General features: G+C 58.9%; 59 protein-coding genes, 2 tRNA genes and 1 pseudogene (1 of these 62 running past the window's edge). 41 read left to right on the top strand and 21 right to left on the bottom strand.

Features of this window, described 5'->3' with window-relative positions; all coding sequences use genetic code 11:
* Window positions 1-145: 145 nt before the first annotated feature.
* Window positions 146-1015, top strand: a complete 870-nt coding sequence (locus tag AB4P91_RS26765) for a peptidoglycan DD-metalloendopeptidase family protein (protein ID WP_150594511.1) — start codon at window positions 146-148, stop codon at window positions 1013-1015.
* Between the two features lie 106 nt (window positions 1016-1121).
* Complete coding sequence (rpoS, locus tag AB4P91_RS26760) at window positions 1122-2132, top strand: RNA polymerase sigma factor RpoS (RefSeq protein ID WP_150597634.1); 1011 nt, start codon at window positions 1122-1124, stop codon at window positions 2130-2132.
* 524 nt (window positions 2133-2656) lie between these two features.
* Here the strand turns inward: rpoS and fdxA are convergent.
* Together fdxA and mutS are read right to left on the bottom strand one after the other, a co-directional pair.
* On the bottom strand, window positions 2657-2980 hold the full coding sequence (fdxA, locus tag AB4P91_RS26755; RefSeq protein WP_007908827.1) for a ferredoxin FdxA: 324 nt from the start codon (window positions 2978-2980) through the stop codon (window positions 2657-2659).
* Window positions 2981-3143: 163 nt separating this feature from the next.
* On the bottom strand, window positions 3144-5723 hold the full coding sequence (gene mutS / locus AB4P91_RS26750; RefSeq protein WP_395604036.1) for a DNA mismatch repair protein MutS: 2580 nt from the start codon (window positions 5721-5723) through the stop codon (window positions 3144-3146).
* A gap of 202 nt (window positions 5724-5925) precedes the next feature.
* On the opposite strand from mutS, the gene AB4P91_RS26745 reads away from it, so the two are divergent.
* The 29 genes and pseudogenes from AB4P91_RS26745 to recX all read left to right on the top strand — a co-directional run bounded on the left by AB4P91_RS26745 (window position 5926) and on the right by recX (window position 27683).
* On the top strand, window positions 5926-6669 hold the full coding sequence (locus AB4P91_RS26745; RefSeq protein ID WP_080895993.1) for an XRE family transcriptional regulator: 744 nt from the start codon (window positions 5926-5928) through the stop codon (window positions 6667-6669).
* Between the two features lie 528 nt (window positions 6670-7197).
* Window positions 7198-7542 carry a phage holin family protein gene (locus tag AB4P91_RS26740; RefSeq protein WP_042557905.1) on the top strand — a complete coding sequence of 115 codons (345 nt, stop codon included), beginning with the start codon at window positions 7198-7200 and terminating at the stop codon, window positions 7540-7542.
* Window positions 7543-7580: 38 nt separating this feature from the next.
* Window positions 7581-7751 carry a Com family DNA-binding transcriptional regulator gene (locus AB4P91_RS26735; protein WP_150594508.1) on the top strand — a complete coding sequence of 57 codons (171 nt, stop codon included), beginning with the start codon at window positions 7581-7583 and terminating at the stop codon, window positions 7749-7751.
* Window positions 7752-7776: 25 nt separating this feature from the next.
* Window positions 7777-8619, top strand: coding sequence for a putidacin L1 family lectin-like bacteriocin (locus tag AB4P91_RS26730; protein ID WP_150594507.1), 843 nt, complete (start codon window positions 7777-7779; stop codon window positions 8617-8619).
* Between the two features lie 263 nt (window positions 8620-8882).
* Window positions 8883-9467 (top strand): hypothetical protein, encoded by a 585-nt coding sequence (locus AB4P91_RS26725; protein WP_395604035.1) that lies wholly within the window; start codon window positions 8883-8885, stop codon window positions 9465-9467.
* Complete coding sequence (locus tag AB4P91_RS26720; protein ID WP_003222219.1) at window positions 9464-9646, top strand: DUF2635 domain-containing protein; 183 nt, start codon at window positions 9464-9466, stop codon at window positions 9644-9646. Before AB4P91_RS26725 ends, AB4P91_RS26720 begins: the two co-directional genes overlap by 4 nt.
* Window positions 9646-11141 (top strand): annotated as a pseudogene (locus AB4P91_RS26715) (phage tail sheath subtilisin-like domain-containing protein). Before AB4P91_RS26720 ends, AB4P91_RS26715 begins: the two are co-directional and overlap by 1 nt.
* A gap of 67 nt (window positions 11142-11208) precedes the next feature.
* Window positions 11209-11556, top strand: a complete 348-nt coding sequence (locus tag AB4P91_RS26710; RefSeq protein ID WP_249485163.1) for a phage tail tube protein — start codon at window positions 11209-11211, stop codon at window positions 11554-11556.
* Window positions 11553-11849, top strand: a complete 297-nt coding sequence (locus tag AB4P91_RS26705) for a phage tail assembly protein (RefSeq protein ID WP_007908778.1) — start codon at window positions 11553-11555, stop codon at window positions 11847-11849. Before AB4P91_RS26710 ends, AB4P91_RS26705 begins: the two co-directional genes overlap by 4 nt.
* A gap of 130 nt (window positions 11850-11979) precedes the next feature.
* A complete protein-coding gene (locus AB4P91_RS26700; RefSeq protein ID WP_395604034.1) occupies window positions 11980-13542 on the top strand; it encodes a phage tail protein in 1563 nt (520 codons plus the stop codon).
* Window positions 13529-14767, top strand: a complete 1239-nt coding sequence (locus AB4P91_RS26695; protein ID WP_395604033.1) for a DNA circularization protein — start codon at window positions 13529-13531, stop codon at window positions 14765-14767. The genes AB4P91_RS26700 and AB4P91_RS26695 overlap by 14 nt, the downstream gene beginning before the upstream one ends.
* 3 nt (window positions 14768-14770) lie before the next feature.
* Complete coding sequence (locus tag AB4P91_RS26690) at window positions 14771-15814, top strand: phage baseplate assembly protein (protein ID WP_395604032.1); 1044 nt, start codon at window positions 14771-14773, stop codon at window positions 15812-15814.
* Between the two features lie 149 nt (window positions 15815-15963).
* Window positions 15964-16473: a phage baseplate assembly protein V gene (locus AB4P91_RS26685; protein WP_395604031.1), complete on the top strand. Its 510-nt coding sequence runs from the start codon at window positions 15964-15966 to the stop codon at window positions 16471-16473.
* A complete protein-coding gene (locus AB4P91_RS26680; RefSeq protein ID WP_150594499.1) occupies window positions 16473-16871 on the top strand; it encodes a phage GP46 family protein in 399 nt (132 codons plus the stop codon). The genes AB4P91_RS26685 and AB4P91_RS26680 overlap by 1 nt, the downstream gene beginning before the upstream one ends.
* Window positions 16861-17907, top strand: coding sequence for a baseplate J/gp47 family protein (locus AB4P91_RS26675; RefSeq protein ID WP_395604030.1), 1047 nt, complete (start codon window positions 16861-16863; stop codon window positions 17905-17907). Before AB4P91_RS26680 ends, AB4P91_RS26675 begins: the two co-directional genes overlap by 11 nt.
* Window positions 17895-18494: a YmfQ family protein gene (locus tag AB4P91_RS26670; RefSeq protein WP_395604029.1), complete on the top strand. Its 600-nt coding sequence runs from the start codon at window positions 17895-17897 to the stop codon at window positions 18492-18494. Before AB4P91_RS26675 ends, AB4P91_RS26670 begins: the two co-directional genes overlap by 13 nt.
* A gap of 11 nt (window positions 18495-18505) precedes the next feature.
* Window positions 18506-19657 (top strand): phage tail protein, encoded by a 1152-nt coding sequence (locus AB4P91_RS26665; RefSeq protein ID WP_150594496.1) that lies wholly within the window; start codon window positions 18506-18508, stop codon window positions 19655-19657.
* Window positions 19654-20169: a phage tail protein gene (locus AB4P91_RS26660; protein WP_150594495.1), complete on the top strand. Its 516-nt coding sequence runs from the start codon at window positions 19654-19656 to the stop codon at window positions 20167-20169. Before AB4P91_RS26665 ends, AB4P91_RS26660 begins: the two co-directional genes overlap by 4 nt.
* Before the next feature lie 138 nt (window positions 20170-20307).
* On the top strand, window positions 20308-21234 hold the full coding sequence (locus tag AB4P91_RS26655; protein ID WP_395604028.1) for a hypothetical protein: 927 nt from the start codon (window positions 20308-20310) through the stop codon (window positions 21232-21234).
* The gene (locus tag AB4P91_RS26650) at window positions 21234-21686 is read left to right on the top strand and encodes a phage tail assembly chaperone (protein ID WP_395604027.1); all 453 of its coding nucleotides are present in this window, start codon (window positions 21234-21236) and stop codon (window positions 21684-21686) included. The genes AB4P91_RS26655 and AB4P91_RS26650 overlap by 1 nt, the downstream gene beginning before the upstream one ends.
* A gap of 53 nt (window positions 21687-21739) precedes the next feature.
* Window positions 21740-22480, top strand: coding sequence for a hypothetical protein (locus AB4P91_RS26645; protein WP_150594493.1), 741 nt, complete (start codon window positions 21740-21742; stop codon window positions 22478-22480).
* 2 nt (window positions 22481-22482) lie between these two features.
* The gene (locus AB4P91_RS26640) at window positions 22483-22914 is read left to right on the top strand and encodes a phage tail assembly chaperone (RefSeq protein WP_395605006.1); all 432 of its coding nucleotides are present in this window, start codon (window positions 22483-22485) and stop codon (window positions 22912-22914) included.
* A gap of 55 nt (window positions 22915-22969) precedes the next feature.
* Window positions 22970-24172 carry a carbohydrate-binding protein CenC gene (locus AB4P91_RS26635; RefSeq protein WP_395604026.1) on the top strand — a complete coding sequence of 401 codons (1203 nt, stop codon included), beginning with the start codon at window positions 22970-22972 and terminating at the stop codon, window positions 24170-24172.
* Between the two features lie 9 nt (window positions 24173-24181).
* Window positions 24182-24400 carry a hypothetical protein gene (locus AB4P91_RS26630; protein ID WP_395604025.1) on the top strand — a complete coding sequence of 73 codons (219 nt, stop codon included), beginning with the start codon at window positions 24182-24184 and terminating at the stop codon, window positions 24398-24400.
* A gap of 32 nt (window positions 24401-24432) precedes the next feature.
* Entirely contained in the window at window positions 24433-24999 is a 567-nt protein-coding gene (locus tag AB4P91_RS26625) for a glycoside hydrolase family 19 protein (RefSeq protein ID WP_150594489.1), read from the top strand.
* The gene (locus AB4P91_RS26620; RefSeq protein ID WP_395604024.1) at window positions 24978-25496 is read left to right on the top strand and encodes a lysis system i-spanin subunit Rz; all 519 of its coding nucleotides are present in this window, start codon (window positions 24978-24980) and stop codon (window positions 25494-25496) included. The genes AB4P91_RS26625 and AB4P91_RS26620 overlap by 22 nt, the downstream gene beginning before the upstream one ends.
* Before the next feature lie 67 nt (window positions 25497-25563).
* Window positions 25564-26064 carry a CinA family protein gene (locus AB4P91_RS26615; RefSeq protein WP_047299955.1) on the top strand — a complete coding sequence of 167 codons (501 nt, stop codon included), beginning with the start codon at window positions 25564-25566 and terminating at the stop codon, window positions 26062-26064.
* Between the two features lie 83 nt (window positions 26065-26147).
* The gene (recA, locus tag AB4P91_RS26610; protein WP_042557927.1) at window positions 26148-27206 is read left to right on the top strand and encodes a recombinase RecA; all 1059 of its coding nucleotides are present in this window, start codon (window positions 26148-26150) and stop codon (window positions 27204-27206) included.
* Window positions 27207-27215: 9 nt separating this feature from the next.
* A complete protein-coding gene (recX, locus tag AB4P91_RS26605; protein ID WP_115146419.1) occupies window positions 27216-27683 on the top strand; it encodes a recombination regulator RecX in 468 nt (155 codons plus the stop codon).
* Between the two features lie 54 nt (window positions 27684-27737).
* Here recX and AB4P91_RS26600 read toward each other — a convergent pair whose 3' ends face one another.
* On the bottom strand, window positions 27738-28856 hold the full coding sequence (locus AB4P91_RS26600) for a TIGR00730 family Rossman fold protein (RefSeq protein WP_150594487.1): 1119 nt from the start codon (window positions 28854-28856) through the stop codon (window positions 27738-27740).
* A gap of 352 nt (window positions 28857-29208) precedes the next feature.
* Between AB4P91_RS26600 and AB4P91_RS26595 the strand changes: the two genes are divergently transcribed.
* On the top strand, window positions 29209-29403 hold the full coding sequence (locus AB4P91_RS26595; protein ID WP_150597639.1) for a hypothetical protein: 195 nt from the start codon (window positions 29209-29211) through the stop codon (window positions 29401-29403).
* Here AB4P91_RS26595 and AB4P91_RS26590 read toward each other — a convergent pair whose 3' ends face one another.
* On the bottom strand, window positions 29404-29829 hold the full coding sequence (locus tag AB4P91_RS26590) for a PA3611 family quorum-sensing-regulated virulence factor (RefSeq protein WP_042557929.1): 426 nt from the start codon (window positions 29827-29829) through the stop codon (window positions 29404-29406). It abuts the gene before it with no gap.
* A 189-nt stretch (window positions 29830-30018) separates the two neighbouring features.
* Here AB4P91_RS26590 and AB4P91_RS26585 point away from each other — a divergent pair, with 189 nt between their 5' ends.
* From AB4P91_RS26585 to AB4P91_RS26575, 3 genes are all read left to right on the top strand, one after another.
* On the top strand, window positions 30019-30765 hold the full coding sequence (locus tag AB4P91_RS26585; RefSeq protein ID WP_339477237.1) for a tRNA-uridine aminocarboxypropyltransferase: 747 nt from the start codon (window positions 30019-30021) through the stop codon (window positions 30763-30765).
* Between the two features lie 223 nt (window positions 30766-30988).
* Window positions 30989-31639 carry a response regulator transcription factor ErdR gene (erdR, locus tag AB4P91_RS26580; RefSeq protein ID WP_395604023.1) on the top strand — a complete coding sequence of 217 codons (651 nt, stop codon included), beginning with the start codon at window positions 30989-30991 and terminating at the stop codon, window positions 31637-31639.
* 74 nt (window positions 31640-31713) lie between these two features.
* Window positions 31714-32076 carry a diacylglycerol kinase gene (locus tag AB4P91_RS26575; RefSeq protein WP_042557932.1) on the top strand — a complete coding sequence of 121 codons (363 nt, stop codon included), beginning with the start codon at window positions 31714-31716 and terminating at the stop codon, window positions 32074-32076.
* Here AB4P91_RS26575 and AB4P91_RS26570 read toward each other — a convergent pair.
* Window positions 32073-32999 carry a LysR family transcriptional regulator gene (locus AB4P91_RS26570; protein ID WP_042557933.1) on the bottom strand — a complete coding sequence of 309 codons (927 nt, stop codon included), beginning with the start codon at window positions 32997-32999 and terminating at the stop codon, window positions 32073-32075. The two genes, AB4P91_RS26575 and AB4P91_RS26570, sit on opposite strands and share 4 nt — an antisense overlap.
* Before the next feature lie 146 nt (window positions 33000-33145).
* Between AB4P91_RS26570 and fpr the strand changes: the two genes are divergently transcribed.
* On the top strand, window positions 33146-33925 hold the full coding sequence (fpr, locus tag AB4P91_RS26565; RefSeq protein ID WP_002554680.1) for a ferredoxin-NADP reductase: 780 nt from the start codon (window positions 33146-33148) through the stop codon (window positions 33923-33925).
* 174 nt (window positions 33926-34099) lie between these two features.
* Here fpr and tsaA read toward each other — a convergent pair whose 3' ends face one another.
* From tsaA to rimO, 6 genes are all read right to left on the bottom strand, one after another.
* Window positions 34100-34798 carry a tRNA (N6-threonylcarbamoyladenosine(37)-N6)-methyltransferase TrmO gene (gene tsaA, locus AB4P91_RS26560; RefSeq protein ID WP_150687756.1) on the bottom strand — a complete coding sequence of 233 codons (699 nt, stop codon included), beginning with the start codon at window positions 34796-34798 and terminating at the stop codon, window positions 34100-34102.
* Between the two features lie 184 nt (window positions 34799-34982).
* Window positions 34983-35753 carry an SDR family oxidoreductase gene (locus AB4P91_RS26555; RefSeq protein ID WP_395604022.1) on the bottom strand — a complete coding sequence of 257 codons (771 nt, stop codon included), beginning with the start codon at window positions 35751-35753 and terminating at the stop codon, window positions 34983-34985.
* A gap of 157 nt (window positions 35754-35910) precedes the next feature.
* On the bottom strand, window positions 35911-36378 hold the full coding sequence (locus AB4P91_RS26550; RefSeq protein WP_042557936.1) for a DUF1456 family protein: 468 nt from the start codon (window positions 36376-36378) through the stop codon (window positions 35911-35913).
* 75 nt (window positions 36379-36453) lie between these two features.
* Entirely contained in the window at window positions 36454-37164 is a 711-nt protein-coding gene (locus AB4P91_RS26545) for an rRNA pseudouridine synthase (RefSeq protein WP_395604021.1), read from the bottom strand.
* Window positions 37165-37352: 188 nt separating this feature from the next.
* Entirely contained in the window at window positions 37353-37826 is a 474-nt protein-coding gene (locus AB4P91_RS26540) for a GNAT family N-acetyltransferase (RefSeq protein WP_042557938.1), read from the bottom strand.
* Window positions 37827-38151: 325 nt separating this feature from the next.
* On the bottom strand, window positions 38152-39489 hold the full coding sequence (rimO, locus tag AB4P91_RS26535) for a 30S ribosomal protein S12 methylthiotransferase RimO (protein ID WP_042557939.1): 1338 nt from the start codon (window positions 39487-39489) through the stop codon (window positions 38152-38154).
* Window positions 39490-39838: 349 nt separating this feature from the next.
* Between rimO and AB4P91_RS26530 the strand changes: the two genes are divergently transcribed.
* Window positions 39839-41680, top strand: coding sequence for a potassium transporter Kup (locus AB4P91_RS26530; protein WP_395605005.1), 1842 nt, complete (start codon window positions 39839-39841; stop codon window positions 41678-41680).
* A 69-nt stretch (window positions 41681-41749) separates the two neighbouring features.
* On the opposite strand, the gene AB4P91_RS26525 is transcribed toward AB4P91_RS26530, so the two are convergent.
* From AB4P91_RS26525 to AB4P91_RS26510, 4 genes are all read right to left on the bottom strand, one after another.
* Window positions 41750-43045 (bottom strand): AcvB/VirJ family lysyl-phosphatidylglycerol hydrolase, encoded by a 1296-nt coding sequence (locus tag AB4P91_RS26525; RefSeq protein ID WP_395604020.1) that lies wholly within the window; start codon window positions 43043-43045, stop codon window positions 41750-41752.
* Entirely contained in the window at window positions 43045-45684 is a 2640-nt protein-coding gene (gene mprF / locus AB4P91_RS26520) for a bifunctional lysylphosphatidylglycerol flippase/synthetase MprF (protein ID WP_395604019.1), read from the bottom strand. The genes AB4P91_RS26525 and mprF overlap by 1 nt, the downstream gene beginning before the upstream one ends.
* A 278-nt stretch (window positions 45685-45962) precedes the next feature.
* A tRNA-Met gene (locus tag AB4P91_RS26515) sits at window positions 45963-46039 on the bottom strand.
* Window positions 46040-46258: 219 nt separating this feature from the next.
* Window positions 46259-46335: transfer RNA gene (locus tag AB4P91_RS26510), tRNA-Met, on the bottom strand.
* 280 nt (window positions 46336-46615) lie between these two features.
* Here AB4P91_RS26510 and dinB point away from each other — a divergent pair.
* Window positions 46616-47677, top strand: coding sequence for a DNA polymerase IV (gene dinB, locus AB4P91_RS26505; protein ID WP_150594478.1), 1062 nt, complete (start codon window positions 46616-46618; stop codon window positions 47675-47677).
* Between the two features lie 126 nt (window positions 47678-47803).
* On the opposite strand, the gene AB4P91_RS26500 is transcribed toward dinB, so the two are convergent.
* From AB4P91_RS26500 to AB4P91_RS26485, 4 genes are all read right to left on the bottom strand, one after another.
* On the bottom strand, window positions 47804-48757 hold the full coding sequence (locus tag AB4P91_RS26500; protein ID WP_395604018.1) for a hypothetical protein: 954 nt from the start codon (window positions 48755-48757) through the stop codon (window positions 47804-47806).
* 17 nt (window positions 48758-48774) lie between these two features.
* The gene (locus AB4P91_RS26495; protein WP_150594476.1) at window positions 48775-50490 is read right to left on the bottom strand and encodes a proline--tRNA ligase; all 1716 of its coding nucleotides are present in this window, start codon (window positions 50488-50490) and stop codon (window positions 48775-48777) included.
* A gap of 129 nt (window positions 50491-50619) precedes the next feature.
* Complete coding sequence (locus tag AB4P91_RS26490) at window positions 50620-52179, bottom strand: AmpG family muropeptide MFS transporter (RefSeq protein WP_150594475.1); 1560 nt, start codon at window positions 52177-52179, stop codon at window positions 50620-50622.
* A gap of 43 nt (window positions 52180-52222) precedes the next feature.
* Complete coding sequence (locus AB4P91_RS26485) at window positions 52223-52576, bottom strand: MGMT family protein (protein ID WP_150594474.1); 354 nt, start codon at window positions 52574-52576, stop codon at window positions 52223-52225.
* 164 nt (window positions 52577-52740) lie between these two features.
* On the opposite strand from AB4P91_RS26485, the gene AB4P91_RS26480 reads away from it, so the two are divergent.
* Entirely contained in the window at window positions 52741-53748 is a 1008-nt protein-coding gene (locus AB4P91_RS26480; protein WP_150594473.1) for a DUF481 domain-containing protein, read from the top strand.
* A gap of 147 nt (window positions 53749-53895) precedes the next feature.
* Here the strand turns inward: AB4P91_RS26480 and AB4P91_RS26475 are convergent, their stop codons facing one another.
* A complete protein-coding gene (locus AB4P91_RS26475) occupies window positions 53896-54105 on the bottom strand; it encodes a cold-shock protein (RefSeq protein WP_002554837.1) in 210 nt (69 codons plus the stop codon).
* 353 nt (window positions 54106-54458) lie between these two features.
* Between AB4P91_RS26475 and dcd the strand changes: the two genes are divergently transcribed.
* Entirely contained in the window at window positions 54459-55025 is a 567-nt protein-coding gene (dcd, locus tag AB4P91_RS26470) for a dCTP deaminase (RefSeq protein ID WP_150594472.1), read from the top strand.
* 107 nt (window positions 55026-55132) lie between these two features.
* Complete coding sequence (locus AB4P91_RS26465) at window positions 55133-55342, top strand: hypothetical protein (protein WP_042557949.1); 210 nt, start codon at window positions 55133-55135, stop codon at window positions 55340-55342.
* 68 nt (window positions 55343-55410) lie between these two features.
* On the opposite strand, the gene pdeM is transcribed toward AB4P91_RS26465, so the two are convergent.
* Window positions 55411-55465: the 3' portion of a ligase-associated DNA damage response endonuclease PdeM gene (gene pdeM / locus AB4P91_RS26460; RefSeq protein WP_395604017.1), read on the bottom strand. 602 nt of this gene lie beyond the right edge of the window; the window shows 55 of its 657 coding nt (coding positions 603-657); its start codon lies off the right edge, out of view — the gene reads right to left on this strand; the stop codon is at window positions 55411-55413.

Genomic DNA, 55465 nt, shown 5'->3' with positions numbered 1-55465 from the left:
ACGCAGCAGATTGTCAGCTTGCAAACGTGTGCGTGAAGCGATTTCGCTTCATTAAAGGTAAAGCCGATTCGGCCCGTTATACTTGCGACACCTCATGCCGGAGTTCGGCATTCGAATTTTTCAGCCACCACAAAGGGAGCGGCGGGTGAGTCTCACTGTCATTGCGCAGCGTATGGGTAACACGAGCTTTCAGCGCCTGGTGACTGGCCTTGTCTTGAGCACCTTGCTGGTGGGTTGCTCCAGCACCAAATCGAGCAATGTCCGGGTAGTCGATCGCAACGGCGCGGCCGCACAGCGTCCTACCGTGACGACCGGTCAATATGTAGTCCGTCCCGGCGATACGATGTTTTCCATCGCATTTCGCTACGGCTGGGACTACAAAGCCCTCGCGGCGCGGAACAATATTCCTACGCCGTATACGATCCATCCGGGTCAGACAATTCGCTTCGACGGGCGTACCGGTTCAACGCCGACTGCCGTGGTGAGCAGCGCGAGTTCTTCGCCATCATCGTCCAGCAAAACCACGGTAATCCGGCGCCAGGCAAATGGCACAACGACCACCACAACCCGCGGTTCTGCGGGTGCTGTACCGTCCGTCGCCAACAAGCAAACCCCGGCTCCAATGCCTCCAGCCGGTCCAGCCCCGACCGGCTGGGGATGGCCATCTAATGGCATTCTGATTGGTAAATTCTCTTCAAACGGTAGTTTGAATAAAGGAATTGATATCGCCGGGGATTTGGGACAGCCTGTTTTAGCTGCGTCTGATGGGACGGTGGTTTACGCCGGGAGTGGCTTAAGGGGCTACGGCGAATTAGTCATCATCAAACACAGCGAAACCTACGTCAGTGCTTACGGACATAACCGCAGGCTGTTGGTTCGGGAGGGACAGCAGGTCAAAGTCGGACAGACAATTGCCGAAATGGGGTCAACGGGTACAGACCGGGTGAAACTGCATTTTGAGATTCGCCGACAAGGTAAACCAGTAGATCCGCTGCAGTTCCTGCCAAGGCGTTGATTTGCAATCCAGCCTGTTCCGTCGCGTAGAGGGGACAGGCTCCAGCGTTGCCAAGGATAGAGGCGTCGCTTGAGCTTGGGGTCGAACTCACCAAAGGACTATAACAATGGCTCTCAGTAAAGAAGTGCCGGAGTTTGACATCGACGATGAGGTTCTCCTTATGGAGACCGGCATCGATTCGGAATCTTCGATGTCGAATGATGAAGGGGCTGCTCCACCTTCCGTTCGTTCCAAATCCAAACAATCCGCCACACTTAAACAACATAAATACATCGATTACACTCGGGCACTTGATGCCACGCAGTTGTATCTCAACGAAATCGGCTTTTCCCCATTGCTCTCCCCCGAGGAAGAAGTTCATTTTGCGCGCTTGTCGCAAAGTGGCGATCCGGCCGGGCGCAAGCGCATGATTGAAAGTAACCTGCGGCTGGTGGTGAAAATCGCCCGGCGTTACGTCAATCGGGGGCTGTCGCTGCTGGATCTGATCGAAGAGGGCAACCTCGGTTTGATCCGCGCGGTAGAAAAGTTCGACCCCGAGCGCGGCTTCCGCTTCTCGACCTACGCGACCTGGTGGATTCGTCAGACCATCGAGCGCGCGATCATGAATCAGACCCGGACCATCCGGTTACCGATCCATGTGGTCAAGGAGCTCAATGTGTACCTGCGGGCTGCACGGGAGCTGACGCAGAAACTCGACCACGAACCTTCACCCGAAGAAATCGCCAACCTGCTGGAAAAACCGGTGGGCGAGGTCAAGCGCATGCTGGGCCTGAACGAGCGTGTTTCTTCGGTCGACGTCTCGCTGGGTCCGGATTCGGATAAAACCCTGCTGGACACACTTACCGATGATCGTCCGACCGATCCATGCGAACTGCTGCAGGACGATGACCTGTCGCAGAGCATCGATCAATGGCTGTCGGAACTGACCGACAAGCAGCGCGAGGTGGTCATTCGCCGCTTCGGCCTGCGCGGCCACGAGAGCAGCACGCTGGAAGATGTAGGTCTGGAGATCGGCCTGACCCGGGAACGGGTAAGACAGATCCAGGTAGAAGGCCTCAAGCGCCTTCGCGAAATCCTTGAGAAAAATGGCCTGTCGAGCGAGTCGCTGTTCCAGTAAGCGTTTCAAACGACCACCCGCAAAAAGCCCCGACTGGTTCGGGGCTTTTTGTTGCCTGAAATTCGCGTCGAATCTCTGCCCGAGCCTTCGGCAGCTCCTACCAAGGGTATCGGTCGAGATTTGTAGCCTCACTCTGTAAGCCTTTGCTTACTGTTTCGTAAGTGTTCGTTATTTTTACATGGCAGTAGACGTCGATATTTCCAATGGTCGGTTTTTAACTTATTGATTCGTATATTTATTTTCTAATATGAAACGCTTGTGACAGACCGTTTAAGCGTCCAGGACCTGTTGCTCTTACCCAATAATTCTCTAGTATCCGGGTTGTGTCGACGGACAGACACGCCCTTCAAGGAAGAGGGGAATGGACATCGCAGGATGCGATTCATCAGGACGATGAAAGGGAACACAGGGAATAGGGAAAAATGTGGGCGGGTCAAACCGCCCCTTTTTTTTGTCTGCAAAAAAGTCAAAACCGCAAAAGCAAAAAGGCCCGCAAGGGGCCTTTTTTTCGAGCGCGTGACAGATCAGCGTTCGAGGTCTTTGATCTTGCCTTTGACGCCATCCCACTCTTCGGCATCCGGCAGCGATTCTTTCTTCTCGGTAATGTTCGGCCAGATTTCTGCCAACTCAACGTTCAGCTGGATGAATTCCTGCATCTCTTCCGGAACTTCGTCCTCGGAGAAAATGGCTACGGCCGGGCATTCTGGTTCGCACAGGGCGCAGTCGATGCACTCATCCGGGTGAATCACCAGGAAGTTCGGGCCTTCGTAAAAGCAGTCCACCGGACAGACTTCTACGCAGTCGGTGTACTTGCACTTGATGCAGTTGTCGGTGACGACGAAGGTCATTTCTAGTTCTCTCCTCAGGCGGCGGCAGCGTTGCCCCTTCACGGTTGGGGTCGCCAGGTTCGGGAGCGATGTCTGCTGGCCAGGCTATTAGCCAGCAGCATCCCAAACCGCGCGAGATTCTAACAGCTTGAAGCCGTTTGCGTTATATCCGCTTCTTCAGTGCTTATATCCGGTTCTTCAGCGCATAAAGCATTTCCAGAGCACGACGCGGCGTCATGTCGTCAATGTCCAGTTTAGCCAGCTCATCCAGCACCGGGTGCGGCAGACTGGCGAACATATCGCTTTGTTGCGGCGCTGCGGGTTTTCCCTTGACCGGTTTCGGCGCTTCATGGGGTAGCGCGGTTTCTTCCAGGCGACTCAAATGCTGCCGTGCCCGCACGATGACTTCGCTCGGTACGCCCGCCAGTTGCGCGACCGCCAAGCCGTAGCTCTGACTTGCAGGCCCTGGCAGCACATGGTGCAGGAACACGATGCGCTCATTATGTTCAGTTGCGTTGAGGTGGACGTTGGCCACCAACGGCTCGGCTTCCGGCAACACGGTCAGTTCGAAATAGTGCGTGGCGAACAGCGTGTAGGCGCGCAGATGCGCCAAGCGCTCGGCCGCAGCCCAAGCCAGCGACAGGCCGTCGAAGGTGCTCGTACCGCGCCCGACTTCGTCCATCAGCACCAGGCTGCGCTCGGTGGCGTTGTGCAGGATGTTGGCGGTTTCACTCATTTCCACCATGAAGGTCGAGCGGCCACCGGCCAGGTCATCACTGGAACCGATCCGGGTGAAGATCCGGTCAACCAACGACAGTTCGCAACTGGCCGCCGGCACGAAGCTGCCGATGTGCGCAAGCAGCACGATCAAAGCGGTTTGTCGCATGTAGGTGGATTTACCGCCCATGTTCGGGCCGGTGATCACCAGCATCCGCGTGTTGTCATCCAGACTCAGGTCATTGGCCACGAACGGCGTGGTCAGGACTTGCTCGACCACCGGGTGACGACCCTGAGTGATGCGCATGCACGGCTCGCTGACGAAACGCGGGCAGTTCAGGTCCAGATTCAGTGCGCGTTCGGCGAGGTTGCTCAGCACGTCCAGCTCGGCCAGCGCGCCGGCAGTGTCCTGCAGCGGTGGCAACTGGCTGATCAGATCTTCCAGCAGCGCCTCATAGAGCATCTTTTCACGAGCAAGGGCGCGGCTCTTGGCCGACAGCGCCTTGTCTTCGAACTCTTTCAGCTCTGGCGTGATGAAACGCTCGGCACCCTTCAAGGTCTGGCGACGGATGTAATCCGCCGGTGCCGATTCGGCTTGCTTGCTCGGCAACTCGATGAAGTAGCCGTGAATACGGTTGTAGCCGACTTTCAGGTGGGACAGTCCGGTGCGAGCCTTTTCCCGGGCTTCCAGATCGATCAGGAACTGGCCGGCGTTTTCGCTCAGCGATTGCAACTCGTCGAGTTCGCTGTCGTAACCGGTCTTCAACACGCCGCCGTCTCGGATCACCGCAGGCGGGTTGTCGATGATGGCTTTTTCCAACAGTGCCGCCAGTTCCGGGTAAGTGCTGGTGGTTGTTGCCAGACTTTGCAGGTGCGGTGCTTCCAGATCGGTCATCGCTACTTGCAGTTCAGGCAGCGCGCCAAGGGCATCGCGCAGGCGCGCAAGGTCACGCGGACGCGCGTTGCGCAGGCCGATTCGCGCCAGGATCCGCTCGATGTCGCCGATTTCCTTGAGCTGCGGTTGCAGTTTTTCGAAACGATAGCGGTCGAGCAGGCAAGTGATCGATGTCTGACGCGCCAGTAGCACGGTCAGATCACGCAGTGGACGGTTCAGCCAACGGGTCAGCAAACGGCTGCCCATGGCGGTCTGGCAGCGATCGACCACCGATTGCAAGGTGTTGTCGCGGCCCCCGGCCAGGTTGGTGTCGAGCTCCAGATTGCGCCGGCTCGCGCCGTCGAGCACAACCGTGTCATCTAGACGTTCGTGGCGCAGGCTGCGCAGGTGGGGCAGGGCAGTGCGCTGGGTTTCCTTGGCATAGGCCAGCAGGCAACCGGCAGCGCCGATGGCCAGTGTCAGGTTTTCGCAACCGAAGCCCTTCAGGTCCTGGGTGGAAAATTGCTGGCAGAGACTTTTCAGCGCCGAATCACGCTCAAAATCCCACGGCGCACGACGCCGCACGCCACGGCGTTTTTCCGCCGGCAGATCCCGCGGCCAGTCATCCGGGATCATCAGTTCCACCGGGTTGACCCGCTCAAGCTCTGCCAGCAGGTTTTCCCAGCCCTTGATTTCCAGCACGGTGAAGTTGCCGCTGGTGATGTCCAGCACCGCCAGACCAAACAGGCGCTCGTCGCCCAGCACGGCGGCAATCAGGTTGTCGCGGCGCTCATCGAGCAGCGCCTCGTCACTGACCGTGCCTGGCGTGATAATCCGCACCACCTGACGATCAACCGGCCCTTTACTGGTCGCCGGATCGCCGACCTGCTCGCAGATCACCACCGACTCGCCAAGCTTGACCAGTTTCGCCAGGTAACCTTCTGCGGCGTGGTAAGGAATCCCACACATCGGAATCGCCTGTCCCGCCGATTGCCCGCGCGCAGTCAGCGTGATGTCGAGCAGCTTGGCGGCCTTCTTCGCGTCTTCATAGAAGATCTCGTAGAAGTCACCCATGCGGTAGAACATCAGCTGATCCGGGTGCTGATTCTTCAGGCGCCAGTATTGCTGCATCATCGGGGTGTGGGAGGACAGATCGGAGACGGCTTTATTCATCGGATTGTCAGGCAACTCGTTAAAAGATGTAGGGCAAAAGCGGGGACAATGACCGGGCTTTTCCGCGATGGGCGCAAGGTTACCATGGGGAGTCTGCTCGACGCAGGCATCGCGGGTCGCTGTGTATTTCCTTCGTCGAAAAGACGCTATATGCATTGATTATGCAAATCAGCATTTGTCTTGGCGAATAACTTCAAGCATTATGCGCGTTATGCAAAAACGCAACGTATCCTCCGTCTTAAGAGCACTGCTCGATCAGCACGGGATCTCCCCCACGGAGCTCCACCGTCGCACCGGCGTGCCTCAATCCACTCTCTCGCGGATTCTCAGCGGGAAGATCGTCGATCCTTCGGATAAACATATTTCGAAGATCGCCGAATACTTCGCCGTCAGCACCGATCAGTTGCGCGGGCGCGCGGATGTCGCGCCGTCGGCGGGTGCCGGGCGCGGTGACGTACACGCAGAACTCAAGGACATAATGCTGTGGGACGACGACACACCTGTCGATGACGACGAGGTGTCGGTGCCGTTTCTTCGCGAGGTTGAATTGGCCGCAGGATCAGGAAGATTCGTCATCGAAGAGAGCGAGCGCTCTAGCCTGCGGTTCGGCAAGCGCAGCCTGCGTCATAACGGTGTGCAGTTCGACCAGGCCAAATGCGTGACCGTGCGTGGCAACAGCATGTTGCCGGTGCTGCGTGACGGCGCCACCGTCGGTGTTAACGCAGGCAAGTGCGGCATCGGCGACATCATTGATGGTGATCTGTACGCGATCAACCACAACGGCCAGTTGCGGGTGAAGCAGCTCTATCGCTTGCCTACCGGCATTCGCCTGCGCAGCTTTAATCGTGACGAGCATCCGGACGAGGACTACAGCTTCCAGGAAATCCAGGAGGAGCAAATCGTCATCCTGGGTCACGTCTTCTGGTGGGGCATGTACGCCCGGTAAACACACCGCTTTCAGATGAAACCCGCCATCGGCGGGTTTTTTTTCGCCCGTCAAAAACCCCTCGGAGCCTTGATCTATGCGGCCTTCATGCGTATGTGCATTTCTTTCGCATAAATAAATGCATCAATGCATTGACTGTATATGCATCCATGCATATTATTGCCACCAAGCCGCTCGACAAAGCGGCTGGAAACGAAAGCTCTTTAGTTCCACGAGAACAGGCAGCGATGAACCGGCCTTAACGGTTCAGAGGGTTGGCAACTGACCCGGGTGTGCAGCGTAAAGCACCAGAAGCAGTTATCCGGCGGGCAGGGACCGCGGTCGGAAAAACAATCTGAATGGACTCGTACCGCGCCAGTAGCGCCGAAAAGTCAGCTTCCTTTTTTGAACACAGGATTTAAAGGAAGGCGAAGGAGCGCATTACTGAAAAGCCCGGCCTCAGCGTCGGGCTTTTTGGAATGCCTATCTAAAGAGAAACCGTTTGAACCCAACACCCAGCATTCATCAATCACCCTCAGGAGGCGTGACATGACAAGCGAGCAACAAGCGTTGGCGGAAATGCCGATCTGGCTGGTCATCCTCCTTGCCGTAGTGGGCGGGGTGTCCGGAGAAATGTGGCGTGCCGACAAAGAGGGCGCCCGTGGCTGGTCATTGCTGCGGCGTCTGGCCCTGCGCTCCGGCGCCTGCATGATCTGCGGCGTGTCGGCGATCATGCTGCTGTATGCCGCAGGGTTGTCGATCTGGGCCGCCGGCGCGTTCGGTTGCCTGACGGCAATGGCCGGCGCCGACGTGGCCATCGGCCTGTACGAACGCTGGGCCGCCAAGCGCATCGGCGTCTGCGAAGTTCCGTCAGGCAATGACAACAAGGAGTAGTGCACAAACATCGTCGCATCTGATAGGGAGGTCAATTCATGCTGAGCGATTTTCGTTGCGGCCAATGCAACCGTTTGCTCGCCAGAGTAGATGCAGTATTTCAAGTTCAAATCAAATGTCCTCGATGCAGGACACTGAATTATGCGAGGGCCAAAAACCCTGGCAACCCGCCTGTGAGCGAACCGACAGCTACAGACTGCAAACAATAACTTATCGAGCAATAGGTGAAACTCTATGGCAACGCTACCTCGTTATCCGTTTACTGAAAATGGCAGCTCGGTTTTGCTACCTCTGCATGAGATGTCTGCCGGGCAATATCTTCAGTCGCCCGACAAACGCTTCAGGCTGGATGTTCAGGCCGATGGCAATCTGGTGATCTACGACGGTGCCACTGCGGTTTGGGTGGCAACTGCCGGTCAACCCTTTACCTCTTCGGGAAAGCAGATCGATAAATCTAAGATCTATTTTTATCTGATGTACTACGCCTTTCTTAACGATCCAACTCACGGGCGTATGTGGGGTACCGCGAACAGCACGCCACTCAATAATGACATTTGGGGCGCTTACGTTCGGACCTACCTCTCGTTACAGAATGATGGCAACCTCGTTGTGACTGACTCGGTACCCGTGTGGGCCAGTAACTCCGCCATTCCGATCAGTCCAGTTGTCGAGTCCATCTACATTCCGGCCGGTACCACCCTCGAAGTGGACCGACGTTATGTAGTGGGGGGCACGACACTGGTCTTCCAATCCGACGGCAACCTGGTCGTTTCGAATGGTCCGCTCGGTGTCCTATGGGCAAGTTGGACGCAAAACAAAGGTGCCACTCGTGCAGTCATGCAGGAGGACGGTAACTTCGTTATTTATGGTCAAGACAATACGCCACTTTGGTTTACCGGCACCGCTGGCAAGCCAGGTGCGATGGCCAAGATACAGGCTAATGGCAGTTTCTCGATTATCAGCGAGAAACCGGTGTGGGCTCGATTTGGTTTTACGCCGACCATTCTGCCGAAACGGGTTTTCAATTGGGATGGCGGGGCGTGGAGTACGTATGATCGTCCTGTCTGGACCTTTTAATTAGTCATCACTGATGCATGCCCCGCGTAATCGCGGGGCAACTTTTATCGCCTGAAACTTGGCCCGCACTCGCCAATTTTTTATCAAATCGTTCTTTTCATGCGGCTGAAAACCTGATCCCCGGCAACCGCTTCAGCCTGCCCGCGATAGCGACGGCTCATACACTTTGAATTCGAATGTGGCACCGCCACCGCGGGCAAGCCCGCTCACAGGTTCTTGCAGTGTTCTGCAGACCGCATTTCACTCGACTCTGGAACACCCCCATGAAGATCACCCCGATCCTCACGCAGTTGCGTGCGCAATGTCCCAGCCTGGCCAGTCACATCGCGGTGGGCGTCGATCTGGCATTGCTGCAAGGCAATCCCGGTCTGCCGACACCCTCGGCCCATGTGTTGCCAACGGCCGATGTGGCCAGTAGCAGCACCGCACAAAATCTCATCACTCAACCGATCCGCGACCGCTTCGAAATCGTCCTCGTGCTGGATGCCACCGACGCTACAAAAGCGCTGGATCTGTTGCATGACCTGCGCGGCGAACTGTGGCGCGCGCTGGTGGGGTTCAAACCTGACAGCGACTACAACGCCATCGTTTATGACGGCGGCGAAATGGTCGCGATCGACAGCAGCCGTGTGTTTTACCGGTTGCGTTTTTTTGCCGAGTTCCAGCTCGGTCGCAACCTGCCCGGCCAACCTGCGCAGAGCTGGCACGAACGTGAACTAGACGGTTTGTCGTCCTTTACCGGGGCCACCGTGCGAGTCGATGCGATCGACCCCGCCGACCCCAACCTGAAACGCCCGGGCCCCGATGGGCGCGTGGAACTGACTTTCTCTTCTGAGGTAACCCCATGAGCAATCGCATCACCGTGCTGCCGGCTGCTGGCCGCGCTGTACCTGACCCGGAGGCGGGCGATCTGCTGCCCCTCGAAGGCCGTGAAGTGCTGGACAGTGCCTGGTGGCGCCGACGTCTGGCCGACGGCGATATCACACTCAAAACCGCAAAAGCGGCTAAACCACAGGGAGCCAAATAATGGCGATCGGATTCAGCAACATCCCCGCGGACATTCGTGTACCGCTGTTCTATGCCGAAATGGACAACTCGGCCGCCAATAGCGCGAGCTCGACCCTGCGCCGTTTGATCGTCGCCCAGGTCAACGATAACGTCGCCCCGAGCGAGGTCGGCAAACTGATGCTGGTCTCCAGCGTTGCACTGGCGAAAAGTATGGGTGGTCAGGGCTCGATGCTCGCCTCGATGTACGAGACCTACCGCAAGGCCGACCCGATTGGCGAGATCTGGTGCCTGCCGCTGCACAACACTGAAGGTGCCATCGCCCAAGGCGTGCTGACCCTGACCGGCACCGCGACTCAGGCGGGTCTGCTCAATCTGTATGTTGGCGGCGTGCGTGTGCAAGCCACCGTGGTCAACGGTGCAACCGCTGCTCAGGCAGCCACTGCGCTGGCGCAGAAAATCAATGCCAGTGCCGATCTCCCGGTGAGTGCGGCAGCGGCCGAAGGTGTGGTCACCCTGTCTGCCAAATGGACCGGCGACAGCGGCAATGACATCAGCCTGCAATTCAATCGCCTGGGCAAAAGCAACGGCGAAGAAACCCCGGCCGGCCTGACCAGCGCAGTCACCGCCATGACCGGCGGCGCCGGCGTGCCGGATCAGATCGCTGCGGTCGCGGCACTGGGTGACGAGCCGTTCGAGTTCATCGCGCTGCCGTGGTCGGACCTGGCCACCCTCAACACCTGGCAAGCGGTCATGGATGACAGCACCGGTCGCTGGTCGTGGGCCAAGCAACTGTTCGGTCACGTCTACAGCGCCAAACGCGGCACCGTCGGCACGCTGGTCGCTGCAGGCCAGGCGCGTAACGATCAGCACATGACCATTCAGGCACTGGAACCGGGCGTTCCGCAACCGGTCTGGGTACAAGCCGCCGCACTGGCTGCACGCACCTCGGTGTTCATCTCCGCCGACGCCAGCCGTCCGACGAAAGCGGCAGCCTGCCGGGTGTCGATCCGGCGCCGGCGAGCGAGCGCTTCACCCTGACCGAGCGTCAGTCGCTGCTTAACTATGGCATCGCCACCGCGTACTACGAAGGCGGCTACGTGCGCATCCAGCGTTCGATCACCACCTACCAGAAAAACGCTTACGGCCAAGCTGAAAACTCCTACCTGGACAGCGAAACCATGCACCAGTCGGCGTTCATCGTGCGACGTCTGCAAAGCGTGATCACCAGCAAGTACGGCCGGCACAAACTGGCTTCCGACGGCACCCGTTTCGGCGCCGGCCAGCCCATCGTCACCCCGAGCACCCTTCGCGGTGAGCTGATCGCCCAGTACGCCAAGCTCGAACTGGAAGGCCATGTGGAGAACGCCGAACTGTTCGCCGAGCACCTGATCGTCGAGCGCGACGTACAGGACCCGAGCCGTGTGAACGTGCTGTTCCCGCCGGATTACATCAACGGTCTGCGCGTGTTCGCACTGCTCAACCAATTCCGCCTGCAATACGACGACGCAGCCTGATCGCAGCGTTTGACGTCAAGCATTCAGCCCACCTCGCGTGGGCTTTTTTATTGAAGGGAGTAACACCATGGGTCAACTGATTGCAGGCACCTGCTACGTCAAGGTCGACGGCGCACAACTGACTATCAATGGCGGCTGCGAAGCCCCGTTGATGGCGGTCAAACGCGAAACCGTCGTACCCGGTTTCTACAAGGAAACCGACATCGCACCGTCGTTCAAAGTGACCGCGCTGCACACCCCCGACTTCCCGCTGAAGAAGCTGATCGAAGGCACTGATATCACCGTCACCTGCGAATTCAGCAACGGCAAAGTCTATGTGCTGGCCGGCGCTTACCTGGTCGAAGAGCCAGTCTCCAAAGGCGATGACGCCACCATCGAACTGAAATTTGAAGGCATCAAGGGGACCTGGCAATGAGCGGCGCCGTGAAGCTTCAGGTTGCGATCGAAGCTCACGGCGAGCCCCTGACCGAACTCGTCCTGCGCCGTCCGACGGTGCAGGAGGTGCGAGCGATCAAGGCGCTGCCGTACAAGATCGACAAGAGCGAAGAGGTCAGCCTCGACATGGACGTCGCGGCCAAATACATCGCCGTGTGCGCCGGCATTCCGCCGTCGTCGGTCAACCAGCTGGATCTGGCTGACCTCAACGCGCTGAGCTGGGCCGTTGCAAGTTTTTTCATGAGTGCGGCGTCGGCGCCATCACCGACCTGATCGCAGTCGCCTATGACCTGGCCTGGTTCTGGAAGGTTGACCCCGAACAGATGATGGCCAGGCCACTGGATGTGCTCCGCGAATCGCTGGAGCACGCGCAACGGATTAATGCGATGCAGCAGGTGCAGTGATGGCAGACGAAGAAAAGAAAGTGAAAACTCCGGTGCTGATCACGGGCATCGATGAACTGTCGCCCAAACTCGGCGCCCTTCGGGCCAATGTCGAGAGTTTCAAGAAACATCTTGAGCAGACCGGTCTCGGCAAACTGGACATCAGTGGTCTGTTCAAGGGCGGCAGCGTGATTACGCCGTTCGTGGACGGGATCAAGTCGGCGGCGGCGTTTCAGGGCCAATTGACCGAGGTCAGCGCGACGGCAAAAACCGTCGACCTGCCCGCCGCACCGAAAGTCGCGGCGCAGAACATGAACGTGTTCAGTGCGTCGATGGAAAAGGTCACGGGCGCAATCGATGCCGCGCTGGTGCCCGCTGTCGGTGCATTGGTCGTCGGACTTGAGCCGATGCTCACTCAGGTCAGCGGTATCCTCGCCGACAACCCGCAACTGGTCGAAGGCCTGGCGGCGGGGGCTATCGCGTTCTCGGCGATGCAAACCGCTGTGGCCGGTGCGACCCAGGTGTTCGACGTGATGAGCATGGTGATGAAGGCCAACCCGATCATGCTGATTGCCGCTGGCATTGCCTTGGCTGCCGGTTTGATCGCGGCCAACTGGAAACCGGTCTCGACGTTTTTCATCGGGCTCTGGCAGAAAATTGCGCCGGTGGTCATTCCGATGGCCGAGTTTTTCAAGACGATGTTCGGGTACACCCCGCTGGGGCAATTGATCAGTAACTGGGGACCGGTCACGGCTTTTTTCGCGGCGTTGTGGGAGGGCGTCAAGGCTGTCGCGGCGCCGGTGATGGAGTTCTTCAAGACCTGGTTCAACTATTCGCCCCATGGGCTGATCGTGAATAACTGGGGGCCATTGGTCGGGCTGTTCTCTTCGATCTGGGATTTGCTCAGGGCGGTCTCGGTGCCTGTGCAGACTTTCCTGCAAGGCTTCTTTGACTGGTCGCCGCTGGAAGTGATTCAGGCCGTCTGGGGCGGGGTGGTCGGTGTGTTCACCGCGATCTGGGATTACATCAAGCTACCGTTTGTGGCGATGTACGGGGTTATTCGCGAGCAATTGGGCTGGTCACCGCTGGAAAAAGTCATCGAGAACTGGGCACCTGTTACCGCCTGGATCGAAAAGTGGGCGCAGAAGTTTCAGGACGCCATCGCTCCGATCAAGGCGTTTTTCAACGGCGGTTTCGGCGAGCTGATCGCTGATGCCAAGGCCAGGGTGGATGTTTTCACTCAAGCTCAATTGAAGACTAACGCTGAAGGTAAAGGCGAACTGGCGCCAGTGTTTTTCAAAGGCACCGTGGAGTCGCCAGCGAGCCCGTTGGCGGCACCCGGAACTACGCCGGAAAAACCGGCCCTACAGGCCGGCTCTCTGTCGCAAACCTCCAACACGCTGATCCAGCAAAGCGCCGCCAACAACCGCACGCAGCTCGAGGGCGGCCTCACCGTGCGCTTCGAAAACGCGCCGGCCGGGCTGCGCACCGATCAACCGCAAACCAATCAACCGAGCCTGGCGCTGTCGTCGCGCATCGGCTATCGCTCACTGTCGGCAGGAGGTTCCAATGAACTGGCGTGACCGCTTGTTGCCGGCATCCTTTCGCGGTGTCGGGTTTTGGATCGATCAGGCGAAAACCCCGGTCGGTCGCAAGGGTCAGTTGCACGAGTATCCGCAGCGTGACCTGCCGTTTTTCGAGGACCTCGGCCAGCAGGCCAGGACCCACGATCTGACGGCATTTATCGTCGGTGCCGATTGCCTGGAGCAGCGCGACAAGCTGCTCAAGGCGCTGGAGGCGGGGAGCGGTGAGCTGGTGCATCCATGGCTCGGACGCGTGCAAGTCAAGGTCGGCGAGTGCGACATGACCCACACTCGCCAGGACGGTGGGTTGGTCACGTTCGCGCTGAGGTTCTACCCCGATCAGCCGTTGCCGTTTCCGACGGCAACCGTCAGTACGCAAAAAGTGTTGTTGTCCAAGGCTGACACTTTGCTGGGTTCGGCGGTGGCACGCTTCGAACAGGCGATGACCTTGATCAAGGCCGCGCGGATCGGTATCGCCAATCTGAGCAACAGCCTGACCGGGGTCTATGAAGTGATCAAGGAACAGCTCAAACCGCTGATCGAGCAATACAAACAGATCACCGAACTGGTCAAAGCCGTCAAGGAACTGCCCAAGGAAGTGGCGGCGGAGTTCAAGGGTTTGCTCGGCGATATCAAGGAGCTGAAGGCGTTCGCGAAGGAGGGCTACCGTGGCGTGATTGCCGACGTGTCGCAACAACTCGAAGCCATCCGCAAGGCCGATGCACCGAAGATCACCACCGGCAAGGACACCACCGCGGCGGCACAAGCCATGGCGGATCTGGTGCAGGACACGCTGATCGTGAAAGTGGCGCAATGGGTTGCCTCGATGCCGGTGGCGACGAAGCCGCTGAAACTGCCGTCGACGCCTTCGTTGTCGCAGCAGTCGCAGCAGCAGATCAGTCGCCAGGAAGTACCGGCCACCGATGATGTGCAAGCGTTGCAAAAGGATCTGGTCGACGCGCTGCAACGGGCGAAGAACAAGGCGGGTCCTGCGCACTATCAAGCCATCAGCGATGTGCAGGATGCACTGGTCGCGCACCTCAAAGCGGTGGCGTCGTCCGGCGTGCGTCTGGTCACCCAGTCGTTTCAGGAGAGCATGCCGGCACTGGTTGTGGCTTACCGGCAGTATGCCGATGCGACACGGGTGACCGAGGTGATTCAACGCAACGCGGGGACCAACCCGCTGTTCCTCCCGCCCAACGACGTCAAAGTTTCCAGGGAGTAAGCCATGAACGAGCTGGATAACCTTGTCACGCTAACGGTTGACGGCATGGAGTACGGCGGCTGGAAAAGCGTGCAGATCACGGCTGATCTGGAGCGCCAGTTTCGCACCTTTAAACTCGACATCACCTGGCAATGGCCGGGGCAAACGGTGGATAAACCGATCAAGCCAGGCGATCCGTGTGAAGTGAAGATCGGCAAAGATCTGGTCCTCACCGGTTACGTGTTCAAGGCGCCCATCACCTACGACGGTCGGCAGATCAGCCTGAGTGTCGAGGGCAGTTCCAAGACTCAGGATCTGGTCGATTGCGCCGCCACCAACCGGCCCAGTCAATGGCAGGAGCAACCGCTGCTGGGCATTGTCCAGGCCTTGGCGATGGAGTATTCGTTGAGGGTGGTCAACGAAATCCCCGAGACCTCGCGGCTGGCCAAGCACACGATTGTGCCGGGTGAAACGGTGTTCCAGTCGATCGACCGTTTGCTCTCGTTGTTCCGGGTGTTTTCCACCGATGACGAGCTAGGCCGGCTGGTACTGGCCAAGCCCGGCAGTGGCGGGCGCGCCAGCGATGCGCTGGAGCTGGGCAAGAACATCTTGTCGGCCAACGCGGCAATGGACCACAGCCAGGTGTTCTCCGAATACCGGGTGATCGGTCAGCAAAAAGGTTCGGACAAGAAGAGCGGGGCGGCGGTCAGCGAAGTTGAATCGACAGCGGCCGACTTGAGCTTCAAACGTCGACGAACCACGATCATCAACGAGGGCACCGCGCTGACGTTTGAGCTGGCGCAACAACGTGCCCAGTGGGAAAGCGCCACCCGCATGGGACGGGCGCAAACCACCACCTATCAGGTACAGGGCTGGCGCCAGGCCAACGGCGACCTTTGGCGTCACAACACGCTGGTGAAGGTCAAGGATCCGGTGCTCGGGTTCGACGGCGACATGCTCATCTCCAAAGTGACGTACTCGTTGTCGGCACAGGGCTCGGTGACAACCCTGCAGGTTGCGCCGCCGCATACCTTCGATCCAGATCCTTCGCCTCCGAAAAAAACCTGAGCCCGATGCAGCACCACCGAACCCTGTGGGAGCGGGCTTGCCCGCGAATGCGGTGGTCGCTGCAAACCTTTTTGCCTGACCCTCCGCCATCGCGGGCAAGCCCGCTCCCACAGGTTTGTCGGTCTCTGGCAGAGTCTTGAGGACAATTCATGAGCCTACTGACACGCCTCCTGGCGCGCGGCACTGTCGTGCTCGCCAATTCGGCATCCAAGCTGCAATCGCTGCAAATGCGCCTCACCGCCGGCGAAGTCAACGATGACCTCGAACACTTCGAACCCTACGGTTTCACCAGCCATCCGCTGGCGGGCGCCGAAGGTGTCGTCACATTTCTGGGCGGTGACCGTTCCCACGCTATCGCCCTGGTGGTCGCTGATCGCCGCTATCGCCTGCAATCGCTCGCCAGTGGCGAAGTGGCGATCTACACCGACGAGGGCGACAAAATTCACTTCAAGCGCGGGCGGATCATCGACATCGAAACCGCCACGCTGAACATCCGCGCCAGCAGCGCTGTGAACTTTGACACGCCGGTGATCAACCAGACCGGCAAGATCGTGTCCACCGGCGATCAACTCGCTGGCGGCATCAGCCAGATCAAACACGTGCACGTCGGCGTGCAGGCCGGCAACGGCCAGACCGGCGCACCGGTAGGAGGCCAGTGATGTTTATCAGCCAGAACCTCCACGCTGCGCTGACCCGCGCCGTGCTCATCAGTCTGTTCACCTGGCGCCGCGCCGCCGATGACGACGCCCTCGACGACGAAGAGCGCTACGGCTGGTGGGGCGACACTTTTCCCACCGTTGCCGACGATCGCATCGGCTCGCGTCTGTGGCTGTTGCGTCGAGTCAAGCTGACCCGACAGACCCAGATGGACGCCGAGTTTTATGCCCGCGAAGCCTTGCAATGGCTGATCGACGACGGCCATTGCAGCGCCATCGACATCATCAGCGAACGCCTCGACGCCCAGCGCCTGAACCTGCGCACGGTCCTGACCCTGGCCGACGGCGAACGTCTGGACATCAACCCCGATAACAGTTGGCAGGTGATCTATGCCGTTTGAAACCCCTTCGCTGCCGGTGCTGATCAAGCGCACCCAAAGCGACCTGGCCGGCGATTCGCTGCGCCAGTCCGATGCGCAAGTGCTGGCCCGCACCTTGGGCGGCGCCGCTTATGGTCTGTACGGTTATCTTGACTGGATCGCCGAGCAGATCCTGCCGGACAAAGCCGACGAGTCGACCCTGGAACGCATCGCCGCGCTGCGTCTGAACCAGCCGCGCAAACCCGCGCAAGTGGCCAGCGGCAGCGTCAGTTTCACCGCGACGGCCGGTGCGGTGCTGGACGTGGACACGCTGCTGCAAACGAACGACGGTCGCACGTACAAAGTGACCACGGCGCGCACCACCGCCAATGGCATCAACACCACGACCATTGCCGCGCTGGATGCCGGCAGTCTGGGCAACGCTGATGCCGGTCTGGCGTTGACCCCGGTGCAGCCGATCGCCGGAATTGTCGGCACCAGTTTTGTCGTTTTGGCGCCGGGACTCAGTGGCGGCGTGGCGCGGGAAAGTCTGGAGTCGCTGCGCTCGCGGGTGATCCGTTCCTATCGCGTCATCCCCCATGGCGGCTCGGCCAATGACTACGAAACCTGGGCGCTGGAAGTGCCGGGCGTGACCCGCGCCTGGTGCCGTGGCGGTTTGCTCGGCCCGGGCACGGTGACGGTGTTCATCATGCGTGATGACGATCCGCAACCGGTGCCCAACGACCAGCAACTGGCAGAAGTTCAGGACTACATCGAACCACTGCGCCCGGTCACCGCCGAAGTGCATGTGCAGAAACCGATTCAAGTGCCGGTGGTGTATCGCTTCAAAAGCGTCAATCCCGACACCACCGCTGTGCGTGCCGCCGTCGAAGCGCAGTTGCGCGACTTGCACAACCGTGAAGCCGATCTTGGCGTGCCGTTGCTGATCAGCCACATCCGCGAAGCCATCAGCAGCGCTGGCGGCGAATACGATCACACGCTCACCGCACCGGTCGTCGATGTGCCCGCCGCCCAGGGTGAATTGCTGACGTTTGGAGGTTGCGTATGGGGGGCATAAGAACCGCCGCGCAATATCAGACTCAGCTGCGCGCATTGCTGCCATTGGGTCCCGCATGGGACCCGGAGCGGGTTCCGGAACTTGAAGAAGTGCTGCAAGGCGTCGCCGTCGAACTGGCGCGCCTCGACGCCCGCGCCGCCGATCTGCTCAACGAAATGGACCCGGCCGGCGTCAGTGAACTGGTGCCGGACTGGGAGCGAGTCATGAACCTGCCCGACCCGTGCCTGGGCGCCGAACCGCTGTTCGACGACCGCCGCCTCGCCGTGCGCCGACGCTTGCTCGCGGTTGGCAGTCAGGCCGTCGGTTACTACCTCGAAATCGCCAAAAGCCAGGGCTACCCCAATGCTTCCATCACCGAACACGAGGCCCCACGCATGGGCCGTGCGCGGTTTGGCTCGGCGCACTTCGGCACCTGGGAAGCGCAATTCATGTGGACCCTCAACACCGGCGGCCGCCTGCTGCTGGGTCGACGCTTCGGGGCGAGTTACTGGGGCGAACGCTTCGGCGTAAACCCGGGCTCGGCACTGGAATGCCTGATCCACCGCAGTGCGCCGGCGCATACCAAAGTGCACATCAACTATGACTAGGGAGTGATGCAATGGATTATCCGAAAAGTGTGCCCAGCGCCGGGTTGGTGAACGGGAAGTTTGTCGATGAGAATCCGCTGATGGGGACGCCGGGGTCGTTGATTCCGGCGGAGTGGGGCAACAGTGTCACGCAGGAAATCATTAACGTGATCAAAGCCGCGGATCTGGCACCGGATGAAAACAAATACGATCAGTTGTTGCAGGCGATTCAGTCGGTTTCGGCCAAGGGCTGGAATCTGGATTCGGCGTTGCCGATCGGGTCATTGCCTAGAGCGACAGTGGCCACCACAGATGGACGCCTGGCGATAACCCCCGCAGCTGTTTCGACCAGCGGCGGTCGAGTATCGATTCCGTCCGGGGTGCTGATCAGTCTCGGCCAGGAAGTGCTGGCAGGGCAGTTGGGGCGTTCGCGTACGTTCACAACGACAGCATGGAGCAGTGCCGATCTGCTACCGACCTCCAGCTACTTTTTACGCGCGCAGGTGCTCGCCGGTGCGCTGACGTTTTACATGCAGCGCGGAACGATTTATGACGCCATGCCGGACGGCCTGCGGGGCACAGTCAACGGCGCGGCGGGTGGTGGATTTCAATCCACGCCACTGGACATTTGTCTGGCCTGGGTCGTGACAGCGGGACCGGGTTCGGTGCCGATTGTCAGACCGATCTACAACCGCAGCCATTTGTCGTGGACGCAAACCGTTAACGGTAACGGCGTGGTTTATCTGCCGCTCGATCCACATGCTCGCGCAGCACGGCTGGTAGTGGGCAATCCAACGCCGCATCCGACTGCCATCAGTTCGGTCGGGTTTGCCTCAGCGGGGTGGCTTGGAGGCAACTATTGTTCATTGAATCCAACGATTACGACCTCCAGCAACTGGGATGGATGGGCAACAGCAAATGCCCCCGTACTGATTTTTTCCAGCAACGTGGTGAGCGACACAACGGTTTCGACACTGACCGCCAGCTTTGACCATGCCGAATTGCGCTCGCTTTGGCAGACCTATCAAGCTGAACACACTTGGGGAGCCAGCAATGCCTCCAGCGACGAATTGCTGTTCAGCATGGGACTGAAATCCCATCCGGTTGCTGATTACGCTACAGGTATCGCGGTTAATTTCTCGGCAGCCGTCAACATCAATTTTTCCTGGGAGTTGATCCGATGATCATCATTCAAGAACTGCATCAGTTCGAGGACGGATTGCGCCCCGCGCAGCCTTCCAGCGCGCATGACTGGGATGGTGAGACGTGGGCGTTGAACCTCTCCAGAGTGGCCGAACTGGAACAGCGCGAAACTGAGCACCTGTGCACCAAAGTCGATGCCGCCGCCGACAACGCTCGCACGGCACTGGCTGGCGACCCGCTCAAAGCCATGGAATATGCCCAGGCTGCCGCCGACGCCCAGGCTTATCAGGACGCCGGCTATCCGAAAAAAGACGTACCGCTGTCGGTCGCTGCCTGGGTGGTCAAAGGTCGCACCGCCAAACAGGCCGCCGAGCAGATTCTAAACAAGGCCGACCAACTGACTGATCATTTGCTGACGCTGCGTACGCTGCGCCTGAAGGCCAAGGCACAGATTCGCGCGCAGGCTGCCAAGGGCAAGATGGATCTGGCGCGCAGCGCTGCTGACGAAGCATTGGTCGCGATTCGCGAACTGGTCAGCGGTCCATCCCGCTAAATCAAAAACCTCAGTGCTGCGTCATCCAGGCCCACTTCGATGTGGGCTTTTTATTTTCTGAAAACAGACCGTGAGCAGGTAGGCGGAGAACGTTTTGCCGATGCCGGTCATTTGTCATTTCAAAGGAACGAGCATTCTATGGATTATCCAAAAAGCGTCCCCAGCGTCGGCCTGGTCGATGGCCGCTTCGTCGATGAGAACCCGGTGGCGGGTACGCCGGGTTCGTTGATTCCGGCGGTGTGGGGCAACAGCGTTACACAAGAAATTCTTAACGCCATCAAGGCTGCCGGGCTGACGCCTGATGAGGCTAAAACCGACCAGTTGGCCACCGCCATTGGCGCGCTGGTCGATTTCACCAAACTGAAAAACACCCCGACCACGCTGAGTGGTTACGGCATCACCGATGCAGGCGGGCGACTGTTGGCAATCAGGCAGATCGAGACGGTTGGTATCACGGTTTACAAGCCAAATCCGAAAGCCAGACGCATTCGCGTGCGGTTGGTGGGGGCGGGTGGATCTGGCGGCGGTTGTGTGCCTGTCGCTGCGAGTCATCAAATGATCGGCGGCGGCGGAGGTTCCGGTGCGTACGTGGAGAGCCTGTATGAAGTCACCCCACAAATGCTGGCAGGTGTCCCTGTTTCGCTGGGGGCCGGTGGTGCAGCAAGTAACACGGCGGGCCAGCCAGGAGGAGGCGCTTCCTTCGGCACATACATGAGCGCTGCGGGCGGTGCGGGAGGGCAGATTCTGACGTTGGCGATAACTGCAACGGCAGTGGGGTGCATTCAGGGAGGTGCAGGAGGGCAGGCCGTTACCGGTGGCACACTTTCCAATGCGCGTGGCATCGGGGGTGAATACGGGATGTACAACGCCAATTGGGGCGTACTTGCCGGGGCTGGCGGCTCCAGTCCGTTCGACGGCGGTGCCCCACGCATCGGCGTAAACGGAACGGGAGGTTCTGGTGGCCGTGGCTCAGGTGGAAGCGGCTCTTGCTCAACCAACGCTTCCGCCTCAGTCCTCAGTGGCGCTGGCGGCAACGCCTTCTGTGAAATCTGGGAGTACGAATAATGGCCCGATATGCACGCGTGGAAAACGGTGTCGCGGTTGAACTGATCGATACCGGTGACTACCTGATCACCCAACTGTTCGCCAAGGCTTTCGTCGAATCGATGGTGCTGGTTCCGGAAGGTAAAGAAGTCGACATCGGTGCCCCTATTGGCGACTTCCGACCGGGCAGCATCGAGCAGTCAGAGGCTGACAATCCAGTCGTTCCTGTAACACCTGCAGACGACGAACAAGAGTCTCTTTCAGCGGCGCGTACTTGGCGCCAGTCCAGCTTTTCATCCACAGAATGGTGGGTGACCCGTCATCGTGATGAGCAGGAACTGGGGCGCGGTACGACGCTCAAGGCCCAGCAATATCTGGAGCTGCTCGAGTACCGGCAGGCGTTGCGCGATTGGCCGGATTCGGATCATTTCCCGGCAGTCGTTTCCCGCCCGTCAATACCCGTGTGGATGTAGGCGTTCATGGCTGACGTCTTGTTTTTTGTTTTTTTCAAACATGGAGAAGCGTGATGGATTACCCGAAAAGTGTGCCCAGCGCCGGTCTGGTCAACAACAAATTTGTAGATGAAGACCCCATCACCGGAACGCCGGGGTCATTGATTCCGGCAACTTGGGGCAATAGCGTCACGCAGGAAATTCTGGAAGTTATAAGAAGCTCAGGAGCGGTCGCGGACGAAGCCGATAACACTCAATTAAGAGCAGCCATCAACACGCTGATCTCGAAGAAATACAGCGAAAGCCTGGCCAGCCAAGAGGACGCGGAGTCTGGTGTCAGTACCACCAGGTTGATGACCCCGTTGCGCGTAGTCCAATCCATTGCAAAAAAAATCCAGCAGGCGACCGAGTCTATCGTTGGCACAGCAAAAGTTGCCTCGCAGGCAGAGGTCAATGCTGGCGTCAGCGACTCGGCTATTGTGACGCCGAAAAAACTCAGGCTTGGATTCATGGTGAGGTTGGGGATTTCAGGCTATATCGTTTTCCCCTCCTGGATGGGTGGGTTGATCATCCAGTGGATCAGCGGCAGTGCCAGTCAGTCGGGCAACAACAATTACGGAGATCTGAACGTATGGCCACTGGCATTTCCCAATGCGTTGTTTCTTGCAGTTGCCACACATGAAGGTACTTCAACAGCAACGTTTTTGACGTGGAACGCTGTTTCAACGGTGAATCCGCGCGTGGGCATCAACGTACGCTGTCCTGATTATTCGGGTGTCTCCATTTCCGCGCGCATCATCGGGATAGGGTATTGACTATGTATTATTTTTCTCCGGCAACTTCTGGCTTCTATCACTCGGATTTACATGGACTGAATATCCCGGCCGATGCCTTTCAGCTTAGCGAAGGTGAGTACTGCGCGCTGGTGTCGAACGCCCCTAAAGAAACGGTTCTTTCTCTGAACATTGACGGCCGCCCGCAAAGGGTTTTACTCGCCGTACCAACCGACGATGGTTTAGAACGCGCCTGGCGAAACAAGGCGCTGGAGTCGACTCAATGGCTGGTACTTCGCGACGTTGAAGAAATGGAAGTCGGCGTGGGCACGACACTGCGCACGGAGGAGTTCAAGGAACTTCTCGCTTACCGGCAGGCACTGCGCGATTGGCCAAACGATCCTGAATTTCCGGATACACGTTCTCGGCCGGTCGAACCCGACTGGCTGGAAGTGTTGCTGCGCGCAAAAGACTGAGCTGTGTGCCCTTTGGCAACAGAGCCGCAGCCCGAACTGACAAGGAGAAAATAACGTGGATTATCCAAGAAGTGTGCCTGGCTCCGGCTTGGTCGACGGCAAATTTGTCGATGAAGATGCGATAGCCGGAACACCGGGATCGCTGATTCCGGCGAGCTGGGGCAACAGTGTTACTCAGGAAATACTCAGCGCGATCATCGCAGCTGGTTTGAAGCCGGATGAGCAGCAAACTGATCAATTGGCTCAAGCTATTCAGCAGTTGTCGAAACCGGACCCATTACAGCCATTTCCGATTCAGGTGTATCGCAGGAATCTGTTGATAAATGGCGGGTTCGATATCTGGCAGCGCGGTGCAATCAACCAGGGGCCAAACATTGGTGGCTATGTGGCCGATCGTTTTCGTTGTGATTGGAATGGCAATGCCGCCGTGACTATTTCTCGCCAGGACTTCGCGCCAGGGCAGGCAGACGTGTCCGGTGAGCCGAGTTATTTTTTGCGCTGGCAACAAACCACAGCGGGTGTCGGTGCGACCACGCACACAGTCTCCCAGAGCATTGAATCGGTCCGAACATTGGCCGGAAAAACGGCGACCCTGACATTCTGGGCGCGATCCGATGCGGCTCGAACGTTGAAAGTAGCGATAGGTCAGTACTTTGGGGTCGGTGGTTCGGAAGCGGTCGTGAAAGTTGTTGATGTCTTTCAACTCAGTACTGGCTGGGCCAGGTACAGCGCAACGTTCCAGGTGCCGGTTATTGCGGGAAAAATGCTAGGTGCCAATGATTACCTGCGGCTGGCTTTCGATCTTCCGCTCAATGTTTTGCAGACGGTCGACTTCGCAAGAATCCAGTTGGAGGAGGGACCGATCTCCACCCCATTCGAATATCGTCCAGCCGCTGAAGAGATGATGCTGTGTCAGCGTTATTTCGAAAAATCCTTTGCCAACCGTTTAACCATTCGAGCGAACAATGGCACGGGCACATGCATTGTCACGTTTACTCAGGCTGCGGCTGCCAATAACGGTCAATACGGAATGGTCGTAGACATGCAAGTGCAGAAGCGAGTGCAACCTACTGTTGTCCTGTATTGCCCCGGGAATGAAAGTAATCAGGTCTGGAATTACTCGGCGGGAGTGGCCTGCACAGGCACAGCTGTACAAAGTGTGACACAGCGCAGTTTTGCCATCGGCACTGTGACGCCGGTAAACAGCCAGCCGGGTAACGGACTGCAGATTGAATGGACAGCGGACGCTGAAATCTAGGATTGAACCATGACCTACCAACTGACCGCTTACGGAGTACTGCGCATGGAGGATTCAGCATTCATCCCGCAGGACCTGACCAACCGGGACTGGCTTGAGTATCAAGAGTGGCTGCAATCTGGTGGCCTGGTTTTGCCACTCAATGAAACACTCGAAACGACTGCCCCGGACAGCGCCGTGAGAACGCTGGCAAAAAAATGGCTGGCCGGTATTAGCCGCCAGCCATGATTCAATCGAAGCATCCAGGGAGGACACGCATCATGCAAATAACTGAAAACAACCTTTTAAACATCATGCCGAACGCCCGCAGCCAAGCGGGCGTTTTTGTATCTGCGCTAAACAGTGCCATGGCCAACCATCGCATTGATACGCCCAAGCGTATTGCTGCATTCCTGGCGCAAATCGGCCACGAATCGGGTCAGTTGCACTACGTGCGCGAGTTGGGCAACAACCAGTACCTGAGCAAATACGACACCGGTACGCTGGCGTTACGCCTGGGCAATACGCCGCAGGCCGATGGTGATGGACAAAAGTACCGCGGTCGCGGGTTGATCCAGATCACCGGCCAAAGCAACTATCGTCAATGCAGCCTCGGCCTGTTCGGCGATGAGCGTCTGCTGTCCTTGCCGGAACTGTTGGAGCAGCCGCAGTGGGCCGCCGAGTCCGCCGCGTGGTTCTGGGAAAAGAATGGCTTGAACGCGCTCGCCGATCGCGATCAGTTCAACACCATCACCCGTCGTATCAACGGCGGGTTGAACGGCCTGCAGGATCGGCTCGAAATCTGGGCGCGGGCGAGGGCTGTGTTATGCCAATCCCCTGGCGAGTGATCGGCATCGCGTTGCTGGCCCTGGCGGCCGCGGCGCTGGGCTGGCAGGTTCAGGATTGGCGCTATGGACGGCAACTGGCCGAACAGGCTCTGTTAAACGCAGAAGTCCTCAATCAACTGACCCTGACCGCCGCCACCGCGCAACAGGCCGAGCAGGATAAACGTCTGGCACTGGAGCAACGGCTCGCGGCCAGTGAACACAGCCATTATCGAGCGCTGAGCGATGCCCAACGTGATCAGGATCGCCTGCGCGATCGTCTTGCCACTGCTGATGTGCGCCTGTCAGTCCTCCTCGACGCAGGCGACGTTGCCGCAGGCTGTGCAGTGCCAGCCGCCGCCGGAACCGGCGGCGTGGATCATGCAACCGTACGCGCCCGACTTGACCCGGCGCATGCTCAACGAATTGTCGCCATCACCGACGAAGGTGATCGCGGACTGATTGCCTTGCAGGCCTGTCAGGCCTATGTCAGAGCGTTGGCGCCCGAACATTTTGAATAAGCTTGTGTATTGAAAGCACAACCGGCTCGTGTACGGTGGACGCATTCCACACGATCCGGAGAGCAACGTGAAAGAGATCACTCAACTGGCAGCCGAGCTTGGCCGACGTCTGCAAGTGCTCAATGCCCACGTCACCACCGCCGAGTCCTGCACCGGCGGCGGGATTGCCGAAGCCATCACGCGGATTCCGGGCAGCTCGGCGTGGTTCGAGGCCGGCTACGTGACGTACTCCAACCGGCAGAAAACCCAGCAACTGAATGTGCCGGCCGAGTTGTTCGACTCGGTGGGCGCAGTCAGTCGCGAGGTGGTCGAGGCGATGGTGCGGGGCGCGCAGGCACAGAGCCTGGCGCGGTTCGCCGTGGCGGTCAGCGGTGTGGCCGGGCCCGATGGTGGCACGCCCAACAAACCGGTGGGCACCGTTTGGCTGGCCTGGGGCGTTGGCGATGTGGTGACCAGTGAAGTGCAGCACTTCGCGGGCAATCGCGATGACGTCCGCCGACAAACGGTGAAGGCCGCGCTAGAGGGGCTCATGCGACTAGCGGCACGAGAAATCGAAAATCAGGGGTAGGCGATCCGCGAACGCTGTGGAATAATACTGGCTACTTATACAGGTGTTGGCCGTCAGGCCTTATTGATTACGTGAGGACTTTAATGGACGACAACAAGAAGAAAGCCTTGGCTGCGGCCCTGGGTCAGATCGAACGTCAATTCGGCAAGGGTGCCGTAATGCGTATGGGCGATCAGGACCGTCAGGCGATCCCGGCCATCTCCACTGGCTCTCTGGGTCTGGACATTGCACTCGGCATTGGCGGCCTGCCAAAAGGCCGTATCGTTGAAATCTACGGTCCTGAATCTTCCGGTAAAACCACATTGACCCTGTCCGTGATCGCCCAGGCTCAAAAAGCTGGCGCGACCTGCGCATTCGTCGACGCCGAACACGCCCTCGACCCTGAGTACGCCGGCAAACTGGGCGTCAACGTGGATGACTTGCTGGTTTCCCAGCCTGACACCGGCGAACAAGCTCTGGAAATCACCGACATGCTAGTGCGCTCCAACGCCGTTGACGTGATCATCGTCGACTCCGTGGCTGCACTGGTGCCGAAGGCTGAAATCGAAGGCGAAATGGGTGACATGCACGTGGGCCTGCAAGCCCGTCTGATGTCCCAGGCGCTGCGTAAAATCACCGGTAACATCAAGAACGCCAACTGCCTGGTTATCTTCATCAACCAGATCCGCATGAAGATCGGCGTGATGTTCGGTAGCCCGGAAACCACCACCGGTGGTAACGCGCTGAAGTTCTACGCCTCGGTGCGTCTCGACATCCGCCGTACTGGCGCGGTGAAAGAAGGCGACGAAGTGGTCGGCAGCGAAACCCGCGTCAAGGTTGTGAAAAACAAGGTGGCTTCGCCGTTCCGTCAGGCCGAGTTCCAGATTCTTTACGGCAAGGGCATCTACCTTAACGGCGAGATGATCGACCTGGGCGTGCTGCACGGCTTCGTCGAGAAATCCGGCGCCTGGTATGCGTATGAAGGCACCAAGATCGGTCAGGGCAAGGCCAACTCGGCCAAGTTCCTGGCAGACAATCCGGAAATCGCCAAGAAGCTCGAGAAGCAACTGCGTGACAAACTGCTGGCCCCGGCGGCAGACGTCAAGGCTTCGCTGGCCAAGGACAAAGTCGACGATATGGCTGAGGCCGATGTCGACGTTTGAAGTCTTTGAATGACACTTGTACTCGATACCCTCGTCGCGGTGCGGCGAACCGCCATGGACCTGCTCGCACGTCGCGAGCACGGTCGAGTCGAGCTGACGCGTAAACTGCGTCAGCGCGGCGCTGAGGCGGAAATGATCGAAACAGCCCTCGACCGTTTGACGGAAGAAGGGCTGCTTTCCGAAGCCCGTTATCTTGAAAGCTTTGTTTCCTACCGAGCCCGTTCCGGTTATGGCCCTCTGCGAATTCGCGAGGAACTGAGCCAGCGTGGGTTGCAACGCGCCGATATCGAACTCGCCCTGCGCGAAAGCGGTATCAGTTGGCAGGAGCAACTTCAGGAAACCTGGCAACGGAAATTCTCCGGGCATTTGCCGATTGATGCCAGGGAGCGGGCGAAACAAGGCCGCTTTCTGGCGTATCGGGGCTTCTCGATGGAGATGATCAACCGCTTGTTCAGCGGCAGAGGGATGGACGATTGAACGGTTGAAACGAAACGGCCCGCTATGAAAATAGCGGGCCGTTTTTTTTTGCCTTCAAATTACCTTCGAGGGTTCTCGGCTGCGTTGCGCGGCTTGCGGTTTGGAATGGGCCCAGTTTTCCGGCAGGTTGATGTAGTCCACTAACTCCCTCAAGCGCCCTTGATTACGAGCGGTGAAGGCAAAGGCCAAGCGCGCCAGATGACTGAACTGGGCGTCGTCGTGTTCTTCTCCGCTGTAGGTATGCTGATGGAAATGGCCGCTCAAACACAGATCGGCAAAGGCTTCCTGCATATGCTCCAACGCCTGATCGCTGAGCTTGTGATTCATGCGAATCACGAATTGCCCCTTGAGCCAGCGACTGGAGTGGAAGTTGCTATAAAACTGAGTGATCTGTTCCACCGCTTCCTCGACGGTGTAGACCAATCGCATCAGCTTCATGTCGGTCGGCAGGATGTAGCGGTTTTCCTCCAGTTGCTGGCGGATGAAATCCATCGCGCCTTGCCAGAACGTACCGCCCGGTGAGTCCAGCAGTACCACCGGAACCAGTGGGCTTTTGCCGGTCTGGATCAGAGTCAGCACTTCCAGTGCTTCATCCAGTGTGCCGAAGCCACCCGGGCACAGCACCAGTGCGTCGGCCTCCTTGACGAAGAACAACTTGCGGGTGAAGAAGAAGTGAAACGGAAGCAGGTTGCCGGTACCGCCCACGGTCGGATTGGCATGCTGTTCGAAGGGCAGGGTGATGTTGAACCCGAGGCTGTGATCACGCCCTGCGCCTTCATGGGCGGCGGCCATGATGCCGCCACCGGCACCGGTGATGACCATCATGTCCGAACTCGCCAGTTTCGCGCCGAGTTCCCGGGCCAATGCATACAGCGGATGCTCGACCGGCGTGCGCGCCGAGCCGAACACAGTGACCTTGCGTCGGCCCTTGAATTGTTCCAGAACCCGAAACGTCTGTTCCAGCTCGCGCAGGGCTTGCAACGTGATCTTGGCGTTCCAGCGGTTGTGATCTTCCTGGGCCATGCGCAGCACCGTCAGGATCATGTCTCGGTAGATGGGAATATTTGGACTGTTGGTGGAAACACGGTTGAGTTGTTCTTCGACCTGGCTGATGAGGTCGGGGCCGCTTTCCTGAAAATGACGGCTGAGCAGGTCATTCGGTTGGTAAGGCATTTAACGTCTCCTTCTGCACAGAGCGGGTCGCCCTGACGCGCGGCGTCGGGGCTGCGCTGCGAAAACACACAATCGACAGTTCCTTTTCCTGCCGCTGATAATTGATCGTGGATACTCTGAATCTAGACCCTTGTGCGTGATTGCGCTGACTTGATCATTGCGCTGCAGCGCGGCGGATGGCAATCGCTTGTTGATTGTCAGGTGGATGATTTCACCGTTCGTCCGAACGTGCGCCGAACGGCAACCCCTCTGATTAACTAATCTATAGGCACCTTGCTACAACTTGGCATGACTGACCGTACGCAAGGAGCACGCTCTTCAAGGATTTCTCGGTAGCAAGGAGGCGGGATACGTGGCCAGAGTGATTCTGGAAATCGATGCGCAGCTGTATCGGATGTTGAAGGCGTCAGCCGAGACCAACCAGGTGAGTCTCGAAGAGGAGTGCTGCCGAAGGTTGGCAGGCGGGGAGCGGCGTTCTCGTTATTTACAGGCCCTGGTGGCCGAATTGCGCGCCGAGGATGAACAGCGGCGCGCCAATTCGCGATGATTACTTCTTTTTCGCCGGAGCGGCTTTCGGGCAATCCGAATCCTGGTAGCTGGCAGCGCCAACAGCCTTGTTGGTTTTCACTTCGGTGAATTCGTAACGCATGATCGCGCCTTTGGCCATCAGCTTGCGGAACGATGGGTTGTTGCAAACCGAAGCACCCAACTGGAAATACACGGCTTTGGGGTCTGCGCGCATTTTGTCGGCGTGGCTCTTTTGTACGCTCAGGTGATTGATCAACTGAGTGCCTTCAACGGTGTAGCCCTGATCAAGAATGTCTTCGTTGATTGCCCGTGGCGTGCCGACGCTGCTTTGGGCGGCGACGTTGCGCAGCTCTCTGTTCAGATTCTGCTCACTCAAGGATGCAGCTTGAGCGGTGAAGGACGACGCCAGCAGAATGGCAGCGGTGGGAACGATAAGGCGCAGCATGAAACTCTCCTGGTTCAGTGACTGGTGTTTCGACCAGCCACGTGACTGTGCGTTCAGTGGCGGCGAATTATAGGGGAGCCGGTCTGGACGGTACAGGTTTGTCCCTGTCGCTCTGGTAAACTTGCGGTCTTTATTGCCCTGCCGAGTGTTGTTCGTGTCGAGTTTCCCTGCTGTGTGGCGCCGTCCGTGATCCATCATGCCCCCAACGCCGTAGCCCGCTTGCGTGATCAGCGTGAGGACGAGGGCATCAAGCCGATTCAGGCCCGAGGCTTTCGCTCCGAGCGCTGCCGCGACTGTCGGGTAATCATCAGTCATTGCCTGTGTGCCTGGCGGCCAAGCGTCGACTCCCGTTCGGGCGTGTGCCTGATCATGACTGGCAAGGAAGTGTTCAAGCCGAGCAACACCGGTTGGCTGATTGCTGATGTGGTACGGGATAACCACGCATTCATCTGGTCACGTACCGAGCCCGACCCGCAGATGCTGGCACTGCTCAATGACCCACAGTGGCAGCCGTATCTGGTGTTTCCCGGGGAATATGTCGAGCCGTCGCGGGTGACCAACACCGTTGAACTCGAAAGCGGCAAGCGCCCGCTGTTTATTCTGCTGGATGCGACCTGGACCGAAGCACGCAAGATCTTCCGCAAGAGCCCGTACTTTGAGCGCTTGCCGATTCTCAGCCTGCTGCCCGACAAACTGTCGCGCTACCGGTTGCGCCGCTCGACCCGCAGTGAGCACCTGTGCACCGCCGAAGTCGCGGCGCTGTGTCTGGAACTGGCAGGTGACAGCGATGCTGCGTCGGCACTGGACGCTTATTTCGATGTGTTCAGCCAGCATTATCTGGGCGCAAAACAGCAATTGGATAGGAATGAATCGACGCCGGCCCACGCCGAGTTGCAACCCTTTATACGAAAGCCGCAGGCGGACTTGGCCCAATAGTGGCCCATACTGCACATCGCGGCGGCCGTGTTGCTTGACCACCCCGTCTTCGCTGGGCATGCTTGGCGCCGATTAGGGTGCTGCCAAGGTTTGAAACGCCGTGTTTGCTGGTGATTGGCGTTGAACGTGCCCCTGTGGGTGCCGCTGCAAGCGGCATCTTGAGTTGCTTTGGCCAGAGCCGAATAGACCGGGTCTGCCATCAAAAAACAGGATCATTTGAAAAATGGCCACATACGACATCCTGATTGCCGATGATCACCCCCTGTTTCGTAGCGCCATGCATCAGGCCGTGACGCTGGGCCTTGGCCCGGATGTACGGCTGGTGGAAGTGGCGAGCATCGCCGAACTGGAAACGCGTCTGACCGAAAAGGCTGATTGGGATCTGGTCCTGCTGGACCTGAACATGCCCGGCGCTTTCGGGTTTTCCGGATTGGTGATGTTGCGCGGCCAATACCCGCAAATTCCGGTGGTGATGGTCTCGGCGCAGGAAGAAGCCTCGGTGATGGTCAAGTCCCGAGAGTTCGGCGCCAGTGGCTTTATTCCCAAGTCCAGCGACCTCAGCGTGATTCAGGAAGCCGTGCGCAAAGTGCTCGATGGCGATGTGTTCTGGCCACCGCAAGCTTTTGAAGCGGTCAGCGTTTCTGCCGAAGCCAAAGCCGCCAGCGATGGCCTGGCCAGCCTGACACCCCAGCAGTTTCGCGTATTGACCATGGTCTGCGAAGGCCTGTTGAACAAGCAGATTGCCTATGAGTTGAGTGTGTCGGAAGCGACCATCAAGGCTCATGTCACGGCGATCTTTCGCAAGCTGAATGTGCGTACCCGAACTCAGGCGGCATTGCTTCTGCAACAACTGGAGTCAATTCCGAGCCAGTAATGGCTGGCGCGTTCACGCTTTTTTGACTTTGGTTGATCTAGCTTTCCCACTCCTTTTTGGTTGGTTTCTACTTTATGTCACCTTTCAAGGGCCAGACCGGCCTGAAACGCATTCTCAACGCTTCCGGTTACTCGCTGGATGGTCTACGCGCAGCCTTCACCGGCGAAGCGGCATTCCGCCAACTGGTGCTGCTCAATGTGGTGCTGGTGCCACTGACGTTTTTCCTGAACGTCAGCCGTGTTGAACAGGCGCTGTTGATCGCCGTGTGCCTGCTGGCGCTGATCGTCGAGCTGCTGAACTCGGCAGTGGAAGCGGCCATCGACCGCATCTCGCTGGAGCTGCACCCACTGTCCAAGAACGCCAAGGATATGGGCAGCGCCGCGCAATTCGTGGCGCTGAGCATGATTGCGCTGGTGTGGGCCGTGATTCTGCTTTAAGCGATAGTCGGCAAAACGATCTCGTCGCTGCGCTGAACACCCGCGGTGAACGCGCGGCACAGCTCGAGAAATTCGCGCATGGCCGAGGTCTGGTACTTCTGTTTGTGCCAGATGAAGTAGAACTGCCGCGCCAGATCCATATCTGGCGTTTCCACCGCCACCAGGCTGCCGCGCCGGAATGCATCACGCAGTGCCAGCCGCGAAATGCAGCCAATCCCCAGCCCCGACTCCACTGCGCGTTTGATCGCTTCGGTGTGTTCCAGCTCAAGTCGGATATTCAGCGCGCTGCGATGGTGACGCATGGCCTGATCAAACGTCAGGCGCGTGCCGGAGCCTTGTTCGCGCAGAATCCATGCCTCGTGCGTCAACTCTTCCATGCTCGCGCTACCGCGTTTGGCCAGTGGATGCTGCGGCGCGCAGAACACCACCAGTTCATCCTCGACCCAGCTCTGAACTTCGATGTCCGGATGGCTGCAATCGCCTTCGATTAGACCCAGATCAATTTCATAGTGAGCGACCTGTTGCACGATGTTAGCGGTGTTCTGAACGTGCAACTTCACCTGGCTTTCCGGATGGCGTTGCATGAAGCTGCCGATTAGCAGGGTCGCCAGGTAATTGCCGATGGTCAGCGTCGCACCGACTGCCAGTGAGCCGAAACCGGACTTGCCGTTGAGCAGGTCTTCGATCTCCTTGGCCTGATCAAGCAGGGCCACCGCCTGCGGCAACAGCTGTTTGCCGAGGGCGTTGAGGCTCAGCCGTTTGCCGGCGCGGTCGAACAGCTGGCAGCTGGACTGGCGCTCCAGTTCGGTGATCGAGGTGCTTGCCGCCGATTGTGAGAGGTTAAGCAGACCCGCAGCCCGGGACACGCTTTCCTGCTGGGCGACAGCGACGAAGACTTGCAGTTGACGGAGAGTAAATCGCATATCGATATAACCGATAACCCTTATCTTAATAATCCAGTTAACAGATATTGTCGTCGCTATTAGAATGCGATGCAATTGCGCGCCGTCGGCCTGCCATCATTGGCTTCAAGAGACGCGCAGACCCAATATCCAGGAGTCAAACGTACATGAGCAACATGAACCACGAGCGTGTCCTCAGTGTTCATCACTGGAACGATACCCTGTTCAGCTTCAAGTGCACCCGCGACCCGGGCCTGCGCTTCGAGAACGGGCAGTTCGTGATGATCGGCCTGCAACAGCCAAATGGCCGCCCGCTTATGCGCGCTTACTCGATCGCCAGCCCGAACTGGGAAGAGCATCTGGAATTCTTCAGCATCAAGGTGCCTGATGGCCCGCTGACTTCGCAGTTGCAGCACCTGAAGGAAGGCGACGAGATCATCATCAGCAAAAAGCCTACGGGCACGCTGGTACTGGATGACCTGAAACCTGGCAAACACCTTTACCTGCTCAGCACCGGCACCGGTCTGGCGCCGTTCATGAGCGTGATCCAGGACCCTGAAACCTACGAGCGTTTCGAAAAAGTGATCCTGTGCCACGGTGTTCGCTATGTGAATGAAGTCGCCTACCGCGAATTCATCACCGAGCACCTGCCACAGAACGAGTTCTTCGGCGAAGCGCTGCGCGACAAGCTGATCTACTACCCGACCGTGACCCGCGAGCCTTTCGAGAACGAAGGCCGCCTGACCGATCTGATGCGCAGCGGCAAGCTGTTCAGCGACATCGGCCTGCCGCCGATCAACCCGCAGGACGACCGCGCCATGCTGTGCGGCAGCCCGAGCATGCTCGACGAGACCAGCGAAGTGTTGAACAGCTTCGGCCTGACAGTCTCGCCGCGGATGCGCGAGCCGGGTGATTACCTGATCGAGCGTGCGTTCGTCGAGAAGTAAGTCACATTCCCTGTGGGAGCGAGCCTGCTCGCGAATGCGATCTGTCATTAACATTTATGTTGGCTGACACAACGCCTTCGCGAGCAGGCTCGCTCCCACAATGGGTGTTGTGGTGTGACAGCAAAAAGCCCGCGTTGCCTGAGAAGGCAGCGCGGGCTTTTTCGTTTTCGGGGTTTAGGCGTTGGCGGGGATCACTTCGAGGACGCGAATCTGCTCAGGCACGGGGTAATGCCAGCGCACGTCCAGATCCCAGAATTGTGCGCCGTATTCACGCTCCGGCGCTGGCGTCTGATACGCCGGGCGCGGATCCTGTGCCAAACACTGCTCGATCAACTCAACCAACGGCTCGGCCAGGCGCTGTGCGTGTGTGTGCGCTTGTTGCAGTGCTGTGTCTGTCCACTGCACGTCAATCAGTTGCGGCGCAGCGCTGGCGATGCTGTTGGAGGCGTCGGGGATGATGTCGGCGTAAGGCACGTAAGGTTTGATGTCGAGAATCGGCGTGCCGTCGAGCAGATCGATACCAGAAATGAACAGGCGATTGGCTTCGACCTTGTCCAGTTTCACCACGGATTGGCCAATGCCATTCGGGCGGTGGGTGGCGCGAGTGGCGAACACGCCCATGGACTTGTTGCCGCCGAGCCGGGGAGGGCGCACTTTCAAGCGCGGTTTGTCTTCCAGGGCCTGGTGGAACAGGAACAGCAGCCAGACGTGACTGACCTGTTCCAGACCCTGCACGGCGTCACCCTGATCGAACGGCGGCACCAGTTCCAGCACGCCACGGGCGGCGGGCGCCAATTGCGGTTGGCGGGGGATGGCGAACTTCTCCTTGAAGCAGGAGCGGACGAAGCCGATGGGGGAGACGCTGTAAGTCATGGTTTGAAGTCAGAAACGGGATCAGGGCGGGCATGATAACCCTTCCAACCTCAAGTCTGGTGTTGGCAGGGCTGACGCCATCGCTGGCAAGCCAGCTCCCACAGGTTGTGTGGTGTACACAGATGATGTGAACACTCAAGAACCCTGTGGGAGCTGGCTTGCCAGCGATAGCTTCACCGCCGATTCAGAGGCTGAACCCGCCATCCAAAGGAATGATATTCCCGGTCATATACGCCCCAGCCGTACTCGCCAGACTGATCGCCAGCGCCGCCATCTCTTCCTCTCGCCCCCAGCGTTTCATCGGAATCAACGCCGTGTCCTCGGCCAATGCCTGCTCATCGTTGCCAATATGCTGGGTCATCTTGCTCGGGAATCGGCCCGGTGCGATCACGTTGACGTTGATGTGCTGGCTCACCAGTCCGCGTGCCAGAATCCGTGACAACTGATGCAAGGCGGCCTTGCTCGGCCCATAGGCATAGGCCTGCTCGCCGAAGGAGGAAATCCCCGCCACCGATCCGATATTGATGATCCGCGCCGGATTTGCCGCTGAGCCGGCCTTGCGCAACAGCGGCAGAAACTGCTGGATGCAACTGAACACCGACGTCACGTTGAGCTGCATGACTTTCTCCCAGCCCTTGACCGGGTAGCTTTCCAGCGGCGCGCCCCAGGTGGTGCCGGCGTTATTCACCAGAATATCCAGGTGAGTGATCTGCTCGGCCAATCGTGCGGCCAGTTGCTGAACGCCTTCTTCAGTCGCCAGATTCGCAGCAATGCCATGACAGAGGCCAAGCGCGCCGAGTTCTTCGGCCGTTTGATGACAGGCTTCGGCATCCCGGGCGCAGACGAAAACCCGGGCGCCGGCCTCGACAAAGGCCTTGGCGATCATTTTGCCGATACCACGAGTGCCGCCGGTCACCAGAGCGGTGCGGCCTTGCAGGGAAAAGTACGGGTGCATGGCGAATCCTGAGTGCTAGGGATCAATACACCCTAGTCGTCAGACGCGAAAAGCGGAGCCACTATTTTTGCGAGGAATGGGGGGCCATGCGGCCAGCTTCGAGTTGCAAGCTACAAGCTACAAGTAAGAGCTTGCAGCTTGCGGCTCGCAGCTGGTTTTACGCTCTCACGCGCAGCGTGAGCCCCTTGAGGAAGTTGCGCAGCAGTTGATCGCCGCACGGACGGTAGTTGGTGTGACCAACCTTGCGGAACAGCGCGCTCAGCTCAGGCTTGGACACCGGGAACTCGGCAGCCTTGAGGATTGCGTGCATGTCGTCTTCTTTCAGTTCGAAGGCCACACGCAGCTTTTTCAGAATGATGTTGTTGGTCACCGGCACTTCAATCGGCTGCGGCGGACGGCTTTCGTCCTTGCCACGTTTGAAAATCACCAGACCGTCGAGGAAGTGCGCGATGACTTCGTCCGGGCAGCGCACGAAGCCTTCTTCGTCTTCTTCTTTCTTGTCGAGGTATTTCACCAGGTCTTCGAGGGCGATTTCCATGCCGCCGGTCTTGGTGATTTCAATGACTTTCTTGTCGCTGATGTCGAGCATGTAGCGCACGCTGCGCAATACGTCGTTATGAATCATGTGGGCAATCCTGATCTTTCGCTGTGGGCATCGCGCGGGGCGCTGCCGAAAATGTGGGGCGGCAAAACAGAGTCGTCAGAACTTCTCTTTGCCGGACATGTAGCGCCATTGGCCGACTGGCACCTTGCCGATGGACACACCGCCAATACGGATGCGGCGCACGCTGATGACTTTCAAGCCAACGGCCTGGCAGAGCTGGGCAATGATCCCCGGCTGCGGGTTTTTCATGGCGAAGCGCAGGCGGTTTTCGTTCTGCCAACTGGCTTTGACCGCCGGCAACTCCTTGCCCTTGTGGGTGAGGCCGTGGGTCAGGCGGTTGAGGCCGTGAGCGACCATATCGCCCTCTACTTCAACCACGTATTCCTGCTCGATCTTGGCGGAGTCGGCGGTGAGCTTGCGCAGGATTTTCCAGTCCTGGGTGAATACCAGCAGACCGCTGGCATTGGACTGCAGGTCGGCGCTGGTGCTCAGGCGCAGGAAGTGTCCGCGCAACGGGCGTTTGCCGTAGCGGTGTTCTTCGCTCAGGGTTTCGGCACTGATCAGCTGCATTGCGCTGTCGGTATCGATGCCGGCCGGCACGTTGAGCAAAATAGTGACGGGCTCAGGCGCGGTGGCCTTGGCGTCTTTGTCGAGCTCGACCTTTTGGCCTTCGACCTTGAATTGCGGCTCGTCGATGACTTCGCCGTCCACGGTGACCCAGCCGCCCTCAATGAACAGCTCGGCCTCCCGGCGGGAGCAACCGACCAGTTCGATGAGGCGTTTGGAGAGGCGAATCGGGTCAGTCATGACAGGGCCGTAACAAAAAAGGGGTGGGCATTGTACCTGTGTGGCGCCGGTTAAGCCCGGTTCCATTTCGGTGCGTTCGCATTACTTGTGGGCGCTGGCTTGCCAGCGATGGCATCACCTCGATGTATTTGCCAGACCGCGGCGTCTGCATCGCTGGCAAGCCAGCTCCCACAAGGATCCATGTCGTGTCAGCCGTTACCTGAGCGTTGCTCGGTTTGGCGCAAGCGCATATGTAGCAACGGATACGGCTGGCCCATGCCATCGACCTCCGAGCGTCCGATCACTTCGAAACCCTGCTTGAAGTAAAACCCCAGCGCCTGCGGGTTCTGTTCGTTGACGTCCAGTTCATCGGCGTTCAGGTGTTCCATGGCGTAACGCAATAATCGCTTGCCCAAGCCTTGGCCGCGGTGCGCGGGGTCAATAAACAGCATCTCGATCTTGCCTGCTGCAACACCGGCAAACCCGGTGATGCGCTGGTGGCTGTCCTTGGTGCAGATCAGCATTACCGCGTCGAGGTAGCGGGTCAGCACCAGTTTGCGCAGCAGCTCTATATAGCTGTCCGGCAGAAAATCGTGGGTCGCGCGGACCGAGGCCTCCCAGACCTGGGTCAGTTCCTGATAATCGCTGAGTTTCGGCGTGTGGATGACCGAATGGTGGCGCATGCGCGTTTGCCTCTTGTCCATTTCAAGGGAGTCCGTCCCCCGGTAAACGATAGCCGTAAAAAAGCCCCGCATCTTCCAAAAAAGAGCGGGGCTTTGGGTCTTTTTGTCGCGGTGTACGGCTCGGTGGATTCGTCGCTGGTTAAATCTACCCCCTCACCCCAGCCCTCTCCCCCAAGGGGGCGAGGGGGAAAGGGAGCCGATCTTTGTGCTTTTCAAACCTGAGTTCGACACGATAATTCAGGTCGATGTACCCCCGAATAGTCACCGCGATCAGTCCCCTCTCCCTCCGGGAGAGGGTTAGGGTGAGGGGCTTTTGACGTTCAGATCAGATCTGCTCGGCCCACAAATCGTATTCGTCAGCATCCGTCACTTTGCACCAGACCTTGTCGCCCGGCTTGAGGTTGCTGCCATTGTCGATAAACACGTTGCCGTCGATTTCCGGGGCGTCGAAGAAGCAGCGGCCAACCGCGCCTTGCTCGTCGACTTCGTCCACCAGCACTTCGATTTCGCGGCCAATGCGCAGTTGCAGGCGCGCCGAGCTGATGGCTTGCTGGTGCGCCATGAAGCGATCCCAGCGATCCTGCTTGACGTCGTCCGGCACGATGTCCAGGTCGAGGTCATTGGCCGGTGCGCCTTCAACCGGCGAGTACTGGAAGCAGCCGACGCGGTCGAGCTGGGCTTCGGTCAGCCAGTTCAGCAGGTACTGGAAGTCTTCTTCGGTTTCGCCCGGGAAGCCGACGATGAAGGTCGAACGAATGATCAGGTCCGGGCAGATTTCACGCCAGTTCTTGATCCGCGCCAGGGTCTTGTCTTCAAACGCCGGGCGTTTCATCGACTTCAACACTTTCGGGCTGGCGTGCTGAAACGGGATGTCCAGGTACGGCAGGATCTTGCCGGCCGCCATCAGCGGGATCAGCTCGTCGACGTGCGGGTACGGGTAAACATAGTGCAGACGCACCCAGACGCCCAGCGTGCTCAGCGCTTCGCAGAGTTCGGTCATGCGGGTTTTTACCGGCGCGCCGTTCCAGAAACCGGTGCGGTATTTCACGTCGACACCATAAGCGCTGGTGTCTTGCGAGATCACCAGCAGCTCTTTGACGCCGGATTTGACCAGTCGCTGGGCTTCGTCCAACACATCACCGACCGGACGGCTGACCAGTTTGCCGCGCATCGAAGGGATGATGCAGAAGCTGCAGCTGTGGTTGCAGCCTTCGGAAATCTTCAGGTAGGCGTAGTGGCGCGGGGTCAGCTTGATGCCTTGTGGCGGCACCAGATCAATCAGCGGGTTGTGGTCTTTGCGCGGCGGCACGACGTCGTGCACGGCGTTGACCACCTGCTCGTACTGCTGCGGACCGGTCACGGCCAGCACGCTCGGGTGCACGTTGCGGATGTTGCCTTCTTCCACACCCATGCAGCCGGTGACGATGACCTTGCCGTTCTCCTTGATCGCCTCGCCGATCACCTCCAGAGATTCAGCCTTGGCCGAGTCGATAAAGCCACAGGTGTTGACCACCACAACGTCGGCGTCCTGATAAGTGGACACCACGTCATAGCCCTCCATGCGCAGCTGGGTCAGGATCCGTTCGGAGTCGACCAAAGCTTTCGGGCAACCCAGGGATACGAAGCCAACCTTGGGATTGGCTGGCGCAGGAGTGGTGGACATGTCTAACCTCGGTATTTTGTGACATCGATTGCCTGACGCGGGAATCGACGGATGGGCGCTTAGGGCGCGCCTCTGATCAAAAAGTGCGCAATTCTATCGACGAGCAGCTCTCTTGACCAGCTTTATGCAGGGAAATACGACGAGTGCTGCGCTATGCTTCGCGCCGTTGAGCTTTACCAATTTTTTACAGTCAACAAATCGTCTGTAACAACAGGTAAAACAGCGCATGCTGCACCACAAAGCATAGTGCTTCATTCGAAGAAGCCGGTCTGGAATCAGGAGTTGTTGGATGGGTCAGGCAAGTAGTCACGCGGCAGGCGCCGAGGGTTCGGCCTCCAAACCGCTGAGCATGCTGGTCGCGGCGGTCGGGGTGGTTTATGGCGACATCGGCACGAGCCCGTTGTATACCCTGAAAGAAGTGTTTTCCGGCGGTTACGGTGTGCCGGTCAATCACGATGGCGTGCTGGGCATTCTATCGTTGATCTTCTGGTCGCTGATCTGGGTCGTGTCGATCAAATACATGATGTTCGTGCTGCGCGCCGATAACCAGGGCGAGGGCGGGATCATGGCACTCACCGCGCTGGCGCGGCGAGCAGCGGGGGAACGCAGGAAGCTGCGGTCGTTGCTGGTGGTCTGCGGACTGATCGGTGCGGCGCTGTTTTACGGCGACAGCATGATCACCCCGGCGATTTCCGTTCTGTCGGCGATTGAGGGTTTGGGCCTGGCGTTCGATGGCATTGATCACTGGGTGGTGCCGCTGTCACTGGTCGTCCTGGTCGCGTTGTTTCTGATTCAGAAGCACGGTACGGCACGCATCGGCATCCTCTTCGGGCCGATCATGGTTACCTGGTTTGTGGTGCTTGGCGCCCTGGGGGTCTATGGCATCAGCCATTCGCCTGAAGTGCTACATGCGATGAACCCGATGTGGGCAGTGAACTTCTTCGTCGTTCATCCGGGCATGGGTGTGGCGATTCTCGGCGCCGTGGTGCTGGCGCTGACCGGTGCTGAAGCGCTGTATGCCGATATGGGGCACTTTGGTCGCAAGCCGATTGCCCGCGCCTGGTTCATTCTGGTGTTGCCGGCGCTGGTGCTCAATTACTTCGGGCAGGGCGCGTTGCTGCTGGAAAACCCGGAAGCGGCGCGTAACCCGTTCTATCTGCTGGCACCGAGCTGGGCGTTGATTCCGCTGGTCGGTCTGTCGACGATGGCCACGGTGATTGCCTCGCAAGCGGTGATTTCCGGCGCGTTCTCCCTGACCCGTCAGGCGATCCAGCTCGGTTACATTCCGCGCATGTACATCCAGCACACCTCCAGTGACGAGCAGGGCCAGATCTACATCGGTGCGGTGAACTGGGCGTTGATGGTTGGCGTGGTGCTGCTGGTGCTGGGCTTCGAGTCGTCCGGCGCGCTGGCCTCGGCCTATGGCGTGGCGGTGACGGGCACCATGTTGATGACCACCATTCTGGTGTCGGCAGTCATGCTGCTGCTGTGGAAATGGCCACCGATCCTCGCGGTGCCGGTATTGCTCGGCTTCCTGCTGGTGGACGGTCTGTACTTCGCCGCCAACGTGCCAAAGATCGTGCAGGGCGGTGCGTTCCCGGTGATCGCCGGTATCGCGCTGTTCGTGCTGATGACCACCTGGAAGCGCGGCAAGCAATTGCTGGTCGAGCGTCTGGACGAAGGCGCGCTGCCGCTGCCGATCTTCATCAGCAGCATCCGCGTGCAACCGCCGCATCGCGTGCAGGGCACCGCGGTGTTCCTCACAGCGCGTTCCGACGCCGTGCCACACGCTTTGTTGCACAACCTGTTGCATAACCAGGTATTGCACGAGCAAGTGGTGCTGCTGACGGTGGTTTATGAAGACATCCCGCGCGTACCCCCATCCCGGCGTTTCGAGGTGGATGCCTTCGGTGACGGGTTCTTCCGGGTGATCCTGCACTTCGGCTTCACCGACGAGCCGGACGTGCCGCAGGCGCTGAAGCTGTGCCATCTTGATGATCTGGACTTCAGCCCGATGCGCACGACGTACTTCCTCAGCCGCGAAACGGTGATTGCCTCGAAACTTGAGGGGATGGCGCGTTGGCGCGAGGCGTTGTTCGCGTTCATGTTGAAGAATGCCAACGGTAACCTGAGGTTCTTCAATCTGCCGCTGAACCGGGTGATCGAGTTGGGGACGCAAGTCGAGATGTAATCCCCACCCCATTGAAAAGCCCCCGTCAGCCTAGTGGCTGGCGGGGGCTTTTTGTTGGAGCCTTTCAGATCACTCTTCAGCCACCTGACTCGCCGCCTGACGCTTCTGGATCAAGTCCACCAGACGCTTTGCCAGCGCCGGGTAGTTCTCATCGAAGTGATGACCACCCGGCAGTTTCACCGCCTCGCCGACAGCAGTCTTGTCCGTGCAGCCACTCTCATCCGTCTCTTCTTCACCGTAGATGCACACGACCTTGGCCGGTGGCAGCTTGGCCATTTCCGGGCCGGTGGCGGCTTCTTTACCGGCGTTGCCGAGCCAGCCTTCGACTTCGATTTCGAAGCTGCCGGTGCGGGCGAAGGCCAGCAGGATGATGGCGTCGACGCGTTGCTGCTCGGTTTCAGGTAGACGGTTGTAGATCGCTGGCAGAACGTCGGCACCGAACGAGTAACCGGTGAGGATGAAGCGCTTGGTGCCCCATTTCTGCCGGTAGTGCTGCATCAGTTCGGTCAGGTCCAGTGCGCTTTGTTCAGGGCTTTTGTGCTGCCAGTAGTAGCGCAGGGTGTCGATGCCGACGACCGGGTAGCCGATCTTGGCCATTTCACCGGCCACGTCGCGGTCGAGGTCACGCCAGCCGCCGTCGCCGGAGAGGAACAGCGTGACAGTGTCCTTGGCCTGGCCGGCCGGCACTTCAACCACCGGGATCGCCAGACCACCGTTGGCCTTGTCGCCACCGACGAGGATCTTGCGCAGTTCGTTGTTCAGCACTTGCGGCAGGTTGATGTCGTAGTCACTGATGCTGGTTTCGGCGTTCGGTTGATCGCGCACAAAACCCGCGCTGGCGTCGTCCGGGTTGTCGTTCCATGCCACCAGCCAGTGGCCGTGGGCGGCGGCTTTTGGCAGCAGGTGAGTGCAGCCGGGTTTTTCCAGCGCGAGGTCGACGGAGATGGCCTGAGCCTTGTCGTTCTTCTGCTCGGACAACCAGCGCCAGGCCAGCACGGCGCCTGGGCCGATGCCGCTCACGAGTGTGGCCGGGCCGTTCAGTTCGCGCAGACCGGTTTGCAGGGCGCGGCTTTGCAGCAGGCAGTCCTTGGGCAGAATCACCTGAACGATCTGCGCCGAAGCGCTGCGGCTCAGGGTGCTCAGCTGTTTGTCGCTGAGTTTCTGCTCTTCGGTGACGGCCACCAGCACCTGCGCCTTGGGCTTGGTGCCAGGGATGACGCGGGTCATGGCGGTGCCATCGGCCGGTTTGAGCTGTTCGAGGGTCGGTTCCGGTGCCGGGCGTTTGAGGTACCAGAAACCGCCGCCGGCAATCACGGCCAGCACGATCAGTGCGGCCAGGATGTACTTCAGGGAGCGTTGAATCATCAGCGTTTCACCAATCCAGTCAAGCCGCCCGCGATCAGGGCAGCAGTGTCGGCCAGCGCCACCAACGGATCGAGTCCGGCGGGCACGGCCATATAACGGGGTTCCCAGTCAGGCTGGAACTTGTCTTTGAAGCGGCGCAAGCCTTGGAAGTTGTACAGCTGCTCACCACGGCGGAAAACCATCGAGCCCAGACGCTGGGTCAGCGGTGCACCACGCCGGGGTTGCAACCCCGACAACGGCACCATGCCCAGGCTGAAGCGCGCGTATCCGTGACTCTTATAGTGTTGAATCAGGCCGACCATCATGAATTCCATGGTCAGTTTTGGCGCGTCCGGGTGTGCGCGCATCAGGTCGAGACTGGCCAAATCATGGCTGTAAGTCTCGAGCAGGTTCGCGAACGCCACCGGACGGCCTTCGAAGCGAATCACCGCGATGCGGAAATGCTTCAGGTAATCGTCGCTGAAACGGCCGAGGGAGAAGCCTTTCTCGCGCACGTTCTTGCCGGTCAGCCAGGCATCGGAAATCACCTTGAGCTCATCCATCGGCGCCTGACCCGGTTCATGGATCTCCAACGACAGGCCGTCACGGGTGCCACGGTTCCAGGTGTAACGCAGATCCTTCATCTCCTTGCCCTTGGCTTCGAGGTCAAAGCGAATGAGGTCGACCCGCGCTTCTTCGCCAAGCTTGATCGCAGTCAGGCCGATGTCCATGTAGTACGGCAGGTTTTCCGCGCGCACTTGATAGAACACGGGGCGGGCGTGGTGGATGTCGCACAGGTCGCGGAACTGCCAGATCATCTCGGCCCGTTGCTGGCCGGGGCCGATCGGGTCGTACAGGGCCACCAGGCTGCGGCCACGGCGGGCGTACATCAGAAACGCTTCGTCGTTCTGGTGAAACAGCAACGCCTTGTCACCGGTCAGCGCGAGGCCGCCATCGGGTTGCGACGAGGCCATCAGAATCTTTGAGGCGCGATCCAGTTCGTCCGGCGTTGGCAGGTGAATGACCGGGCGCGCGGTGCGCAGCAACCAGGTCAGGGCAATCACCAGCAACAGTACTGCGGCGCCGAGCAGCGAGCGCAGACCACGCGGGGCATCAGCGTCGAGGGTGAACTGCCACCACAATTGATGGCTGTACGGCACGTCTTGATAGGCGAACAGCAACAACCAGGCTGAAGCACCCAGCACACACAGGCTGGCTACCAGATACAGCGGCGAGAACGGCAGTTCGGTCAAACGGCTCGGGCGATAGAACGAGCGGCGGAACACCGCCAGCAGACTTGCCGTCAGGGTCATCAACAAGGCTTCTTCCCAGTCGAAACCCTTGAGCAGCGAGAGCAGGGCGCCGACCAGCAACAGAATGGTGGTCAGCATCCACGCCGCCGACAACCGGCGGCGCAAGCCTTGGGCCAGCAACAGACACAGCACGCCGATCAGGCTGGCGCCGAAGTGCGAAGCGTCGACCAGTCGATGCGGGATCAGAAAACCGATGTGCTCCAGGCGCGTATCGATCTCTGGGGTGGCGCCGGAGAACAGCAGCACCACGCCGGACAGAAATACCAGCACCGCCAGAATCGGCGCAGCCAGACCGGATGCGGCGCGCATGGTCTGGGTCTGAAACAGGCGCTGACCTTCGTTGATCAGCAGCAGTACGCAAGCGACCAGCAGCGGCGCCACTACGTAGATCAGGCGATACAGCAGCAACGCAGCGGCGAGTGGCGCGGCACCGAGCTGGTTGGCGAAGGCGGCCAGCAGAATCGCCTCGAACACCCCGACGCCGCCCGGCACATGGCTGAGTACACCCGCGGCCAGGGCCAACAGATACACCAGCAGAAACGCGCCAAACGGCGGGGCTTCCGGCAGTAACAGATAAAGCACGGTGGCGGCAGCGGCAACGTCGAGGGCGGTGATCACCAGTTGCAGGAACGTCAGGCGTCGACCCGGCAGGCGCAAAGTGCGACGGCCAGCCTTGACCAGCAGGTTGTGCGCGAATGGCTGTTCCGGCAGACGCCGGCGATAGATGCCGATCGCCAGAATCGCGCCCAGCAGGAGTACGGCGCCAGCTACAGTGCCGAGCAATCCTTCAGACAACCCCAAGGCCTGGGATGCGCTGGGCAGATCGCTAAGAGTCGCGAGTGCGGCCAGCGGTGGCAAAGCGCAGCCCAGCGACAGGCTGGCGAACAAGGTCATGTGCGCAACTTGCGATGCGCTCACGCCAAGCCGTGCATATAAACGGTAGCGCACCGAACCGCCGGATAGCAGCGAGAGGCCGATCGCGTTGCCAATCGCAAATGCGGTAAAGCCGCCGAGGGCCAGCGTGCGCGGTGGCAGCGTCACGCCAGCGTAGCGGGCAGCCGACCATTCATAGCCCAGCAGGATAATGAAGCCGATCACGGTCGCACCGAACGCGCCCAGCAGGGCAGGTTTCGGCACTTCGAGAATCGAGTCGTGCAAGGCATCGAGATCGAGTTCGGCGAGCAGATGGCGACAGGCAATCAGTGCAATGGCAAACAACAGCAGAGTGACCGCCAGACCGATGGGTTGACGGTATTTGCTTAACCGATCCAGCAAGCGCAAACGCTCGGGTTTGATCGGGTGTTCCGCTGTGACATTGCCTTGTGGATCAGACGAGTTGGCGCGCATCAATCACCTCTTGGATTGTGCGCGACAGGATGGAGGTATCCAGCCAAGTTACCAATCCCTGTAGAAAAAAATAATCACAAAATATTACGCCTCTCACCGGGGATCGGCGAGGGCAGTCATGGATGGCAGGCGTTTGCGTTGCGACTCAAGCATAGTCGCAACTCGGCGCGTCTGATGATCCTGGACGGTTCACTGCACGATGACAGCTCATTGTTGCGAAAGGACTTTTTCAGCAGATACAAAAAAGGCCACTCTTTCGAGTAGCCTTTTTTGATGTTTGGTTGCGGGAGCCGGATTTGAACCGACGACCTTCGGGTTATGAGCCCGACGAGCTACCAGACTGCTCCATCCCGCGTCTGTGTGGCGGCATTCTACAGGCGAACGGCGGGGTGTCAACCGCTAATCCTGAAAAGGGTCAAATAAGCGGGATATCGCGTCAAACGGTCGCAGGTGATGGGTAACCATAGGATATGCAACGAATTCCCGTTTTAGGGAGTGCGTTCCCACCGTCTTGCTTTTGCAAAACAAGCGCGCACAAAAAAGGCCACTCTTTCGAGTAGCCTTTTTTGATGTTTGGTTGCGGGAGCCGGATTTGAACCGACGACCTTCGGGTTATGAGCCCGACGAGCTACCAGACTGCTCCATCCCGCGTCTGTGTGTCGGCATTCTACAGAGGATCGCCGGGGTGTCAACCTTCAATCTGGATAAAATCCGTTGAGGTTCAATCGGTTAGCGCTTTTATCGAACGCTTGAACAGGCCGCAGGGCAGGTGGAGCAAGGCTTTCAGCTCTATTGGTGGTCGTTCTTCGATTGAGAAAATAAATTCACCGGAGCTTTCCTACCGGAGAGAAAGAACATTCTGACCACTGGTGCTATATACAGTTGTGAGTGAGATACTGCCGATCCGGCTCGCCACGTTTCCTTTTCTGACATGACTCAGCGAAAAATCATCCACGTCGACTGTGACTGTTTCTACGCCGCCATCGAGATGCGCGATGACCCGCGTCTGGCCGGCAAGCCGTTGGCGGTGGGCGGCTCGGCAGATCGGCGTGGGGTGATTGCCACCTGTAATTACGAGGCGCGGGCGTATGGCGTGCGCTCGGCCATGTCCTCCGGCCACGCTCTAAAGCTGTGCCCCGACCTGACCATCGTCAAGCCGCGCATGGATGCTTACCGTGAAGCGTCAAAGGAAATTCACACGATCTTTGCTGATTACACTGACTTGATCGAGCCTTTGTCGCTGGATGAAGCCTACCTCGACGTGTCGGACAGCGCGCATTTCGGCGGCAGTGCCACGCGCATTGCCCAGGACATCCGCCGCCGCGTTTCCAATCAGTTGCACATCACTGTCTCCGCAGGCGTGGCGCCGAACAAGTTTCTGGCGAAGATTGCCAGCGACTGGAAGAAGCCCAATGGATTGTTCGTGATCACCCCGGATCAGGTCGAAGACTTTGTCAGCGGCCTGCCGGTCAGCAAGCTGCACGGTGTGGGCAAAGTCACCGCTGACAAACTGGGCCGACTCGGCATCGTCGACTGTCAGCACCTGCGCGAGTGGGACAAGTTGGCACTGGTGCGCGAATTCGGCAGTTTCGGTGAGCGAATGTGGAGTCTTGCTCGTGGGATAGATGACAGGCTGGTGCACAACGACAGTCGTCGTCAGTCGATCAGCGTGGAAAATACCTACGACACGGATCTGCCGGATCTGCGCAGTTGCCTGGACAAGTTGCCCGAGCTGCTCGAAACCCTGAAAACCCGCATGGCCCGTATCGACAGCAGTTATCGGCCGGGCAAGCCGTTCGTCAAAGTGAAGTTTCACGACTTCACCCAGACCACATTGGAGCAGGCCGGGGCAGGGCGGGATCTGGGCAGTTATCAGTTAATGCTGACGCAGGCATTCAATCGCGGGGGGAAACCGGTGCGGTTGCTTGGGGTCGGGGTGAGGCTGGAGGACTTGCGGGGCGGGTTTGAGCAGATGGAGTTGTTTGAGCGGTAATTTTTCGGTGAATTCGAGATTGCCATCGCGGGCAAGCCCGCTCCCACAGGGTTTTCGGTCGATCACACAGGTTGTGTGCACCCTAAAGCCTTGTGGGAGCGGGCTTGCCCGCGATGCTTTCAGCTGTTAATTCGGTCCTGGATCCGCGACCAGTCGCCCGGCATCCTTGGTCAGCGACTTGAGAAACTCGGCCTGCAACTCAGGATCGTTACGCGTCAGCTCGATCAAGCTCTGTTCCAGTTCGCTGGCTTCTTCTTCCAGCCCCAGTTCCGAGAGACGTTTGACTCGATGGACCCACTCGCTGACTTCGTCATCTTCCAGATCGTCGTAGATCAGCCCGTGCGCCTCCAGCAATTTGCCGCGCAGGTGGCTGCTGATCATCAGGGATGAGTCAGAGTGCACGTCATCCTTGGCATCCTCGACGCTGATCTGCAATTTGCCGACATGGTTGAGGTCATTCTCGGCAAACGGACTGTCGAGCAGGTTCAGACGCAACACGCCGTTACGATCGGTGGTCATCTCGAAGGTCTGCTTGCCAGCCTTGACCTGCACGGGACGCTCGCTCCACGGCAGGCTCGAATATTCCGTGCGCTTGTCGCGCTGGATTTCATCGATGCCGGCCAGATTCTGTTGCGCACGACCGTTGGATTGCACGTTCATGAACGGGTTGAGCCCGGCAAAACCGTAGCTGAGCCAGTCCCGGGTCACGCTGTCCGGCAGGTTGCCGAGCGCGAAGACGTTGACCACGTTCGCACCCACGCCACCGACCACCGCCACCGCACCCAGCGGAATCTCGTAGACCTCGCGCCAGGGTTGGTAAGGCGTGTAACGATCGTAACGGCGGGTGACTTCGAACTCGGTGACTTCGAAAGTCTTCTGCTCGTTGATCTTTACGCGTCGCTGCGGCAGCTCAAGCACCTTGGGCTCACCGACATCAATCTGCAGGCGGTGATCGAGCAGTTTTCGCTCGACCCGCTCTTCGTGCTCGCTGCGTTGTGACATGTGATTGGCACAGCCGCTGACCATCAGGGCACCGCACAGGGCGGTGCCTCCGAGGCCCAAGGTGTTTCGCTTGAACATGACGTCTCTATCTGGTTTCAGCGGCGGATACGGGCCTGAAGGAAGGACAATACGTCAGCCACCGGCAGCGCTTGCGCCTCGCCTTCGGTACGGCTCTTGTATTCCAGGTTACCTTCGGCGAGGCCGCGGTCACTGACCACGATCCGGTGTGGAATGCCGATCAGTTCCATGTCTGCGAACTTAATGCCCGGGCTGGTTTTCTTGTCGCGATCATCCAGCAGCACTTCGAAACCGGCCGCAGTCAGTTCTGCGTACAGCTTGTCGGTGGCTTCGCGCACCTGCTCGGTTTCATAGCGCAGCGGTACGAGGGCGATCTGGAACGGCGCAAGAGTGTCGCTCCAGATAATGCCGTTTTCGTCGTTGTTCTGCTCGATGGCGGCTGCCACCACACGGGACACGCCGATACCGTAGCAACCCATTTCCAGGGTCACAGGCTTGCCGTTCTCGCCCAGCACTTCGCACTTCATCGCCTTGCTGTACTTGTTGCCCAGCTGGAAAATGTGCCCCACTTCGATGCCGCGTGCGATTTCCAGAGTGCCTTTGCCGTCCGGGCTTGGGTCGCCAGCAACCACGTTACGCAGGTCGGCCACGGTTGGAACCGGCAGATCGCGCTCCCAGTTGACGCCGAAATAGTGCTTGTCGTCGATGTTGGCACCGATAGCGAAGTCGCTCATCAGTTCGACCGAGCGGTCGATGATGATCGGCAGTGGCAGGTTCAGCGGGCCGAGCGAACCGGCGCCGGCGCCAATCGCGTCACGCAGGTCGGCGTCGGTGGCCATGACCAGCGGGCTGGCAACGCCAGGTTGCTGGGCTGCCTTGATCTCGTTGAGTTCGTGGTCGCCACGAATGACCAGCGCGATCAGCTTGCCTTCTTCTTCAGCGCGCACGATCAGGGTCTTGATGGTCTTTTCAATCGGCAAATTGAATTTTTCCACCAGCGCGGCAATGGTCTTGGTGTCTGGCGTATCGACCAGGCGCAACTCTTCGCTCGCAGCAGGGCGCGAAGTTTCGCGCGGCACTGCCTCAGCCTTCTCGACGTTCGCCGCGTAGTCGGAGCCGTTACTGAAAGCGATATCGTCTTCGCCGGACTCGGCCAGCACGTGGAACTCGTGGGAACCGGCGCCACCGATCGAGCCGTTGTCGGCTTCAACCGGGCGGAATTTCAGGCCCAGGCGAGTGAAGATGTTGCAATACGCCAAGTGCATGCGGTCATAAGTGACCTGCAGCGACGGCTGATCGGCATGGAAGGAGTACGAGTCCTTCATGATGAATTCGCGGCCGCGCATCAAGCCGAAGCGCGGGCGGATTTCGTCACGGAATTTGGTCTGGATCTGGTACAGGTTGATTGGCAGCTGCTTATAGCTGCTCAACTCGTTGCGCATCAGATCGGTGATCACTTCTTCGTGGGTCGGGCCCGCGCAGAAGTCACGACCGTGGCGGTCTTTGAAGCGCAGCAACTCAGGGCCGTATTCTTCCCAGCGTCCCGATTCCTGCCACAGTTCGGCCGGTTGGGTGCTCGGCATCAACACTTCCAGAGAGCCGGCGGCGTTCATTTCTTCGCGAACGATGGCTTCAACCTTGCGCATGACCCGCAAGCCCATCGGCAGCCAGGTGTACAGGCCCGAGGCGAGTTTGCGGATCATGCCGGCACGCAGCATCAGCTGGTGGCTGATGACGACCGCATCGGAAGGCGTTTCTTTCTGTGTGGCGAGCAAAAATTGACTGGTGCGCATGGTTGGCCGTTGTCGGTTGCTGAGACTGGAAATGACGGAGCAGTGTACCGGCGAGTTTTGCTGACGTACAGAAGTGCGGCCGGCAGTGAGGTCCAGCGGCGGGATTCCTCCCACCGCTGGCGAAACGTCTTACGATTCGTCCACGAGTGGCGTCGGTACAGGCTCGGGCGTCGGCGTCGGGCCTTCGCGGCGGCTTTCCTGGAACCAGTGCAGCGCGATCAGCACCAGTGTCGGCACGCCGAGCAGTGCAGTGATCAGGAAGAAGTTGTGGTATCCGAACTTCTCGACCATGACCCCGGAATAGCCGCCGATCAGGCGCGGTAGCAGGAGCATGATCGAGCTGAGCAGCGCGTATTGCGTCGCGGAGAACTTCAGGTTGGTCAGGCTCGACAGGTAAGCGACAAATGCAGACGTCGCCAAGCCGGAACTGAAGTTGTCCAGGGAAATGGTCACCATCAGCATCTGCAGGTTCGGACCCATGTCGGCGAGCATCAGGAACAGCAGGTTGGTGCCCGCCGAGGCTGCGCCGCCGATGAGCAGGATCGGCAGAATGCCGAAACGCACAATCAGCAGTCCGCCCATGCCGGCGCCGACGAGGGTCATGATCAGGCCGAATATCTTGCTGACACTGGCAATCTGATCCTTGGTGAACCCCTGGTCGATATAGAACACGTTGGCCATCACGCCCATCACCGTGTCCGACATCCGATAGGTGGCAATCAATCCGAGCAGCAGCAGCGCCTGCCAGCGGTAGCGCAGGATGAAGTCGTTGACCGGTGTCAGCACCGGTGCCAGCCCGCGACGCCCCATGGCCGACAGGCACATTGCTGTCAGCAGCGTATAAAGGATGGCGCGCAGGAAGGCGCGGTCTTCCAGCAGCAGGTCGAGCAGGCTGGCGCCTTCGAACAGCACGCTGGCGAAGTCGGTGTTGTAGAGCTGCGTGAACATCGCCGGCACAGACACCAGCAAGACGATCAGCACGAACACGGACATCAATTGATGCATGAAGGTGTAGCGCCCGGCCTGCAACTGCGTACGCAAGGGTACAGGCGGCTCGCGCATGAACAGTGTGGTCAGCAGGGCAGGGACCATGAGCGCGCCAAACAGCAAGTAGGTGCCGGCCCACGCCGAGTGCTGATAGTTGAAGCCCGTTGAGCCAAAACCTTCAGCGAAAAACAGGGCGCCGGCAGTCGCGAGCAGCGCGGCTATGCGATAGCCGGACATATAACTGGCAGCGAGTGCGGCTTGCCGGCTGTCGTCGGCAATTTCCAGGCGATAGGCATCGACCGCAATGTCTTGGGTCGCGGAAGCGAAGGCCACGATCACCGCAATGGCGATCAGCCAGGACAGATGCTTCTGCGGATCGCAGAAGCCCATGCCGATCAGGCCCAGGATCACCAGTGACTGCGAAAGCACCAGCCACGAACGGCGACGGCCAAGCTTGCCCAGCAACGGCAGGCGCCATTGGTCGAGCAGCGGTGACCAGACCCACTTGAAGGCGTAGGCCAGACCGATCAGGCTGGCGTAGCCGATGGTTTCACGGGCCACGCCGGCTTCACGCAGCCAGACCGACAGCGTTGAGAACACCAGCATGTACGGCAGGCCGGCGGCGAAACCCAGCAACAACAGCACGAGCGTCGAAGGACTGGCATAGGCGGCGAGCGCGGCGCGCCAGGTTTTACGGGGCATGGGCTGAAGTCTGCCTCAAGATTGCGGGAACAAAGCGCGCACTCTAACCGCAGTGCTCTACCGGACGCCAGCCATGGCGTTGAATATCCACACGATTGTTCAGGACGGTGATGCCTTCCATGCGCAAACGCGCGCGTTGTTCATCGCCCGATGGACTGCCCACCGGCAGGCTGATCCGACCGCCGGCCCCGAGAACGCGGTGCCAGGGCAGTTTGGTGTCACCGGGCAATTGGCTGAGCGTGCGGCCGACCCAGCGGGCGGCGCGCCCCAACCCGGCGAGATCAGCCAATTGGCCGTAGCTGACGACTTTACCTGCGGGCACTTGCGCGAGGGTCGAGTAGAGCGCCGTGCGTCGGATTTGCGCCTCGCTTTCGCCTTCATGGATCGGGTCTGTCACGTACGCGGTTCCTGAATGGGGTCGAATTAATGCCTGAAGCGTAACCCCTGATCGGCCAGTTGAGAAATGAACTCAATGGAAATAGTCCGGTCACTCCTTGTCAGGGTCTTATTCGTCCGGATAATGCCGATCCTTTTACGCAAACTTGAGCCCTCGATTCGCTTATGTTTTCCAGAACCTTGCTGTGCCTTGCTGTTTGTAGCGCATCCACGCCCCTGCTTGCCGACACCGTCTGGATGAAGAACGGTGACAAGCTGACCGGCACTATCACTGTGTTCGACGGCGGCAAGCTGTTGATCCAGACCAAATATGCCGGGGCCGTCACGATTGACTGGAAAGAAGTCAAAACCCTGGACAGTGATCAGCATCTGCTGGTCAAGCAGGATGCCTACACAGGTGAAATGTCCAAATCGCTGACCGCGGCTGACGACGGCAAGGTCACCCTGGCCAATGGCGAAGCGCCAAAAACCGTTGAGCTGGCGAGCATTCAGCAGATTCTCAAGCCCAAACCGGTGGTCGAGGATCTGGTGTGGAAGGGTAATGTCGATCTCGCGCTGGACTATCAGCGTGCGGAAAAGGACACCGACGATTACGACGTCGGCTTCAAGACTACGGCGCGGCACGGTCGCTGGCGGCACATCGCCGAAGGCGAATACAACCGTGAAGTTCAGGACGATGTGACCACCACCGACAACTGGCGCGCCGAGTACTCCCTTGACCGCTTCCTGACCGATCAGTGGTTCTGGCAGGGGCGTCTGAACTACAAGCGCGATCACATCGAAGAGCTGGCACGTCAGCGTGTCGTCGGTACCGGTCCTGGCTACCAGTTCTGGGATGATGAGTTGGGTGCGTTCTCGCTGGGCTCGCTGCTCAACCGCACCGATTACGAATACAAGGATGGCAGCAAGGACAACTTCTATTCCGTTGCCATGAAGTGGGACTACAACCGCTACCTGATCGGCAAGAAGGTCGAGTTCTTCACCAATGGCGAAGTCGGCAAGCCGTTGTCCAACGTGGCCAATTACGCGCTGGATGCCGAGATGGGCTTGCGCTACAAGGTCACCGAGTGGGCCTCGCTGAACCTGAAGGCCGAGCGTGACATCATCAGCGGTACCAATGATGCAGATTTGAACAAGACCCGTTATACCGCCGGGTTTGGCGTGGCTTGGTAACGTAAAGCAAAAGATCGCAGCCTTCGGCAGCCTCTGGATTCAGGAGGGGTTGCCGAAGGCTGCGATCTTTTTTTGCGCCTGCAAAACAGACGCCCACAAAAAAGCCCCGCTTTTAAAGGCGGGGCTCTTTTCTAAAGAAGCTACAAGTTAGATAACTTGTACTTCCTCAGCTTGCATGCCTTTCTGACCGCGGGTAGCGATGAAAGAAACCTGTTGGCCTTCTTTCAGGCTTTTGAAGCCGTCGGATTGGATAGCTTTGAAGTGAACGAACAGGTCGTCACCGGATTGTGGAGTGATGAAGCCGAAGCCTTTTTCATCGTTGAACCACTTAACGGTACCGGTTTGGCGATTAGACATGGTGTAACTCCTTGAACAAAGATAACTGCGACACAGGAAGAACCCTGGCCGAGACTGAGTGCAAAGAGCAGGAAAAATTCTTGTAGATGGTTGGATCGAAATTCAACATATCGTGTAGAGATTCTCAGTGACACAAGCAGCACAGTGGCGCCACCTTAACCCTTTTTCCGGAATGTGCCAATGCTTCTTGCGAAGGTTTCTGTAATTTCGGGATCGGCGGTGTGGCAGTTCGTCGCCAGAGTGCGTAAATCCAGGGGGTTCGGCGAGAATTGCACCGCGCACTTTGAACGCGGCGGCGCGACCGGTAAGATGCCGGACAGAATTTTTCCACCTCGCTATTCAGGACACCCGCCATGAGCATCAAATCGGACAAGTGGATTCGCCGCATGGCGCAGGAACACGGCATGATCGAACCGTTCGTCGAGCGCCAGATGCGTGGCAGCGACGACAACCGCGTGATCTCCTATGGCGTGTCGAGCTACGGCTACGATGTGCGTTGCACCAGCCACTTCAAGGTGTTCACCAACATCAACTCGGCCATCGTCGATCCGAAAAACTTCGACGCCGGCAGCTTCGTCGACATCCATAGTGACGTTTGCATCATTCCGCCGAACTCCTTCGCCCTGGCCAGCACCGTCGAATACTTCCGTATTCCACGCAATGTGCTGACCATCTGCCTGGGTAAAAGCACCTACGCGCGCTGCGGCATTATCGTCAACGTGACCCCGCTCGAGCCTGAGTGGGAAGGCCACGTGACGCTGGAATTTTCCAACACCACCAATCTGCCGGCAAAAATCTACGCCAACGAAGGCGTGGCGCAGATGCTCTTTCTTGAATCCGACGAGGAATGTGAAGTTTCCTACAAGGACCGCGGCGGCAAGTATCAGGGCCAGCGTGGCGTGACTCTGCCGCGTACCTGATTCGTCCATCCGGCGGATGTCGGGAATTCTTTGGCGGGCAGACACTCTATGGGGTGTACTGCCCGTTTTTGTGTCTGGCAAAACGGGCCTTCGCCGAGGAGTGCCCCATGAAGATCGATCCGCATATCAGTGCCGAACTGGCAAGGCTTGAGCCCAATCAGATTGGCGTTTTAGCCTGGTCCTTGTTGGCACATCCGCCCATCAGCATGGCCGGCGGGATTCCTGGTCAGCCTGATCCCGACACCCCCAACGAACAACCGACCGAGCCGGGCGAACCGACCCTTCCGGATGAGCCGCCACCGGCACCTGTCGCCTGATTTGCACTAAAAAACGCGCTGAATGACGCGCTAAATGAATGGTCGGTCAGTAGAGGTCCGTAAAGACTTCAACTGACTGGCCAAATTTCGTTGTCGCCGATGACAAAGATCTTGCAGGACTCG

Origin of the sequence: Pseudomonas sp. B21128 (assembly GCF_044218865.1) — a bacterium.
In the GTDB taxonomy this organism is placed as follows: Bacteria; Pseudomonadota; Gammaproteobacteria; order Pseudomonadales; family Pseudomonadaceae; genus Aquipseudomonas; species Aquipseudomonas iridis.
The sequence above is the reverse complement of the archived record's forward strand: the minus strand, read 5'-3'. Positions and strand labels throughout refer to the sequence as shown.

Coding starts and splice junctions, on each gene's coding strand:
- rpoS (WP_150597634.1), top strand. CDS start 1,122: ATGGCTCTCAGTAAAGAAGTGCCGGAGTTTGACATCGACGATGAGGTT.
- fdxA (WP_007908827.1), bottom strand. CDS start 2,980: ATGACCTTCGTCGTCACCGACAACTGCATCAAGTGCAAGTACACCGAC.
- mutS (WP_395604036.1), bottom strand. CDS start 5,723: ATGAATAAAGCCGTCTCCGATCTGTCCTCCCACACCCCGATGATGCAG.
- AB4P91_RS26745 (WP_080895993.1), top strand. CDS start 5,926: ATGCGCGTTATGCAAAAACGCAACGTATCCTCCGTCTTAAGAGCACTG.
- AB4P91_RS26740 (WP_042557905.1), top strand. CDS start 7,198: ATGACAAGCGAGCAACAAGCGTTGGCGGAAATGCCGATCTGGCTGGTC.
- AB4P91_RS26735 (WP_150594508.1), top strand. CDS start 7,581: ATGCTGAGCGATTTTCGTTGCGGCCAATGCAACCGTTTGCTCGCCAGA.
- AB4P91_RS26730 (WP_150594507.1), top strand. CDS start 7,777: ATGGCAACGCTACCTCGTTATCCGTTTACTGAAAATGGCAGCTCGGTT.
- AB4P91_RS26725 (WP_395604035.1), top strand. CDS start 8,883: ATGAAGATCACCCCGATCCTCACGCAGTTGCGTGCGCAATGTCCCAGC.
- AB4P91_RS26720 (WP_003222219.1), top strand. CDS start 9,464: ATGAGCAATCGCATCACCGTGCTGCCGGCTGCTGGCCGCGCTGTACCT.
- AB4P91_RS26710 (WP_249485163.1), top strand. CDS start 11,209: ATGGGTCAACTGATTGCAGGCACCTGCTACGTCAAGGTCGACGGCGCA.
- AB4P91_RS26705 (WP_007908778.1), top strand. CDS start 11,553: ATGAGCGGCGCCGTGAAGCTTCAGGTTGCGATCGAAGCTCACGGCGAG.
- AB4P91_RS26700 (WP_395604034.1), top strand. CDS start 11,980: ATGGCAGACGAAGAAAAGAAAGTGAAAACTCCGGTGCTGATCACGGGC.
- AB4P91_RS26695 (WP_395604033.1), top strand. CDS start 13,529: ATGAACTGGCGTGACCGCTTGTTGCCGGCATCCTTTCGCGGTGTCGGG.
- AB4P91_RS26690 (WP_395604032.1), top strand. CDS start 14,771: ATGAACGAGCTGGATAACCTTGTCACGCTAACGGTTGACGGCATGGAG.
- AB4P91_RS26685 (WP_395604031.1), top strand. CDS start 15,964: ATGAGCCTACTGACACGCCTCCTGGCGCGCGGCACTGTCGTGCTCGCC.
- AB4P91_RS26680 (WP_150594499.1), top strand. CDS start 16,473: ATGTTTATCAGCCAGAACCTCCACGCTGCGCTGACCCGCGCCGTGCTC.
- AB4P91_RS26675 (WP_395604030.1), top strand. CDS start 16,861: ATGCCGTTTGAAACCCCTTCGCTGCCGGTGCTGATCAAGCGCACCCAA.
- AB4P91_RS26670 (WP_395604029.1), top strand. CDS start 17,895: ATGGGGGGCATAAGAACCGCCGCGCAATATCAGACTCAGCTGCGCGCA.
- AB4P91_RS26665 (WP_150594496.1), top strand. CDS start 18,506: ATGGATTATCCGAAAAGTGTGCCCAGCGCCGGGTTGGTGAACGGGAAG.
- AB4P91_RS26660 (WP_150594495.1), top strand. CDS start 19,654: ATGATCATCATTCAAGAACTGCATCAGTTCGAGGACGGATTGCGCCCC.
- AB4P91_RS26655 (WP_395604028.1), top strand. CDS start 20,308: ATGGATTATCCAAAAAGCGTCCCCAGCGTCGGCCTGGTCGATGGCCGC.
- AB4P91_RS26650 (WP_395604027.1), top strand. CDS start 21,234: ATGGCCCGATATGCACGCGTGGAAAACGGTGTCGCGGTTGAACTGATC.
- AB4P91_RS26645 (WP_150594493.1), top strand. CDS start 21,740: ATGGATTACCCGAAAAGTGTGCCCAGCGCCGGTCTGGTCAACAACAAA.
- AB4P91_RS26640 (WP_395605006.1), top strand. CDS start 22,483: ATGTATTATTTTTCTCCGGCAACTTCTGGCTTCTATCACTCGGATTTA.
- AB4P91_RS26630 (WP_395604025.1), top strand. CDS start 24,182: ATGACCTACCAACTGACCGCTTACGGAGTACTGCGCATGGAGGATTCA.
- AB4P91_RS26625 (WP_150594489.1), top strand. CDS start 24,433: ATGCAAATAACTGAAAACAACCTTTTAAACATCATGCCGAACGCCCGC.
- AB4P91_RS26620 (WP_395604024.1), top strand. CDS start 24,978: ATGCCAATCCCCTGGCGAGTGATCGGCATCGCGTTGCTGGCCCTGGCG.
- recA (WP_042557927.1), top strand. CDS start 26,148: ATGGACGACAACAAGAAGAAAGCCTTGGCTGCGGCCCTGGGTCAGATC.
- recX (WP_115146419.1), top strand. CDS start 27,216: ATGACACTTGTACTCGATACCCTCGTCGCGGTGCGGCGAACCGCCATG.
- AB4P91_RS26600 (WP_150594487.1), bottom strand. CDS start 28,856: ATGCCTTACCAACCGAATGACCTGCTCAGCCGTCATTTTCAGGAAAGC.
- AB4P91_RS26590 (WP_042557929.1), bottom strand. CDS start 29,829: ATGCTGCGCCTTATCGTTCCCACCGCTGCCATTCTGCTGGCGTCGTCC.
- erdR (WP_395604023.1), top strand. CDS start 30,989: ATGGCCACATACGACATCCTGATTGCCGATGATCACCCCCTGTTTCGT.
- AB4P91_RS26575 (WP_042557932.1), top strand. CDS start 31,714: ATGTCACCTTTCAAGGGCCAGACCGGCCTGAAACGCATTCTCAACGCT.
- AB4P91_RS26570 (WP_042557933.1), bottom strand. CDS start 32,999: ATGCGATTTACTCTCCGTCAACTGCAAGTCTTCGTCGCTGTCGCCCAG.
- fpr (WP_002554680.1), top strand. CDS start 33,146: ATGAGCAACATGAACCACGAGCGTGTCCTCAGTGTTCATCACTGGAAC.
- tsaA (WP_150687756.1), bottom strand. CDS start 34,798: ATGACTTACAGCGTCTCCCCCATCGGCTTCGTCCGCTCCTGCTTCAAG.
- AB4P91_RS26555 (WP_395604022.1), bottom strand. CDS start 35,753: ATGCACCCGTACTTTTCCCTGCAAGGCCGCACCGCTCTGGTGACCGGC.
- AB4P91_RS26550 (WP_042557936.1), bottom strand. CDS start 36,378: ATGATTCATAACGACGTATTGCGCAGCGTGCGCTACATGCTCGACATC.
- AB4P91_RS26545 (WP_395604021.1), bottom strand. CDS start 37,164: ATGACTGACCCGATTCGCCTCTCCAAACGCCTCATCGAACTGGTCGGT.
- AB4P91_RS26540 (WP_042557938.1), bottom strand. CDS start 37,826: ATGCGCCACCATTCGGTCATCCACACGCCGAAACTCAGCGATTATCAG.
- rimO (WP_042557939.1), bottom strand. CDS start 39,489: ATGTCCACCACTCCTGCGCCAGCCAATCCCAAGGTTGGCTTCGTATCC.
- AB4P91_RS26530 (WP_395605005.1), top strand. CDS start 39,839: ATGCTGGTCGCGGCGGTCGGGGTGGTTTATGGCGACATCGGCACGAGC.
- AB4P91_RS26525 (WP_395604020.1), bottom strand. CDS start 43,045: ATGATTCAACGCTCCCTGAAGTACATCCTGGCCGCACTGATCGTGCTG.
- mprF (WP_395604019.1), bottom strand. CDS start 45,684: ATGCGCGCCAACTCGTCTGATCCACAAGGCAATGTCACAGCGGAACAC.
- dinB (WP_150594478.1), top strand. CDS start 46,616: ATGACTCAGCGAAAAATCATCCACGTCGACTGTGACTGTTTCTACGCC.
- AB4P91_RS26500 (WP_395604018.1), bottom strand. CDS start 48,757: ATGTTCAAGCGAAACACCTTGGGCCTCGGAGGCACCGCCCTGTGCGGT.
- AB4P91_RS26495 (WP_150594476.1), bottom strand. CDS start 50,490: ATGCGCACCAGTCAATTTTTGCTCGCCACACAGAAAGAAACGCCTTCC.
- AB4P91_RS26490 (WP_150594475.1), bottom strand. CDS start 52,179: ATGCCCCGTAAAACCTGGCGCGCCGCGCTCGCCGCCTATGCCAGTCCT.
- AB4P91_RS26480 (WP_150594473.1), top strand. CDS start 52,741: ATGTTTTCCAGAACCTTGCTGTGCCTTGCTGTTTGTAGCGCATCCACG.
- AB4P91_RS26475 (WP_002554837.1), bottom strand. CDS start 54,105: ATGTCTAATCGCCAAACCGGTACCGTTAAGTGGTTCAACGATGAAAAA.
- dcd (WP_150594472.1), top strand. CDS start 54,459: ATGAGCATCAAATCGGACAAGTGGATTCGCCGCATGGCGCAGGAACAC.
- AB4P91_RS26465 (WP_042557949.1), top strand. CDS start 55,133: ATGAAGATCGATCCGCATATCAGTGCCGAACTGGCAAGGCTTGAGCCC.